This is a genomic window from Pseudoalteromonas sp. 78C3, assembly GCF_002836695.1.
GTDB classification, from domain to species: Bacteria; Pseudomonadota; Gammaproteobacteria; order Enterobacterales; family Alteromonadaceae; genus Pseudoalteromonas; species Pseudoalteromonas arctica.
The window spans coordinates 1-47,364 of the sequence record NZ_PJAV01000128.1 but is presented as its reverse complement, the minus strand read 5'-3'; the positions used below and the strand labels follow the sequence as shown (position 1 = coordinate 47,364).

At 39.8% G+C, this 47,364-nt stretch carries 50 protein-coding genes; 7 read left to right on the top strand and 43 right to left on the bottom strand.

Features of this window, described 5'->3' with window-relative positions; all coding sequences use genetic code 11:
- The first annotated feature begins 327 nt into the window (after window positions 1-327).
- Together dsbB and CXF76_RS06855 are read left to right on the top strand one after the other, a co-directional pair.
- A complete protein-coding gene (gene dsbB / locus CXF76_RS06860) occupies window positions 328-846 on the top strand; it encodes a disulfide bond formation protein DsbB (RefSeq protein WP_007584117.1) in 519 nt (172 codons plus the stop codon).
- Between the two features lies 1 nt (window position 847).
- Entirely contained in the window at window positions 848-1,150 is a 303-nt protein-coding gene (locus CXF76_RS06855; protein WP_010553884.1) for a DUF6170 family protein, read from the top strand.
- Window positions 1,151-1,174: 24 nt separating this feature from the next.
- Here CXF76_RS06855 and CXF76_RS06850 read toward each other — a convergent pair whose 3' ends face one another.
- Window positions 1,175-1,471: a ComEA family DNA-binding protein gene (locus CXF76_RS06850; protein ID WP_024608155.1), complete on the bottom strand. Its 297-nt coding sequence runs from the start codon at window positions 1,469-1,471 to the stop codon at window positions 1,175-1,177.
- A gap of 313 nt (window positions 1,472-1,784) precedes the next feature.
- Here CXF76_RS06850 and CXF76_RS06845 point away from each other — a divergent pair, with 313 nt between their 5' ends.
- Entirely contained in the window at window positions 1,785-2,102 is a 318-nt protein-coding gene (locus CXF76_RS06845; RefSeq protein ID WP_007584105.1) for a YebG family protein, read from the top strand.
- Window positions 2,103-2,377: 275 nt separating this feature from the next.
- On the opposite strand, the gene putP is transcribed toward CXF76_RS06845, so the two are convergent.
- On the bottom strand, window positions 2,378-3,856 hold the full coding sequence (putP, locus tag CXF76_RS06840) for a sodium/proline symporter PutP (RefSeq protein ID WP_101163321.1): 1,479 nt from the start codon (window positions 3,854-3,856) through the stop codon (window positions 2,378-2,380).
- A gap of 332 nt (window positions 3,857-4,188) precedes the next feature.
- On the opposite strand from putP, the gene CXF76_RS06835 reads away from it, so the two are divergent.
- On the top strand, window positions 4,189-5,415 hold the full coding sequence (locus CXF76_RS06835) for an EAL and HDOD domain-containing protein (RefSeq protein WP_101163320.1): 1,227 nt from the start codon (window positions 4,189-4,191) through the stop codon (window positions 5,413-5,415).
- A gap of 62 nt (window positions 5,416-5,477) precedes the next feature.
- On the opposite strand, the gene CXF76_RS06830 is transcribed toward CXF76_RS06835, so the two are convergent.
- From CXF76_RS06830 to ccmA, 10 genes are read right to left on the bottom strand one after another with little or no spacing between them, the layout of a single operon-like run.
- Window positions 5,478-6,209 carry an MlaA family lipoprotein gene (locus CXF76_RS06830; RefSeq protein ID WP_007585858.1) on the bottom strand — a complete coding sequence of 244 codons (732 nt, stop codon included), beginning with the start codon at window positions 6,207-6,209 and terminating at the stop codon, window positions 5,478-5,480.
- Window positions 6,210-6,218: 9 nt separating this feature from the next.
- Entirely contained in the window at window positions 6,219-7,472 is a 1,254-nt protein-coding gene (gene ccmI / locus CXF76_RS06825) for a c-type cytochrome biogenesis protein CcmI (protein ID WP_101163319.1), read from the bottom strand.
- Entirely contained in the window at window positions 7,473-7,934 is a 462-nt protein-coding gene (locus CXF76_RS06820; protein WP_024589930.1) for a cytochrome c-type biogenesis protein, read from the bottom strand. It abuts the gene before it with no gap.
- On the bottom strand, window positions 7,934-8,503 hold the full coding sequence (locus tag CXF76_RS06815; protein ID WP_024589931.1) for a redoxin family protein: 570 nt from the start codon (window positions 8,501-8,503) through the stop codon (window positions 7,934-7,936). Before CXF76_RS06815 ends, CXF76_RS06820 begins: the two co-directional genes overlap by 1 nt.
- On the bottom strand, window positions 8,500-10,470 hold the full coding sequence (locus tag CXF76_RS06810; protein ID WP_024589932.1) for a heme lyase CcmF/NrfE family subunit: 1,971 nt from the start codon (window positions 10,468-10,470) through the stop codon (window positions 8,500-8,502). The genes CXF76_RS06815 and CXF76_RS06810 overlap by 4 nt, the downstream gene beginning before the upstream one ends.
- Window positions 10,471-10,472: 2 nt before the next feature.
- On the bottom strand, window positions 10,473-10,952 hold the full coding sequence (ccmE, locus tag CXF76_RS06805) for a cytochrome c maturation protein CcmE (protein ID WP_007585848.1): 480 nt from the start codon (window positions 10,950-10,952) through the stop codon (window positions 10,473-10,475).
- Complete coding sequence (gene ccmD, locus CXF76_RS06800) at window positions 10,949-11,152, bottom strand: heme exporter protein CcmD (protein ID WP_101163318.1); 204 nt, start codon at window positions 11,150-11,152, stop codon at window positions 10,949-10,951. Before ccmD ends, ccmE begins: the two co-directional genes overlap by 4 nt.
- A gap of 2 nt (window positions 11,153-11,154) precedes the next feature.
- Window positions 11,155-11,892, bottom strand: a complete 738-nt coding sequence (locus CXF76_RS06795) for a heme ABC transporter permease (protein ID WP_007585844.1) — start codon at window positions 11,890-11,892, stop codon at window positions 11,155-11,157.
- The gene (gene ccmB / locus CXF76_RS06790; RefSeq protein ID WP_024608159.1) at window positions 11,892-12,578 is read right to left on the bottom strand and encodes a heme exporter protein CcmB; all 687 of its coding nucleotides are present in this window, start codon (window positions 12,576-12,578) and stop codon (window positions 11,892-11,894) included. Before ccmB ends, CXF76_RS06795 begins: the two co-directional genes overlap by 1 nt.
- Window positions 12,578-13,198, bottom strand: a complete 621-nt coding sequence (ccmA, locus tag CXF76_RS06785; RefSeq protein ID WP_076915509.1) for a cytochrome c biogenesis heme-transporting ATPase CcmA — start codon at window positions 13,196-13,198, stop codon at window positions 12,578-12,580. Before ccmA ends, ccmB begins: the two co-directional genes overlap by 1 nt.
- Before the next feature lie 113 nt (window positions 13,199-13,311).
- Here ccmA and fliK point away from each other — a divergent pair, with 113 nt between their 5' ends.
- On the top strand, window positions 13,312-15,777 hold the full coding sequence (gene fliK / locus CXF76_RS06780; RefSeq protein ID WP_101163317.1) for a flagellar hook-length control protein FliK: 2,466 nt from the start codon (window positions 13,312-13,314) through the stop codon (window positions 15,775-15,777).
- 2 nt (window positions 15,778-15,779) lie between these two features.
- Window positions 15,780-16,088 carry an EscU/YscU/HrcU family type III secretion system export apparatus switch protein gene (locus tag CXF76_RS06775; protein ID WP_024589934.1) on the top strand — a complete coding sequence of 103 codons (309 nt, stop codon included), beginning with the start codon at window positions 15,780-15,782 and terminating at the stop codon, window positions 16,086-16,088.
- Window positions 16,089-16,119: 31 nt separating this feature from the next.
- Here the strand turns inward: CXF76_RS06775 and CXF76_RS06770 are convergent, their stop codons facing one another.
- From CXF76_RS06770 to CXF76_RS06620, 31 genes are all read right to left on the bottom strand, one after another.
- Window positions 16,120-16,521, bottom strand: a complete 402-nt coding sequence (locus tag CXF76_RS06770) for a DUF2802 domain-containing protein (RefSeq protein ID WP_007585829.1) — start codon at window positions 16,519-16,521, stop codon at window positions 16,120-16,122.
- A 17-nt stretch (window positions 16,522-16,538) separates the two neighbouring features.
- Window positions 16,539-17,036, bottom strand: a complete 498-nt coding sequence (locus CXF76_RS06765) for a chemotaxis protein CheW (protein WP_002959294.1) — start codon at window positions 17,034-17,036, stop codon at window positions 16,539-16,541.
- A 24-nt stretch (window positions 17,037-17,060) separates the two neighbouring features.
- On the bottom strand, window positions 17,061-17,855 hold the full coding sequence (locus CXF76_RS06760) for a chemotaxis protein CheW (protein ID WP_010553893.1): 795 nt from the start codon (window positions 17,853-17,855) through the stop codon (window positions 17,061-17,063).
- Between the two features lie 3 nt (window positions 17,856-17,858).
- Window positions 17,859-18,629 (bottom strand): ParA family protein, encoded by a 771-nt coding sequence (locus tag CXF76_RS06755; RefSeq protein WP_007585827.1) that lies wholly within the window; start codon window positions 18,627-18,629, stop codon window positions 17,859-17,861.
- 12 nt (window positions 18,630-18,641) lie between these two features.
- Window positions 18,642-19,601, bottom strand: a complete 960-nt coding sequence (locus CXF76_RS06750) for a flagellar motor protein MotB (RefSeq protein WP_007585826.1) — start codon at window positions 19,599-19,601, stop codon at window positions 18,642-18,644.
- Between the two features lies 1 nt (window position 19,602).
- On the bottom strand, window positions 19,603-20,367 hold the full coding sequence (locus CXF76_RS06745; protein WP_007585825.1) for a flagellar motor protein: 765 nt from the start codon (window positions 20,365-20,367) through the stop codon (window positions 19,603-19,605).
- Window positions 20,360-21,526: a protein-glutamate methylesterase/protein-glutamine glutaminase gene (locus CXF76_RS06740; RefSeq protein WP_024608162.1), complete on the bottom strand. Its 1,167-nt coding sequence runs from the start codon at window positions 21,524-21,526 to the stop codon at window positions 20,360-20,362. The genes CXF76_RS06745 and CXF76_RS06740 overlap by 8 nt, the downstream gene beginning before the upstream one ends.
- A 58-nt stretch (window positions 21,527-21,584) precedes the next feature.
- Window positions 21,585-23,792 carry a chemotaxis protein CheA gene (locus CXF76_RS06735; RefSeq protein ID WP_101163316.1) on the bottom strand — a complete coding sequence of 736 codons (2,208 nt, stop codon included), beginning with the start codon at window positions 23,790-23,792 and terminating at the stop codon, window positions 21,585-21,587.
- 15 nt (window positions 23,793-23,807) lie between these two features.
- Window positions 23,808-24,581, bottom strand: coding sequence for a protein phosphatase CheZ (locus CXF76_RS06730; RefSeq protein WP_007585814.1), 774 nt, complete (start codon window positions 24,579-24,581; stop codon window positions 23,808-23,810).
- 17 nt (window positions 24,582-24,598) lie between these two features.
- Entirely contained in the window at window positions 24,599-24,982 is a 384-nt protein-coding gene (cheY, locus tag CXF76_RS06725) for a chemotaxis response regulator CheY (protein ID WP_008132609.1), read from the bottom strand.
- Window positions 24,983-25,022: 40 nt separating this feature from the next.
- Window positions 25,023-25,733 (bottom strand): RNA polymerase sigma factor FliA, encoded by a 711-nt coding sequence (locus CXF76_RS06720; RefSeq protein WP_007585810.1) that lies wholly within the window; start codon window positions 25,731-25,733, stop codon window positions 25,023-25,025.
- Window positions 25,734-25,759: 26 nt separating this feature from the next.
- Window positions 25,760-26,620 carry a MinD/ParA family ATP-binding protein gene (locus tag CXF76_RS06715; RefSeq protein WP_007585809.1) on the bottom strand — a complete coding sequence of 287 codons (861 nt, stop codon included), beginning with the start codon at window positions 26,618-26,620 and terminating at the stop codon, window positions 25,760-25,762.
- Window positions 26,613-28,094, bottom strand: a complete 1,482-nt coding sequence (flhF, locus tag CXF76_RS06710; RefSeq protein WP_024589942.1) for a flagellar biosynthesis protein FlhF — start codon at window positions 28,092-28,094, stop codon at window positions 26,613-26,615. The genes CXF76_RS06715 and flhF overlap by 8 nt, the downstream gene beginning before the upstream one ends.
- Before the next feature lie 21 nt (window positions 28,095-28,115).
- Complete coding sequence (gene flhA, locus CXF76_RS06705) at window positions 28,116-30,227, bottom strand: flagellar biosynthesis protein FlhA (RefSeq protein ID WP_010553901.1); 2,112 nt, start codon at window positions 30,225-30,227, stop codon at window positions 28,116-28,118.
- A 72-nt stretch (window positions 30,228-30,299) separates the two neighbouring features.
- Complete coding sequence (gene flhB / locus CXF76_RS06700) at window positions 30,300-31,430, bottom strand: flagellar biosynthesis protein FlhB (RefSeq protein ID WP_007585806.1); 1,131 nt, start codon at window positions 31,428-31,430, stop codon at window positions 30,300-30,302.
- Between the two features lie 9 nt (window positions 31,431-31,439).
- Entirely contained in the window at window positions 31,440-32,219 is a 780-nt protein-coding gene (fliR, locus tag CXF76_RS06695) for a flagellar biosynthetic protein FliR (RefSeq protein WP_024589943.1), read from the bottom strand.
- Window positions 32,220-32,221: 2 nt separating this feature from the next.
- The gene (gene fliQ, locus CXF76_RS06690; protein ID WP_002959325.1) at window positions 32,222-32,491 is read right to left on the bottom strand and encodes a flagellar biosynthesis protein FliQ; all 270 of its coding nucleotides are present in this window, start codon (window positions 32,489-32,491) and stop codon (window positions 32,222-32,224) included.
- 40 nt (window positions 32,492-32,531) lie between these two features.
- Window positions 32,532-33,272: a flagellar type III secretion system pore protein FliP gene (gene fliP / locus CXF76_RS06685; protein ID WP_007585804.1), complete on the bottom strand. Its 741-nt coding sequence runs from the start codon at window positions 33,270-33,272 to the stop codon at window positions 32,532-32,534.
- A 4-nt stretch (window positions 33,273-33,276) separates the two neighbouring features.
- Entirely contained in the window at window positions 33,277-33,660 is a 384-nt protein-coding gene (fliO, locus tag CXF76_RS06680) for a flagellar biosynthetic protein FliO (protein ID WP_024589944.1), read from the bottom strand.
- Window positions 33,657-34,055 (bottom strand): flagellar motor switch protein FliN, encoded by a 399-nt coding sequence (gene fliN / locus CXF76_RS06675; RefSeq protein WP_007585803.1) that lies wholly within the window; start codon window positions 34,053-34,055, stop codon window positions 33,657-33,659. The genes fliO and fliN overlap by 4 nt, the downstream gene beginning before the upstream one ends.
- A 20-nt stretch (window positions 34,056-34,075) precedes the next feature.
- Window positions 34,076-35,167: a flagellar motor switch protein FliM gene (gene fliM, locus CXF76_RS06670; protein ID WP_101163315.1), complete on the bottom strand. Its 1,092-nt coding sequence runs from the start codon at window positions 35,165-35,167 to the stop codon at window positions 34,076-34,078.
- A 9-nt stretch (window positions 35,168-35,176) separates the two neighbouring features.
- On the bottom strand, window positions 35,177-35,707 hold the full coding sequence (gene fliL / locus CXF76_RS06665; RefSeq protein WP_007585800.1) for a flagellar basal body-associated protein FliL: 531 nt from the start codon (window positions 35,705-35,707) through the stop codon (window positions 35,177-35,179).
- Window positions 35,708-35,764: 57 nt separating this feature from the next.
- Window positions 35,765-37,819 (bottom strand): flagellar hook-length control protein FliK, encoded by a 2,055-nt coding sequence (locus CXF76_RS06660; protein WP_101163314.1) that lies wholly within the window; start codon window positions 37,817-37,819, stop codon window positions 35,765-35,767.
- Between the two features lie 89 nt (window positions 37,820-37,908).
- Window positions 37,909-38,355 (bottom strand): flagellar export protein FliJ, encoded by a 447-nt coding sequence (gene fliJ, locus CXF76_RS06655; RefSeq protein WP_024589948.1) that lies wholly within the window; start codon window positions 38,353-38,355, stop codon window positions 37,909-37,911.
- Entirely contained in the window at window positions 38,355-39,689 is a 1,335-nt protein-coding gene (gene fliI / locus CXF76_RS06650; protein ID WP_024589949.1) for a flagellar protein export ATPase FliI, read from the bottom strand. The genes fliJ and fliI overlap by 1 nt, the downstream gene beginning before the upstream one ends.
- 18 nt (window positions 39,690-39,707) lie before the next feature.
- On the bottom strand, window positions 39,708-40,514 hold the full coding sequence (gene fliH / locus CXF76_RS06645) for a flagellar assembly protein FliH (RefSeq protein ID WP_024592741.1): 807 nt from the start codon (window positions 40,512-40,514) through the stop codon (window positions 39,708-39,710).
- 3 nt (window positions 40,515-40,517) lie between these two features.
- Window positions 40,518-41,558: a flagellar motor switch protein FliG gene (gene fliG / locus CXF76_RS06640; RefSeq protein WP_007581881.1), complete on the bottom strand. Its 1,041-nt coding sequence runs from the start codon at window positions 41,556-41,558 to the stop codon at window positions 40,518-40,520.
- On the bottom strand, window positions 41,551-43,266 hold the full coding sequence (fliF, locus tag CXF76_RS06635) for a flagellar basal-body MS-ring/collar protein FliF (protein WP_007581880.1): 1,716 nt from the start codon (window positions 43,264-43,266) through the stop codon (window positions 41,551-41,553). The genes fliG and fliF overlap by 8 nt, the downstream gene beginning before the upstream one ends.
- A 20-nt stretch (window positions 43,267-43,286) precedes the next feature.
- Window positions 43,287-43,619, bottom strand: a complete 333-nt coding sequence (gene fliE / locus CXF76_RS06630) for a flagellar hook-basal body complex protein FliE (protein ID WP_007581879.1) — start codon at window positions 43,617-43,619, stop codon at window positions 43,287-43,289.
- Window positions 43,620-43,775: 156 nt separating this feature from the next.
- Entirely contained in the window at window positions 43,776-45,242 is a 1,467-nt protein-coding gene (locus CXF76_RS06625; RefSeq protein ID WP_024589951.1) for a sigma-54-dependent transcriptional regulator, read from the bottom strand.
- A complete protein-coding gene (locus tag CXF76_RS06620; protein ID WP_007581877.1) occupies window positions 45,239-46,351 on the bottom strand; it encodes a sensor histidine kinase in 1,113 nt (370 codons plus the stop codon). Before CXF76_RS06620 ends, CXF76_RS06625 begins: the two co-directional genes overlap by 4 nt.
- A gap of 132 nt (window positions 46,352-46,483) precedes the next feature.
- On the opposite strand from CXF76_RS06620, the gene CXF76_RS06615 reads away from it, so the two are divergent.
- The gene (locus CXF76_RS06615) at window positions 46,484-47,080 is read left to right on the top strand and encodes a DNA-3-methyladenine glycosylase I (protein WP_024589952.1); all 597 of its coding nucleotides are present in this window, start codon (window positions 46,484-46,486) and stop codon (window positions 47,078-47,080) included.
- The last annotated feature ends 284 nt before the right edge of the window (window positions 47,081-47,364 follow it).

Sequence of the window (47,364 nt, the reverse complement as noted above, 5' to 3'; positions counted from 1 at the left end):
GGTGTTTTTTATTTACACCATACCTAGCTGAATCAACTTAATACACATAAGTACATTAAAAAGGAACACCTATGCAACAGAGCGCTCTAACTGCAACTTTAAAGAATTTTTTAGGCAATGCACCAATGTTGTATAAGTAAGCGATATAACTAAGCTTATGTATCGATGGGAACTAATAGAACATCATTTAGCCTCTGCTGAGGCTGCATTGAGTGGTCAATAATTTCATCTTATAAAAAGCGACTTCGGTAGCTTTTTTTTCCTTTTTGTTGCCGCATACATTATCCTAGGTCATAATCTAACGTCTTATTTAAACGCGGAATTTTTATGAACTGGCTTGCGCAATTACCCACCCAACGTACCCCGTGGCTTTTATTTACAGCTATCGTTTTTTTACTTGAAGTGACCGCCCTTTTCTTTCAATACCAAATGGGATTGGCGCCTTGCATAATGTGCATATATCAACGTACAGCCGTACTGGGTCTATTAGGCGCAGGAATTGTAGGTTCGACTAAACCACAGAGCAAAGCAGTTCGTATATTAGCGTATGTAATTTGGGGTGTATCGAGTGTTTGGGGATATTTAATTGCTCGCGAGCATATTGATATGCAAACCACCACAGACCCTTTTGCATTTAGCTGTGAGTTTGAACCAAACTTCCCGTCGTTTATGCCGTTACATGAATGGATACCTAGCTTTTTTCAGGCGACCGGGGATTGTGGAAATATAGATTGGCAATTTGTTGGTTTGAGCATGCCTGCTTGGATGGAAATTATATTTGGGATTTTCTCACTAACACTATTTATTATAGTTATTGGCCGTTTATTAATTAAAAAGTCGATTTGATATGTTTACATTTTTTTCAAGCCAATTAGATGAGCTTAAACACCTAAAGGTACGCAAGCGTCAGGACGTAATAGCACTTTCTTTAAGTATGTTATCGCCAACTGATAAAGTGTTACTGCGTATTATTAAATTAATATTACTAAGTCCACTATTTTTAATATTCACGGTATTTAAAGGTTGGATATTAATCCCGTTTTTGATACTCGGCGGACTTTGCTACCCACTTTTAACAACACCTATTGAAATCAACTTTGCTAAAAAACACTTAAGCGATGCATTAAAACAATTTAATCAGGGCGCATAGCGCCCTGATTGTTATCTACTGCTATTAAAGTGAAATTTTCCCCTCTAATTTGGCTAATAGTTTTTTACCAATTCCTTTAACTTGCGATAAATCACTAACGCTTTTAAATTCGCCGTTTTCTTCACGGTAATCCACAATTGCCTGCGCTTTTTTCTTACCTATACCTGGTAGCTTAGCAAGCATCTCTGCATCAGCATTATTTATACTAATTGTCTCAACTTGAGGCATTTGCTTAGTTACTTCCGATAGTTGTGCATATACGGTAGTTGCAGGTAGTAAGCATAATAAGCTTATTATGAATAAATTTTTTAACGTTTTCATCAAACTTGTCCCTATTCTTCTTTTCTTAATTTTGAATGTTGCTCAGGAAAACCAAAAAGTAAGGAACTGAAAAGCTCATCATTTAAAGTGTACCTAAACGCATTATCACTATGATCCGAAATCCTGAAAATGCAGCTGGTACAACAAGTGATTGCTTAACTAAAGTAAAGTTACCGTTTTTTGTCAAATTTAAGACACCTAAAAATTAATACTTCGCGCTTGCAAATTTACGCCCAAACCATTACTGTACATAAAAACAGTAATCTAATGGTTTTTACAAACCACGGTGCCAAGCAATTTTGCAGGAGAAATCATGGCTGTTGTTGTTAAATATGTTGTAGAACGAAACGGAGTCGAGCGTATGACGTTTACTACCAAAAAAGAAGCTGATGCTTATGACAAGATGCTCGATATAGCAGAATCACTTGAGCTAATGCTAGAAAAGGTAGACGTACCGCTTAGTGAGCAACAAATTGAATCACTTGCTTTAGAAATAGCGAAAAGCAAAGATGACTTTATGACCATATTAAAGGGCGGCAAAGATCCAGTTGTTACCAAAGCGCCAGCAAAAAGTAAAAAGTCAGATAACGTTGCATCAATTGAAGATAACAACGATAAAAAAGCAAGTTAACTCGTAGATTGTCCTCTCCTCGGACGGGACAAACTAAATAAAAAAGGGAGCAACTTAGTTGCTCCCTTTTTTATTATACCAATTCGCTTAATTAAGTGATCTATTTTGAGGGTGGAAAAACGTGTTGATAGCTAGGCAAAAAATTTGATATTTAGTTGTTCTAAATGATAATTTTTTAACGCCGGTAGCAACACGTTTAGCACCGCAAAATGATTAAGTATTATCGCGGATTGGTATTACTTACTACTCATTTTAAAATGAATAGTAATTGCTATTTAAAGCTCTTTTTCTACTTCATCAAATAAAGCAGTGATGTTTTGCTCTGGCTCTTTTGTTACTAAGCTAACAACAACAATTGCGATACTCGCTAAAATAAAGCCAGGTACTATTTCATACATAAAGCTACTTAAACTTTCACCATTAATAGTAAACGGACCATAAATCCAAACAAGCACTGTAAACGCACCTACTAACATACCAGATAAGGCGCCAGCAAAATTCATACGTTTCCAATAAAGGCTAAACAATACAAGTGGTCCAAAAGCAGCACCAAAGCCTGCCCATGCATTACTTACTAGGTCTAAAATAGAGCTATCTCTATCGTACGCTAAATAAATTGCAAACAGGGCAACAAATGCAACGCTAATTCGACCAACAGAAACTAATTCAAAGTCGCTAGCATCTTTACGTAAAAATGTTTTATATAAATCTTCAGTCAATGAACTTGAGCTTACTAGCAATTGCGATGAGATAGTACTCATGATAGCAGCCAAAATTGCAGCTAGTAAAAAGCCAGCAATAAGTGGGTGGAACAATAACTCAGAAAGAATTAGGAAAATCGTTTCAGGATCTTCAACTACAATATTATTTTCATAAGTATAAGCAGCACCAAATATACCAGTACCAACAGCACCAAGGGCAGCAACAATCATCCATGTCATACCAATACGGCGAGCTTTAGGCATATCCTTAACACTACGTACCGACATAAAACGAACGATGATATGTGGTTGACCAAAATAACCTAAACCCCATGCCATTGCAGAAATAATACCTAATGCAGAGCCTGCTCCAATCCAGTTAAGCATATCTGGATTTACACTATGTAAAGTAGATTCTAGAGGTTGTTCAAGTAAAGAGTATGCAACGGTAGGCACTAGAATCAGCGCGATGAACATAATACAACCTTGCACGAAATCAGTTAAGCTAACCGCTAAAAAACCACCAAACAAAGTGTATAAAACAACGACACCCGTTGTAATGTATAAACCCACTTCATAACTTAAACCAAATGAGCTTTCAAACAATTTTCCGCCGGCTACAACACCAGATGACGTGTAAAGAGTAAAGAAGACTATAATCACAACAGCAGATACAACACGTAATAAGTTTGACTTATCATTGAAGCGGTTTGAGAAGTAATCTGGGATTGTTATAGAGTCATTTGCTTTTTCAGTGTACACACGTAATCTAGGTGCAACTAACAGGTAATTTAACCAAGCACCAATCACCAAACCAATTGCTATCCATGTACTACTAAAACCAGTAACAAACATCGCACCAGGTAGGCCCATTAAAATCCAGCCACTCATGTCAGATGCACCTGCAGATAGTGCAGCAACACTTGGTGATAGATTTCGTCCACCTAACATGTAACCTGATACATCGCCAGTAGATTGCTTATATGCATATAGTCCGATACCTAACATTACAACAAAATATAATGCTAGTGAAATAATCATTCCTGTTTCCAAATTAGCCTCCGCATAATTATTAATAACAGGCTCTTGATCCGAATATTGACTCTTAAAATATTATAATAAAGACACTATTAGGATAAAAACCATTCTCGCTGACTATATCATGCCTAACAATAAAATCTCCAACTTGTTGCTTCCAGCTGATACAAAAATACTCATGTTGAATAATTTTAAAGCGAATTGGTAAAATATAATAAATTAAATAGAAGAAACACCTTAATTTATAATGATAATTTATTAATCATGCAAATATACGTAATGCTATTTTGAATCTTTTGCCATATATTATTACAATACCCAATTACATCACTCTTACGGAACTGTTTATGTATTTTTACGCTGCACGTCAACCGATTTTAGATAGAGATAAAAAACTTATCGGTTATGAGCTTTTATTTCGTGATGGCGTTGATAACGTATTTCCCGATATAGATGGTGACGAAGCAACAACACGACTTATAGAGGGTAGCCAGTTTAATTTTGGTTTAGAAGATTTAACCGACAATAAACCTGCTTATATAAACTTCACCCTAGAAACACTATCAAAGGGTTACCCTACACTACTAGGTAAAGACACTATAGTTGTAGAAATACTTGAAACTATCCAGCCTGGTAAGCGTTTATTAGCTATCGTTAAAGATTTAAAAGATAAAGGTTACACTATTGCTCTTGATGACTACATTCATCAACCTGTATGGCGTCATTTTTACCCATTTATTGATATTATTAAAATAGACTTTTTAGCATCCGATATAGATACAATAAAAACGGTTCTAAACGATTTAAAACCGCACTCACATATTAAGTTACTTGCCGAAAAAGTAGAAACCTATGAAATTTACCAACAAGCTTTAGAGCTTGGGTTTGATTATTTCCAAGGATTTTTCTTCTCAAAACCTGAAATGGTACAAAGTAAGGCTCTACCACCATCAGAAATGGCATTAGCTGAATTACTTTACGAAACATCAAGTGTTGATATGGATCTTAAGAAAATCACTGATGTGTTTGAACGTGATGTAAACCTATCTTATAAATTACTTAGGTATTCAAATTCTGCCGCATTTGCAAGACGCGCAGAAATAAGTACCATTAAGCAAGCTCTTATAGTGCTTGGCGCCAACGAAATTAAAAAGCTATTGTCACTACTGTTTGCAGCACAAGTATCAGCAGATAAACCTGTAGAGCTAATAAGGCTATCGCTTACGCGCGCTCGATTTGCTGAATTGCTCGCTATATCCCATGGGCAGTTTAAAGATACCGGCATGGCATTTTTAACCGGTATGATGTCGCTAATGGATGCTATTTTAGATGAGAGTATGGAAAGCGTCATGAAAAAGCTTCCACTTTCTAATGATATAAAAGCAGCGCTATTAAACGATGAAGGCTTGCTAGCAAAATATTTAAACTTAGTTAAATACTACGAGCAAGCAAACTGGTCAGATGCAAACGAACTAACGAAAGAGCTAAACCTAGGAGAAAAAGTTCCCGATGCCTATCATGAAGCGCTAGCTTGGGTTAATGAACAAATGCAGTTAGTAGTGAACGAAAAATAAATATATAAACAGCAAATAAAAACGCCAGCATTTAGCTGGCGTTTTTGTGAGTGGCTTTTCAATTATAAACTTTCTAAAAAGTCTTCATCAAAATCAGCTGGCTCTTCTTTTATAGGTGGGTTGCCATCGTACAGCTCATAAATTTGACGCTGGAAGTAAATATCTTTTACAAATAAGTACGGATCAAGTGAATCATTTAATAACCCTTCTTGTGGGATTAATGATGCACGCGCCTCAACTGCTTTTAAAACAAACACTAGAATAGTTTGTGGAGTCGTTAGCGCAACTTCAGGCAATACAAAGTTGTCGACTACATCACCGGTCAGGTTACGTGCTGTTGTAGGACCCATGCCAGGTAGCATTAAATAAGCGCCATCACCCACGCCCCATACACCTAACGTTTGTCCAAAGTCTTCATCTACAATTTCAAGACCAAGTGAACTGGCAACATCAAAAATACCAAAAATACCAACCGTAGAGTTAACTAAAAAACGCGCTAAGCTCACACTTGCATTACCCGGCTTACCTTGCAAACCCGCATTAATCATATCGACAGGTGCTGTAATATTACCTGTGAAATTAACAATACCATTTCTTACCGGTACAGGCGTTACTTCAACATAACCTACAGCAACTGGGCGCAATAAATAAGCATCCAGTACATCCATATTAAAGTCGTATAACGGACGATTAATACTTTGCAGCGGATCTCTGTCATCTACTTTGCTTTGTGGTACTTGAGCACACCCGGCTAGTATCAATAAACATAAAAAAGTAAAACTGTGTTTTAACATCTAACGTCCTTAAGGTATTAATGTATCAATTTGAAGTTGGTAGTCACTTACACTTTCACGCTTTAACGACTCTGAATGACCTTCTAGCTCACCAGAACTTGGCATAACCGAGTCATCTATAGAAATACGCGCCGAAATAATAATATTTTCTGCACTAGATAAGTTAAGCCCTGCAACCATTGCACTACTATCACTCAACTCAACTGTAATTGGAAATGAATAATTAGCGAGTTTAACAGCAGCTAATGGCATTGGCGAACCACTTGCTGCTTTTGCAAATATAAACAAGATACCGTCTTTTGGCTGTTTATCTATAAGCTCTTTTGCAATGTCGACTGTAACTGCAATAGCACCTGTTGTAGTAGTAACTGGCATAACAGAGCCTTCCGTTTGCATTTGCTTCTCTATATCAGCGATACGCTCAGAGATCATGCTATAACGAGAATCATTTTTTTCCATACTCGCAAGTAAAACTTCAAATGCAGCTTTGGCTTGAGGCCAATCTTTACGCTCATAAGCAATGAGTGCTAATAAGGAAATTGCATCTAAATTGGTAGGCTCAACTTTTAGTACTTTTGAGAGCATACCTGCCGCACGAGTCATATTAGCTTCGCTGCCTTCTAGTAATAAAACTTGGCTATAACTAATAAGTACCTGCATATTATCAGGATTCATACGAAGTGCTTTATCAAATGACTGCTGCGCCATGTCAAATTCATTAAGCGACATAGCAACTCGTCCAAGTAGCATCCAAGCGACTTCGTCATCACCTGAGCGGCTAAGCTTTGTACGAAGTGCCAATGCAAAAGCCTGCAGCTCATTTTGGCTAAGCGGCTCACCTTTTTGCATTACAGCACGCTCGCCGTAATCAGCTAAATTATCCATTGCATCATGCCAAGCCGAAATTTGCTGCTGGCTACCCGTTAAACCATAAAAAACACCTGTTAGAGCAAGAACAAATGCGCCACCAGTTAAAGCAAAAATACGATTATTACCTTTGCTGTTTAGTGATTTTTCTGGTGATAACTCATTCAATAAACGGCGTTTTAATTCAATAATTGATTCTGCATGATTTACGGTATCAATACGCTGATTATCTAAATCGGTTTGTAAATCAACTAAACGCTGCTCATAAATGCTAATTAGCTCAGCATTGGCGTTATGAGTAATTGTTTGAACGCGCTCTTTTTTTAAAAAAGGCAACATCACAAACCCAAGAGCAACCAGTGTGAGTAAAGCAAAACACGCCCACATTAAAATCATTTAACTTTGCTCCTGACGTTTATTTTGTTCAATTAGCTTCGTTAACAGCATTTCGTCGTCACTGCTCCACGTTTGTTTTACTGATGCTTTTCGCTGGCGAATAACAATAAAACCAAAGCCGACTATGACAATTAATACAGGTAATACCCAAAGTACTAAAGTCGCTGGTGTAACTGGTGGGTCGTAATGAACAAAATAGCCAAAGCGGTCAATCATGTAATCAATCACTTCGTCTTTGCTCTTACCTTCTTTAACCAATACGAGCACTTTATCGCGCAAGTCTTTAGCAACAACAGCGTCAGAATCCGCAATGTTTTGATTTTGACACTTAGGACATCGCAGCTCTTTAGTTAGCTCTTCAAACAATATTGCTTGTTTGTTGTTATCAAATTGATAGCGATCTTGCTCTGCAAACGCACTGATGCTTACAAAAAGGCTAAGCGTAAGTAGTAACCATTTCATTATTTAAGCTCCTGCATAATTGGCGCAAATTTGGCTCGCCATACTCGCGGGTTTATATCGCCCGTGTGATGCAACAAAATAGTGCCGTTTTTATCGACTAAAAATGTTTCAGGCGCACCCGAAACACCTAAATCCAACGACAAAGTACGATGTAAATCCAAGATATTAAATTGATATGGGTCACCCGCACGTTGTAGCATATCGCTCACTTCACTGCGAAGTGATTGCATATCAAAAGGGCCATCAAAGTCAGCGTCGTAACCTTGTACGTAATAAAGCCCAATAATTTTAACGCCTTGCTCACGTAACTTAGTTAAATAACCAAGTTCAACTAAACATGTTGGGCACCAAGTACCCCATACATTTAGTAAGTAAACTTCGCCTTTTAAAGACTCGTTAGTCCACGGCTTATTGTCTTGCATTAAATCAGGTAGATTAAATGCTGGCATTTCTTGACCTAACCGACCCGTTTGAATTTCACGAGGATTAGCAAAAAGGCCTTGGTATAAAAATACACACACAAAAGCAAATACTAAAAGCGGCGCAATAGCTAAAATTTTACGGTTCATAAAACATTCTCCGATGCAGCTCTACGCGCTGTTTTAGCTGATGTACGGTAGCGTTTATCAAATAAAATCATAAATCCAGCTAGGGAAATAAGCACACCACCAATCCACATCCAACGAACAAACGGTTTATGATAAATGCGAAGTGACCATGCACCTTGGCTCAACTGCTCACCTAACGCTAAGTATAAATCACGTGTAAAGCCTGCATCTATTGCCGCCTCGGTCATAAACTGCATACCAATATCATACTTACGCTTTTCGGCGTGTAAGCGTGTTACTAGCTCATTGTTTTTAAGCACCGATACAACACCAGCATGACCACTGTAGTTCGGCCCGCGAATAGTTTTAACACCATCAAAGCGGTATTCATACTCGTTAAGCTGAACTGTGTCGCCTTGTTTCATCGATACGTCACGCTCAACTGAATATGCTGATGTAAGCGTTACACCTGCAATAACAAACGAAATACCAATATGCCCAAGCACCATAGCCCAGTAACTTACACCTAAGCGTTTTAAACCTTCTTTTAAGGTGCCGTGTACAGCAGATTTAGTATAAATGTCGATCCCAGTTGATATTGCAATCCAAACCGCAAGCGTAGTGGCTAGTAGCGTAAGTGGTTTTACTAAATCGTAACTTGAAAACAACCAAGCACAGGTAATCACTACACTGGCTAATACGCCCATTAATATTTTGTTTTGTAAGAAAGCCCATTTATTTTGCTTCCAGCGTAAAAATGGCCCTATCCCCATCAAAATAGCAAACGGCACTAAAATTATTGCAAACATCTTATTAAAAAACGGTTCGCCAATAGAAATACTGCCCAAGCCCATTTCTTTATGAACCATAGGTAATAACGTACCCAGCAATACGATTAATGTAGCAACTACTAAAAATATATTATTGAGCCATAACGCCACTTCGCGTGATACAAACTTGTATCGACCTTCACTATGTACTTGCGATACACGCAGTGCATATAACGCTAAGCCACCACCTACAACGATGCCTAAAAAGGCGAGTATAAATAAGCCTCTATCAGGGTCTGTTGCAAAAGCATGTACCGATACAATAATACCCGAGCGCACAATAAATGTGCCTAATAAGCTCAATGAAAATGCTGCTATAGCAAGTAATACGGTCCACGATTTAAACACACCGCGTTTTTCAGTTACGCTTAACGAGTGCAGTAATGCAGTTGCAACAAGCCATGGCATTAATGATGCGTTTTCTACTGGATCCCAAAACCACCAGCCACCCCAGCCAAGTTCTGAGTATGCCCACCAGCTACCAATTGTAATACCTAGTGTTAAAAAGCCCCACGCAGTCATTGTCCAAGGACGTGACCATTTAGCCCACGTGTTATCAAGCTTGCCAGTTAATAGCGCAGCAATAGCAAAAGAGAAAGCAACTGATAGCCCTACATAACCCATGTAGAGTAATGGCGGGTGAATAATCATGCCCGGATCTTGAAGCAACGGATTTAAATCACGCCCTTCTACCGGGAAATAAGGAAGTAGGCGCTCAAACGGGCTTGAAAGTAGTAAGGTGTACATCATAAAACCTACACCTAAAAAACCAAGTACGCCCAATACTCGGGCACGTAGCACCCAAGGGAGTGATTTAGAACGCGCAGCAACAACGGCAGTCCAACCAGCTTGCATTACTAACCACAGTAAAATAGCGCCTTCATGGCCGCCCCATGTGGAGGTGATTTTGTAATACCAAGGCAGTGTGCTACTTGAATGATATGCCACATACGATACGGTAAAATCATCCGTTACACTGGCGTAAATAAGTGCTGCAAAAGAGATTAAAACAAAAGCGAATTGCCCAATTGCTAAAGAGGGAGCTGCACGCATTAATCGAAGATTACCGGTATGCGCGCCCCAAAGAGGAAAAATACACAGTAAAACGCTTAGCACCATGGCAAGCGTTAAAGAAAAATAACCAATTTCTGGGATCATAGCTAATTACCACTATCTAAGTTGTATTTTGGTTTTTCGTGCTTAATACCTTTAACTGCCTCTGCAACTTCTGCTGGCATATATTCTTCGTCATGCTTTGCAAGCACTTCAAATGCTTCAATAACATTAGGTTCGATTAATACGCCCTGCGCTACAATGCCTTGCCCCTCACGAAACAAGTCTGGCAATATGCCTTGATAACGCACGGTCACTAATGGACCTGTATCAATTAGCTTAAAGCTTACTTGTAAGCTCTGTTCATTACGCTCAACCGTGCCTGGCACAACCATGCCACCAATACGTAGCTTTTGGCCAATGAATGGTTTTTCTTTATTAGGCCCTTTGCCATCAATAAGTTCGCTTGGCGTATAAAAAAGATTAATATTTTCTTGAAGTGCATAAAGCACTAAACCAATTGATCCACCAATACCAAACAGTACGGCAATAATTACCAATAGGCGCTTTTTACGTCTTGGATTCATGAGGCTTGTTCCTGTTTAGTTTTTTTAATTCGCGCTTCACGTATTATTTGTTGCTCAACTGAAGCCATAATACGTTTGGTATCTCTTAAAGAGTTCACTAAAATACCGAGTAAAATAAGAGCGCATGTACCAAAAGAAAGCCAGATATAAAACCCATAGCCTCCCATTGCAATAAAATCAGAAAAAGAGTCAAACTGCATAATTACCCCTTATTTAACAACAAACGCACCCACGGTCGGTGCTTTTCGCGTTGTAAAATTTCATTTTTAAGACGAATTAAAGTCACTGTTCCTACAAAAGCAGCAAAGGCTAAAATATTAACCATAAGTGGCCAAAACATACTTGGGTCTATTGCTTTAGTGTCTAGTTTTGTAATGCTTGCGCCTTGGTGTAGCGTATTCCACCACTCAACTGAGTAATGAATAATAGGTAAATTGATTACGCCCACAATCGCTAAAATGGAAGCCGCACGCCCTGCTGACTTCTTATCTTCAAATGCATGGTAAAGCGAAAGCACGCCAAGATATAAAAATAATAAAATAAGTTCAGACGTTAAACGCGCATCCCATACCCACCAAGCACCCCACATAGGTTTACCCCATGCAGCGCCAGTAATAAGCGCTATAGCTGTAATACAAGCACCAACAGGCGCTATAGCAATAACGGCAAGTTCGGCATTTCGTAGTTGCCATACAAGTGCAACAACAGCTGCAATAGCCATTGATGAGTAAGCCCCCATAGACAAAATGGCAGAAGGAACATGAATAAAAATGATACGGTAGCTGTCTTTTTGTTGGTAATCGGCAGGTGCAAAACCAAGCCCCCATACCCATCCAACAATCATACTAACTACAGTAACTACGGCAAAATAAGGCAGTAACGTATTGCATAACTGGTATGCACGCTCTGCTTTAGCATAGGGATGTAACCACTTCCACATTAACTTACACTCACTTTTAAAGCTGACGATATGGCAATTGGTGCGCTAATAATAGCAATAAGTAACATTGCACCAAGGATGGCAAGCTGCCCGCTATAATCCAGCGACATAGAGCTGGTATCGATAGCCGACGTTGCAAAAATCAAAACAGGAATATACAAAGGCAATACGAGTAAACTCATCAAAATACCCCCTTTTTGTAATCCCACAGTAAGCCCTGCGCCTATTGCGCCAATAAAGCTCAATAGTGGAGTGCCTAATAATAATGTTAAAACAGTCGCTGTTAACGCCGTACTTTCTAGGTTTAACAACAATGCAAATAGCGGCGTCATTAATACAAGCGGTAAACCTGTTACCACCCAGTGAGCAGCCACTTTAGCAAGTACGGTTAACGATAACGGGTAAGACGATGCAATTAACTGCTCCAATGAGCCATCATTAAAATCATCTCTAAACAGTTTATCCAAGCCCAGCATGGTAGAAAGTAATGCGGCAACCCAAATAATTCCCGGTGCCATTCTCGCTAGTAAACCAGGCTCAGGCCCGATTGCTAACGGAAATAATGAAATTACAATTAAGAAGAACAAAATAGGATTTACAATTTCAGCGCGCTGGCGAAACGCAAGTTTTACATCTTTGGTAAATACCGCACTAAATAGCAACCAATAAGAATGTTGACGAGTCATTAGTGACGATACTCCAGTGTAACCGTTTGCAAGTTACTAAAATGGGTCGTTAAGTCTTGGTGAGTCGTTAATAAAATAGCACCACCGCTTTGTAAGTGTTCAGTAAATCGCTGCTGCAAAAAAGCAACACCGCTTTTATCAAGCGCGGTAAATGGCTCATCAAGTACCCATAATTTAGAATCACTTAACCAAAGCCTAACCAAAGCTACACGTCTTTGTTGTCCAGCAGATAACATTCTAACCGGTACATCTTCAAGTCCAACAAGGCCAAGTTGCGCTAAAATGGGATACAAGTCAGGCTGATTTATGTAGCCATTAATTTGTAACCAATGACGAACATTTTCAACTGCACTAAGCTGAGTATTTACACCTGTTTTGTGGCCTATAAAGAGTAGCTCTCTGGCATACTCTTCGTAATACTTAGATATAGGCTGTTCTTGAAATAAAACAGCCCCTTCATCAGGCACAGAAAAGCCTGCGATAATACGCAATAGCGATGTTTTACCAGCCCCATTAGGACCCGCTAATTGCATGATTTGACCGCTATTAAGGCTAAAATTAAGATCCGCAAACAAACAACGATCTTGCTTGATGCAGGTGACGGACTTAATGTGTAACAAGATGACGATTCTCTCTGCCAAAAATTAGGCGTTAGTCTACCATAATGATAGGGTAATACGAATATTGCTTTAAAATCGATTCACTTAAAATAGAGAAAACTTGATTTAAAATAATGAATACGCCAACGCAAATAACATTATCTAATTCATTGGTTATCAATCAATCGACAAACCCTCAAACCAATGAGTTATCGCAATTACCTAATGAGGTACTTGCGGCTAAAAACATTCAATTTTCGAAAGACTCGATTACGCTTGATGTATTTATTGATAAACATTGGCAAACATTAAGACTTGGCACTACAAGCGCACCTCAAAATTTACAAAAGATAGCCAGTGCTAACATACAACTTAGTCCCGATGGCAAACAGCTCAACATCACGCCAAACACTACAACCCTTACTTTAAATCAACCAGTACAATTACAGCGTTTATTAAATTATGTAAGCACGGGCACTGAGGTACAAAGCAAACCAATGGATTTACAGGTGGTTATGTCCCCTACCCCAAAATTAGTAATTGATAAACTTAACGCCAGTATTGCCATAAATAAAGACGTAGCGCAGTTACTTTTAACTGAGCAGCCTTTAAAAGTAGTTGTTAGTACGACTAACAAAGGCGCACAGCTTAATGTTATTAATCGCTTTGCAGATACAATTCATACGCAACCACTTAGCCAAACTAAACTTACTAAATTACTCGTGGCCTTATTACCTAGTGCGCAACTTCAAGCAACACCTAAACTAGCTATTTTGACTCATCCTCAAAAGTCAGGTTCGTTTACAACGCCTATTACTAATCAACAAGTTAGTGAGCTACCCAACACCCCCATTAAGGTAAATTTAATAAATCAGGCTGATAAATTACTTATTAAAACCGATACTAATAATATAAAAGTAACTCTTAATAACTCATTTTCTAAACCGTTTAACGAGTTACTTTTAGCTCAAAAAAGCAGTGTCCCTGAAATACATTTTTCTGCGTCCACTATTAAAGCAAGCCCACTGCTTACACCTGATAGCCCAATAAAGTCGTGGCTACAAAATAGCTTTAGTGATTTAAAAACGCGAATTAATGATGCAGTTAAATATTTTGAAAGTAAGCCCTTTGCAGCAGCAAATAAATCTGAGTTAATGCCGCCGTCTGGATCATCTGCGATACAAAGGCCGAGCTTAGTTATGCAATTAACAGTATCACCGTTAAATAGAGTTAACATTACCCAAAATGTAAGTACTGCGTTAAATAGTAATACGAGCAATACTTTACCAGAGCACTTTTCAAGACTTCCGCCACTTGTACAATTAACTCAGCAAATAAAAGGAAGTGTTAGTGTTTGGCAATCATCTACAAATATAACAACAGCTAACACGCCAACGCCAACGCCAACGCTAAATAATATTACTCAAAATGGAGTGGCGAGCGCTAAGCCAAGTAATTTAAACGCGAGTCAATTGAGTGCTCTGAATATTAGTACTAACAGTAAAGTTGATACGTTAATTAAGCCTACAAGTGAAATTGTTACTAAAGGGCAAACAACGTCTTCAGTGCAACCAGTAATAAACGGCAACAATCAAAACAGTGCAAACTCAGCCTCGATTAAAAACATGCTCCCATTAGCAGAGCCGTTATCTAATATTGCCTCTCGTAGTCAAATGCTACAACCAATAGAAGCAAAGCTATTAAGCACATTATTAAAGCTTCCTTATGCCATAATCCCTACGGATAGAGTAGCTGGTAACAAACAGCTTTTAAGTAGTCAAATTACTGACATTACAAATAGAGCAACAAAAGACACGCCCGATTTAACTCGCTTAATTAACCAAGCATTTAATCGCATGGTCTCAAGTAATAATGTTAACCCTGCGACCATACAGCGTGAAGTATTAGCCACCTTACAACCATCTCAATTAACGGGTGACATACTACAAAGTAGCTTCACTAAAGGACTTGAACAAGTTGCAGTGAGTATTTTAGCAGCCCCTATAATTAGCCAATCAGTAACACCGATAAGCTTTAATAACCAAACTGGCTTAGATGCACTTTTACAAGTACTCATACCTACTTTTAAAACAGGAAACGCGGGAGCAAAAATACTTGAGCAACTGCAGCAAGTTCAAGTTCAAGCATTGGCTAGCGAAATTGTACAAGTTAAAAACACATTTACCCAAGTAAGTGTTTCAACACCAAATCAGCAACCTGACACAAACCCGCTTGCACAATTTTTATTACCAATGAAATTGCCGCCTGAGGCCGCCCAAACAGAAATAACATTGGGGCAATATAAAAAGCCAAGCGCAGATAAATTAGAAGATAAAAATGTATGGTTTGTCAGGTTAAACTTTGATTATGCACAGATTGGGCAGTTACAGATTACCGCTGAGTTAATGGATAAAGCACTCGATTGCCAGCTATTAGCCTCGAGCCAAGAAGTAAGCGCAATTGCTCACCCTCACTTAGATAATTTAAGATCCAAACTAGCTAAGCACGGTTTACAAGTTGGAGAGCTCAACTTAAAGCGAGGCGATGCAAATAATCAGGCATTTTATAAATCTCATGCAATTATTAATATTAAGGTTTAGTAATGAGTGATACACCTATTAATAAGTCAGCCATTGGGCTTTTATACGAAGCTGGCAACACACCCACTGTAAGTGTAAAAGGGTTTGGTGAGTTAGCTGACGAAATAATTGCAGCGGCAAAATTAAAAGGAATTATGATCCACGAAGATGCTGCGCTTGCTAAAACGTTGTCGCATTTAAGCTTAGGGGAAGAAATCCCTAAAGAGCTTTATTATGTAATTGCAGAGCTTATTGCGTTTTCGTATGTATTAAGAGGTCAATTTCCGCCAGGCTGGCAAGACTTTCAAGGTAAGTTAAATATTAAAGCGTGAGATTATTTACACGCTTATAACTAAAAAGGCGCTAAGCGCCTTTTTGTTTATGTAGTGAAAACAGTAATTCGGCTTCTGCTCGCGGTAATTCGCATTCGCGTATCACCTCATCGAGGTCCGCACCTAACTCAACCATTTTTACTGCACGAGAGTAAATTTTAGCATCAGGGTCATCGTATTTCTGCGCAGCTTGTTGCTGTATCAAATCTTGATTTTGTTGCTCAACCTCAAGCACTCGCTTACCAATACTTAAAAGCCCTGTTCTAAGCTCTGAAATTTCACTTCGCAAAATATGAGTTTGCTCTGAGCTATCTTTAAGCTGCTGTAATACAGCATTAATTTCATTCACTTGTTTGTTTTTTAATGCAATTATTAGCGCAAGCGATATAAGACCTACCGCTAACGCTGATATAGCTATACTAAGTAACAGCATAATTTATTTGGTAAAGCTTATATATCGCTTAACTCATCCCATTCATCATCGCTGAGTAACTTGTTTAAATCGACTAAAATCAGTAGCTCATTATCACGATTACAAACGCCTTGAATAAACTTAGCACTTTCTTCAGTACCAACATTTGGTGCACTATCGATTTCAGAGCTGCGTAAATAAACGACTTCAGATACGCTGTCGGCTAAAATGCCGATAACTTGTTCTTCAGCTTCAATAATTAATATACGAGAATTATCGGTTGCATCAGCAGCTAACAAACCAAAACGTGCACGAGTATCAATAACAGTTACAACGTTACCGCGTAAGTTAATAATACCAATAACGTAAGAAGGTGCACCTGGTACAGGGGCTATCTCTGTATAACGAAGTATTTCTTGTACTTGCATTACATTTACGCCGTAGGTTTCTTCCTCTAGCTTAAACGTAACCCACTGTAAAATTTCATCATTATTATCTGCGTTTTTATTTGCTGACAGTAATTTATCTTGATTCATGCTATTACCCCGTAATGGTCATTACTACTGACGGCTATCTAAGCCTTTCTCTAATAATATATTTAAATTATCTACATCTATTAAAGCACACATTTTTTCTTTTATAACACCAGCAAGCCATGGGCGCTTACTTTTATTTGTACGCCATTTTACATCTTCTTTACTCAATGTAATGTTATTTATCAACTTTTCAGCTAATAAGCCCCACTGGCTATCACCTAAGGTAATTAAATACTGATAATCTAAAGACGCCTCTAATTTATCATCATACTTTTCTGGCATTACCCAACGAGCAGTATCAACAACATTAAGCTTTTCTTCTCTGTTGAGCATAACGCCTTTAAACCACTTTGGCTTACCAAATAAATGATTTACTTCACCTAGTTGATGTATACCGCCTAATGCTTTTAATGGCACAGCCAATGTTAAACCAGCAACTTCAAAAAATAATGCCTGAAATTCACCATCAAAATAGTCAGATTGGCTAGTGGTTATAATCTGAGGTTCTGGTTCTTCTGTAATCGTACTTATCGGCTCTATTACTTCATCGTCAATGGCTTTATTAACTTTTGCGGCTTCAAATATCGGTTCAACTATTGGCTTAATTTCAGAATTAAGTAAATCTTGATCAAATATTTTTTCTGCCGCTTTTATCTGTTCTTTTGGTTTTAAATGAATATGTTCTTGCTGCGAGTCGTGTGGCATTTGCTCAAGTAATTTTGCGACTGGCTCAAGGTTATCTACAGGCTCGTCTTCACATAACAAAGCCCCTAGGTATTGTTTCATTACTTTTTCATTAGCAAATAATTGCTTACTCATTCATTAACCTTGTTCAATTAAATATTCTAGCAGTGCTTTATATGCGTATACACCACGCGAACGAGGACAATACTCTACAGGCACTTTTTGCGCAAAGCTTGCATCTCTAAATTTAGTATCTACCGGTATCACACCTGGCCAGACTTTATCACCATATGTACTTTGCAGTGTTTTATATGCTTCTAACGATGCTTTAGTACGTTTATCATACATAGTAGGGATTATAGTATATTGATAATCTTTCGCTTGAGAGGTTTGCATTAATTCCATAGTGCGCATCATTCTATCAAGCCCTTTCAGTGCTAAAAATTCCGTTTGCACTGGCACTAAAATTCGCTCACTTGCTGCAAGCGCATTAACCATTAACACCCCTAAAACTGGGGGGCAATCTAAAATGGCATAATCGTAATGTTCACTGATTTTTGCAAGCGCTTTTTTTAGTATTAATCCCATACCTGTTTTATTACCCATGCTTCTATCAAGCGTGGCTATCGCCATTGTTGCGGGTAAAATATCTAGGTTTTCAAGTGTTGATGGGCATAAAGCTTGAAGTATCTCTTCACTTTGCATGCTCGTGCCACGCGCAAAAATATCATATACGCTGACTTCCAAATCTTCTGAGTCAATGCCAAAGTAATAAGTGAGTGATGCATGAGGGTCTGTATCAATAAGCAACACACGCTTACCCTGCAAAGCTAAAATACCAGCAAGGCTCACTGCTGTTGTTGTTTTACCAACACCACCTTTTTGATTTGCGACAGTCCAAATCTTCACATTACATCCTAATTACTGTTCATTGCGCGTTGTTATGCGAATACCACCATGAGGCAAACGAATTATTTTTATTGTATCGTCATCTGAAGGAAGCTCAATTTCAGGCTCTTCCGCTACTGGCTTAACGGCTTGTTCATCACCTTTAATGTCTTGTATTGGTGGTAAACCATACTTAGAAAGTGCAATAACAACTTTACGATTTTCTGCTCGCCCTTGTTCTGTATCGTTACTTACAAAAGGTGAATATTGACCATAACCTTCTATCGCCATTCTGGCAGAATTAATACCTAATGCTTCCAGCTCTACTAAAATAGATGTTGCTCTAGCAACCGAGAGTTCCCAATTTGAGCGAAATATTTCATTGCGAATACTTTCATCATCAGTATAGCCACGCACCCTAATATAGTTATCTACTGGAGCAATAATATCTTTAACAATTTTGACGACTTGCTTTGCCCTAGAGTGTGCAACTGAGCTACCACTTGAAAATAACATACCTGAGCTTAGCTCTATAATCAGCCAATCTTGATTAAGCTCTAAGCTGGCTTCTCCATCACGAATTTCATCAATAAGCGCTGACTGCAGCTTAGCAAGTAAGCTATCGAGTGGTTTTCCTAAATATTTTTGTTGTATGTTACTTGTATCACTTTGACCGTCGAGTAACTCTGGTCCTTGTTCTTCTTTTAAAATACTTTCACCATAAAGAACTTCTTGTTCAGGCGTCACTCTATCAGTCAATATTCCATTACCATTGACGCCCTCACCTTGCTGGGAGTGCTGGCGGGCAGATTTATCAAAAACGTGTTCAAGGGAGTCTGACAATATTTGAAATTGTTCTTCTTTGTTGATCGCTATCGCATATAGCACCACAAAAAAAGCAAACATAATGGTCATGTAATCGGCATACGATACAAGCCAACGCTCTGTATGTTGACTTTTAGGAGCAGAGTGACGCAGTCGTCGGCGTAGCATGTTATTCGTCCACTAAATTAGGACGCTCTACACGGTAGGCTTCAAGCTTTAATTCTATATTTACTGGGCTTTCGCCAACGCTTATTGCAATCACGCCTTCGGCAAGCATTTCATGGTAAAGCATTTTTTGCTCTACACGCTGTTTTAACTTATTTGCCATAGGTAAAAACAATAAATTAGCTAAACCAACACCATAAATAGTCGCGATAAATGCCGTTGCAACGCCTGCACCAAGCATTTGTGGATCGGTAATAAACGACATTGCCTGTATTAAACCAAGCACAGCACCTAAAATACCAATGGTAGGACTGTAGCCCCCCATCGCTTCATAAACACGTGCGGCTTCAAGCAAGCGATCGCGTTCTAGCAGTAAATCAATTTCAAGCGTGTCACGTAGTTTTTGCTCTGAGCAGCCATCTACAAGCAAGCTTAAACCTTTTGCTGCATATGCATCTGGGTGAGCTAGCGCTTCATTTTCAAGCGCTAAGTAACCTTCTTGACGTGCCTTATGAGACCATCGCTTAACTTGTTCTATTGCATCTTCAATATCATATTGTGGCGCAACAAAAACCCAAGAGCTCATATTTAGCATTTTTTTAAAGGTACTTGCTGATGTTTGCAACATAACAGCACCAAGCGTGCCGCCTAATACAATAATAAGGGCAGGACCATTAAATAAAGCAGAAACAACGCCGCCTTCTAAAGAGTAACCTAAACCTATTGCGCCCAGTGCTACAAATAGTCCAAATATTGAGAGTTTATCCACAACCTACCTCTCTCTTGATACGTGCTGCAACATCGCTTAATGCTAAGCTTTCACTCGAAAGCCCCGCATTAGCAATGGCTTGAGGCATTCCATAAACAACACAGCTTTTCTCATCCTGTGCCCAAATAGTTGCACCCGTTTGCTTTAACATTCTTGCACCGTCACGTCCATCAGCGCCCATGCCTGTTAAAACGATAGCAAGCACATCGCCTTGATACGTTTTTGCTGCACTGGCAAAAGTTACATCTACACTCGGTTTATAACTTATTCTCTCGCTATGATCTTCAAATACGCGCAGTGTTCTATTTGCACCACGCCCTTCTACCATCATCTGCTGTCCGCCAGGCGCTAGATAAGCCGTTCCTGGTTGTAAGCGGTCACCTTGTTGTGCTTCTTTCACTTTTATTTGGCACAGACCATTTAAGCGCGCTGCGAATGCAGGTGTAAAAGCAGCTGGCATATGCTGAATAAGTAAAATAGGGTGAGGGAAATTAGCTGGCAATTGAGTCAGTATAGTTTGTAGTGCAACAGGGCCACCTGTAGAAGTGCCAATAGCCACAAGCTGATATTGCTTTCCACTTGCTCGCATTGAGGCAACATTTGAACCTGACGATGTTGTAGGTGCTGCTCTTTTAAAGCTTCTATCGGGTTGTTTTATCGAAGGCGTTAGTGTGTTTGTTCTTTGCGAAAGTGAGCTTGTTATCGGTTTAGTTGATATTACTGGCTTAGGTGGTGTTGCAGATTTAAACGTTCGCGGTAAACGTCTTCGCCCTATATCTTTCACTTTATTTTGCAAAAGCTTTATAGCGTCTTCATTATTGCGAGCGATGTCTTCAAATTTTTTCGGTAAAAAATCCATTGCTCCAGCATCTAGCGCATCAAACGTTGCTGTTGCGCCATCACGTGTTAGTGATGAAAACATTAAGATAGGCGTTGGATTACTCGCCATTATCTCTTTAACTGCGCTAATACCATCAAGCACAGGCATTTCTACATCCATAGTGATCATATCTGGACGTAGCTGAGCTGCTTTTTCAACAGCTTCTCTGCCATTCACAGCAAAGCCTATAACTTGTATGTCGCTATCTTGTTCAAGAATTTCGCTTACTCTGCGGCGAAAAAAGCTTGAATCATCAACAACTAAAACTTTAACGGCCATTTAGCTCTCTTATTAAATTTATGCGTAGGTATATATTAAATATATACCTACTTTATTATTAGCCTGCGTAATGTTTTAACATGTTTGGAACGTCTAAAATCAGTGCAATGCCACCATCTGAAGTAATTGTAGCGCCTGCCATACCTGGGGTACCTTGTAGTAACGCATCAAGTGGTTTAATTACAACTTCTTCTTGGCCAATTAATGAGTCAACAACAAAACCAATTTGCTGCGTACCAATTTGCACAATAACTACATGGCCTTTTGCTTTTCGCTGTGAACGATCTGAGCCTTTAACTAACCAGTGCTCGAGGTAGAATAACGGTATTGCCTTTTTACGCACAATAATTGTTAATTGCCCATCAACCACATTTGTTTTCGTTAAATCTAAGTTGAATATTTCACTAACACCAGCAAGTGGTAACGCAAATGTTTGTGCGCCAACAATTACCATTAAGGTCGGTAATATGGCTAAGGTAAGTGGTACTTTTATCTCTAAAATGGTACCTACGCCTAACTCAGATTGAATACTTACAGAGCCGTTCAATTGGGTGATTTTAGTTTTCACCACATCCATTCCAACACCACGACCTGAAATATCAGATATCTCTTCTTTTGTTGAAAAGCCAGGTGCAAAAATGAGGTTGTATGCTTCAGTGTCAGAAAGTCGACTCGCTTGATCGTGGTCGAGTACGCCTTTACTAATTGCTATTTTTTTCAGTTTCTCAGCATCCATACCAGCGCCATCATCTTTAATGGTCAACAAAATATGGTCGCCTTCCTGAGACGCTGATAAAGTAACATTACCTGTTCTAGGCTTACCGGCAGCCTCACGAACAGCTGGCATTTCAATACCGTGGTCAACTGAGTTTCGAACTAAATGCACAAGCGGATCGGCTAGTGCTTCCACTAAGTTTTTATCTAAATCGGTTTCTTCACCTACAAGTTGTAAGTCAATGTCTTTGTTTAAGCTGCGTGCTAAATCGCGTACTACGCGAGGGAAACGACCAAATACCTTTTTAATTGGTTGCATTCGCGTTTGCATAACCGCGCCTTGAATATCAGCAGTCACTACATCTAAGTTAGAGATTGCTTTACCCATTGCTTCACTGTCTGAGTTAGTCGCTAAACTAACCAAACGATTTCGCACAAGTACTAACTCACCAACCATATTCATAATTTGGTCAAGTCGTTTTGTATCTACGCGAACTGTCGTCTCTGCTGCTGGTGGCGCTGATTTTTTAGGCGTTGCTGGCGCTGCTTTAGCAACCGGTTTTTCTACCGGTTTAGAAGCGGGTGCTTTTACAGGTTCTGGTTTTTTTACAGGCACACTCGCTTTTGCAGCTGGTTTAGCTGGGATATTGGGCTGTTTCACAGCTGGAGTGCTTTCTATTGATTTAGGTGCAGTGCCTTTACCATGAAGTTCATCAAGAAGCGCTTCAAATTCATCATCACTAATTTCATCATCTGATGAATTAGCAGTATTTGACGCTGGTTTAGCTGGTTCTACAGGTGCTTTAACTGCACTACTTTGCTCAGGTGCTTTACTCGCAACCTCACCAAAACTGCCAACTCCATGTAACTCGTCTAATAAGCTGTCAAATTCATCATCAGTAATATCACCATTAAAATCACTACTACTTGCTACTGGCTTTTCAACTGCAGGACCTTGTCCTTTACCGTGTAGTTCATCAAGTAAGTTTTCAAATTCATCTTCAGTGATTTCGTTTATTTCAGCATCACTAACCGAAGGAGTTCCGCTAAACATTTCATCAAATGCAAATGGATCTTCCTCATCAGCTATTGGCGTATCAACTACTTCATCAAGAGGTTGTTCAACGTCAGTTTCTGAAGCGACTCCGTTAAGCTCGGCTTCTGTTGGAGGTAGGCCCAAAATGTGGAGGGTTTGAAGTAACTCAGGATCTGCTGGTTCTGGCTTATCCCTATTTTGGATAGTCGCGAACATTTCATTAATGGTGTCGAGCGCTTGTAAAATAACATCCATTAACTCTGAATTGACCGTTCGCACGCCTTGACGTAGTAAATCAAATACGTTTTCAGCGCCGTGGCAAGCATCAACAAGTTCTGTCATAGCTAAAAAGCCTGCACCACCTTTTACAGTGTGAAAGCCTCTAAATATGGCATTTAGTAACTCGGTATCTTCTGGATTATTTTCCAGTTCAACTAACTGTTCAGATAAAAGCTCTAGGATTTCTCCTGCCTCTACAAGAAAGTCTTGTAAAATATCTTCATCGACTTCAAACATGCAGTTACTCTCCTCTTAGAAGCCCAAACTTGATAAAAGATCATCGACTTCATCTTGATCAGACACAACATCATTACGCGATTCTTTATCAATAATAGGGCCTTCAGGACCTGCTAAAGTTTGTGTGGCAACTGGTTCTTTTATTTTTTGTTGTTCTACTTTATTCGCTGTGTTGTCACTGTCATCTTGTTCAGCAAACGCTGTTAAAAGATGAAGTAAGCTTTCTTCTACTTCTCTAACAAGTTCTATAACACGGCGAATAACTTGACCTGTTAAGTCTTGATAGTCTTGAGCCATTAGTACATTTGTCATTAAGCTTTGAAGCTCATCCGTTTTATGATGAGAGTTATTCATAAACTTATCGATACTATGGCAAAGTTGTTTAAACTCACCAAGCTCAATCTCCCGGCTCATTAAACGATCCCATGTCGGTTTGATATGAGATATTTCATCTGCAAGTTGCTGAGCTATAGGTAAACTAGCCTCAACAGCATCCATTGTTTTATTAGCCGCATTTTCTGTCATTTCTATAACATAATTAAGCCGCTTTTTAGCATCTGGAATCGCATCTGTCGTTATGTTAGTTAAGCGAGTATCAAGCTCAAAGCTTTTAAGTGCTTCGTGCAGTTGACGAGTCAACTTCCCAACTTCAGCAAATAATTTAGACTGCTCTTGCGAAGCTGTCTCTAAAATCAACTGATTAGCTTTATCTTGCTCATCGTTTTCTAAATAAATGACGAGTTGACGAGCTTGTTCTAACGTTATTTGAGGCGCAGCTGGTGCTGACATAAGCCTCTCCCCCATCATTAGCCTAAGCGTTCAAATACTTTTTCTAATTTAGTTTTTAATGTTCCAGCCGTAAATGGCTTAACAATATAACCATTAACGCCAGCTTGTGCTGCAGCTATTATTTGTTCTTTTTTAGCCTCTGCCGTTACCATCAGTACAGGGATATGTTTTAACTTATCATCTGCACGAATTGCTCTTAAAAGGTCAATACCTTGCATTCCCGGCATATTCCAATCTGTAACCACAAAATCAAACACTTGATTTTGTAACATAGGCAAAGCTGTAGACCCGTCATCAGCTTCTTGAACGTTAGTGAAACCTAAGTCACGTAATAGGTTTTTTATAATTCGTCTCATCGTTGAAAAATCATCAACTACAAGAATTTTCATGTTTTTATCCAAAACATCCCCCAGTGAGGTATTAACCTTAGTTTACTTACTACTAGTTTATCCAGTCATTGATTTTAGCTTTAAGCTTAATCATCGCCTGACCATGTATCTGACTTACACGCGATTCGCTTACATCGAGTATATGTCCTATTTCTTTTAAATTCATTTCATCGTTATAGTATAAAGAAAGTACCATCGCATCACGCTCTGGTAATGACTTTATTGCATTTAGCAAAGACTCATTAAACCGATCATTTTTAACATTATTAAAAGGTTTGTCTAGCGCTAAATCTTGGCCTACGGGAGTAATAACATCCTCATCTACACCAAGGTCTTCTATGCCTAATACTTTACTGGTATTAACATCATTTAAAATATGATGGTACTCATTGAGTGAAATTTCAAGTTTTTCAGCAACTTCTGTATCTGTTGGTTCGCGATTCAGACTGCTTTCGAGCCCAGTAATTGCCTCTGCAACTTGTCGGCTTTTACGGTGTACTGAACGAGGAGCCCAATCACCACGGCGCATTTCATCAAGCATAGCCCCGCGAATACGAATACCGGCAAAGGTTTCAAAGCTTGCGCCTTTTGTTGCATCAAAGTTTTTTGAAGCTTCTATTAAACCTATCATTCCTGATTGAATTAAATCATCAAGCTGAACGCTAGGTGGTAATCGAGCAATTAGATGACATGCCACTTTTTTGACAAGTGATGCATGTTTCTCAACAATCACATTTAAGTTTTGTGTTGATTGATATCCCATAGCTCTATTCACCAATGTTGTCATAATTAGCCGTTTACTAGTTTCTCAATGAAAAACTCTAAATGCCCAGATGGTTGATTTGGTATTGGCCATTTAACTGCTTTTGTCGCCAGCGCTTTAAACGCGAGAGCGGCTGGCGAACTTGGAAAGAGCTCAACAATCACCTTTTGGCGACGTGTTGCTTTGCGCATATTTTCGTCATAAGGAACCGTTGCTACTAGCTCCATTGAAACATCTAAAAAGCGATCGGTAACTTTAGATAGTTTTGCAAATAATTCAGTGCCTTCACGCATACTGCGGACCATATTGGCAACAATTTTGAACTTATAAACACCGTGCTCGCGGCTTAATACTTTAATAAGTGCGTAAGCATCGGTTATTGATGTTGGTTCATCGCACACTACAACCATTACATCTTGTGCTGCTCGTGAGAAGCTTAGCACCATGTCTGAAATACCAGCGGCTGTATCTACAATTAAAATATCAAATTCGGTATTCAATTCGCTAAATGCACGAATTAGCCCGGCATGCTCAGATGGCGATAGTTCAACCATACTTTGCGAGCCCGATGTAGCGGGTACAATTTTAATACCAGCAGGGCCTTCAACTAAAATCTCGTCAAGCTCACATTCACCTGACAAAACGTGTGATAAATTGCGCTCTACACGTAAACCAAGCATCACATCACAGTTTGCTAAACCTAAGTCAGCATCCAGCACTAATACTCTATTACCTTGTTGCCCTAGTGCAATAGCGGTATTTAGAGAAACATTTGTTTTCCCTACCCCACCTTTACCACCGGTTACAGCGATAACTTTTACGCCGTTGTTATTGTTTTGACTCATTTTGCGCAGGCCGCTTGCTTGATCTAATACTGTGTTAATCATACATCCCTACTGTACTTGGCGCCACTGCTTGGTGCCTTGAATGTTGTGCTTTTGTTCTTTTTAAATATAATTGCTCAGCCTTTTTCACTAGTTTCTCAGCATTTGCAACACGAATATCTTCTGGCACTCGTTGACCGTTAGTAAGATACCCTATTGGGAGGCGATTTTGAATCGCAATACTAATAATCTCACCCAAACTTAATGATTCATCTAACTTAGTGAAAATACAACCACTTAACTGTACTTTTTTAAAGTGACGTACTGTTTCTTGTAATACATTAATTTGTGCCGTCGCGCTTAGTACTAAGTAGCTGCGAATATCCACACGTTGGTTACGCATTAACGTGTTTAACTGCTCAGTCAAACGTAAATCTCGCTGACTCATACCTGCTGTATCAATTAATACTAGACGTTTATTTCGTAAATGATATAAAACTTCAGCTAATTCATTAGCATCTTTAACTTGCTTTACACCACAACCAATAATACGGCCGTAAGTAGCAAGCTGTTCATAAGCACCAATTCTGTATGTATCAGTGGTTATTAAGGCCACTTTATCAGCGCCATATTTTTGTGCACCTAACGCTGCAAGCTTAGCAACTGTTGTTGTTTTACCAACACCTGTTGGACCCACTAACGCATATACACCACCTTGGCGAAGTATTTCATTATTGGTTGTTTGCATTTGATCTTCGACCATCGTTAACAACGCTTTCCAGCCTTGCTTACGAGATACATCATCAGGTACAAAACATGCCATTTGTTGCGCTACTTCTTTATCAATACCCATACCGACTAAGCGGTCAACCATGCAAGCGCGTGTTGGATCGCGACGCGCCATATCTTGCTGCATTAAGCCTGATACTTGATGCTCAAGTAATTGACGAATTGCGTTCATTTCTTCACGCATTGTTGTCATTTCTTCGCTTTCATTATTGGGTGTTTGTTGGCGAGCAGTTACTGGACTATCTAAATCATCAAAGTCGCTGTCTAAATCATCAAAACCTAAGCTATCCGCTTGAGTTTGTGGACGAACTGGCGCTGCATTTTCAGGAGCAAACATATTTTTAGTACGCTGTTCCATAGCTGGTTCTTGATAGTTATCGGTAGTATCAATACCTGATTGTGAAAACATTGATGCAAGTTCAGGGGAGCGAGGACGCGGTGATTGGCGCTCTAATAAAGCCTGTAGGCTGTCAGCCACTTTTGCTTGCGGCTCTGGTTTGGCACGCTGAGGCTCTGGTTTTACAAAATTATGCATGCTTTGCTGTGGTGCTTGAGCGCGCGGTTCTGCAGTACGTTGTGGTTGCGCTGCTACTTTAGGGGCTGCTTTGTCATAATCAACTGCCGCTACAATTTCTACACCGTTAGCCAGCTTCTTATTTGACATAATAACCGCATCAACACCTAACTCATCTTTAACTTCTTTAAGTGCTGTGCGCATATCTTTAGCAAAAAAACGTTTAATTTTCATGATTCAACCCCTGTTAAAATCTTATTGTTGGCCTACAGAGCTAACAATCTTGATCTGTCTTTCGTCTGGTACCTCTTGATAAGACATCACTCTCAATCCTGGAATGGTGTACTTAACAAAACGAGATAACACAGTGCGTAACATTCCTGACGTTAGCAATATAGAAGGTTCACCGGCCATTTCTTGATTTTGATGCGCTTGTGTCAATGACACTTGAAGTCGCTCTGCAAGTCCAGGCTCAATACCGGCACCTTCATCGCCTGCATTTTGTAATGACTGATGCAACATCTGTTCCAACTCAGGTGCCAAGGTTATGACAGGGATTTCTGATGACATACCAACCGCATCTTGAACAATTAACCTACGCAGAGAAATACGCACTGCAGCCGTTAATACATCAGGGTCTTGGCTACGCGGGCCATACTCAACAAGGGTTTGAACAATTGAGCGCATATCGCGAATAGCTACACCTTCATTCAATAAATTTTGCAGTACTTTTACAATTGCAGTTAATGGCAACACATCTGGTACTAGCCCTTCTACTAAGCGAGGGTGGCTTTTAGCGAGCATATCAAGCAGGTTTTGGACTTCTTCATGCCCTAGTAGCAACGCCGCGCTGTTAGTTAATAACTGGCTAATATGAGTGGCAACTACCGTGGCTGAATCTACAACGGTATAACCTAGTGATTGCGCTTCATCTTTTTGATCTGGCTTGATCCATACTGCATCAAGGCCAAACGCAGGATCTTTAGTTTCAACCCCTTTAATTGGGCCAAATACTTGCCCTGGGTTAATCGCTAGCTCGTCACCATGTTTAAGTTCGCTTTCACCGGTTGAAACACCCATTAGCGTTATTCTGTAAGCATTAGGGTCAAGCTCTAAATTATCGCGAATATGAACAGGTGGTACTAAAAAACCAAGTTCTTGAGAAAGCTTTTTACGTACACCTTTAATACGATTAAGTAGCTCACCACCTTGAGATTGATCTACCAAAGGAATTAATCTATAGCCTACTTCTAAGCCAATTACGTCAACCTGTTGAACATCATCCCAACCAAGTTCTTTTTGCTCTTGTTTATTGGCAATACCTGTTGCAGCACTTCCGCCACTGGCGGCTTCTTCGGCCTCTGCTGCAGCGGCTTTTAACTTAGTTTGCTGTGTGTAGTAAGCTAAATAACCCAGTAACGCACCTAAACTTAAAAAAGCAAAATGCGGCATACCAGGCACTAACCCCATGATGATCAAAATACCTGAAGCAATAAAGAGTGATTTTTCGTTACCTAGTTGTTTCTTAAATTGGTCACCCATATTGAGCGACTCATTTTGACGTGTTACAACAATCGCGGTACCAATTGAAAGCAGTAAAGAAGGGAGTTGAGCAACTAAGCCATCGCCAATGGTAAGTAATGTATATACTTCCATTGCGTTGCCAAAACTCAAATTATGCTGAATCATACCGACAAATAAACCACCAACAATATTTATGATTAATATAACAATACCTGCAATGGCATCGCCTTTTACAAATTTACTCGCACCATCCATTGAGCCGTAAAAATCGGCTTCGCGAGTTACTTCCTCGCGGCGGTCACGCGCTTGCTCTGCGCTGATAAAGCCTGCGTTTAAATCGGCGTCAATTGCCATTTGTTTACCCGGCATTGCATCAAGGGTGAAACGTGCAGATACCTCAGATATACGCCCAGCACCTTTAGTAATTACCACAAAGTTAATAATGATCAGGATTAAAAATACGACCAAACCAACAGCGTAGTTACCACCAATAACAACTGAGCCAAACGCTTCAATTACCTTGCCGGCAGAATCACCACCATTATGACCTTCAAGTAATACAACTCGAGTGCTGGCAACATTAAGCGCTAAGCGCATAATCGTAGCGATTAGTAATACAGAGGGGAATATACCAAACTCAACCGGCTTCATCGTGTAAACAGTCACGAGTAAAACCACTAATGCGAGGGCAATATTAAACGAGAAAAGGATATCGAGTAAAAATGGCGGTAACGGTAAAATCACCATTCCCAAGGCAGCAAGCACAAGCAAAGGAGTACCTACCCCTTTGGCATAGTCTTTTTTGTCTCTGTTAAGTTGTTGTAATACCGCTTTAAAACTCATAATTCTACAATTTCAAAAAATTGACACTACGTAGAATTTGCAATAACTATTCCAAGTTACTAAGTTAACTGTTTAATACTTGTAGGCATCGGGGATTGGGAGCTTGTTATTGAGCTTAGTTGGACGTTTACCACGCCCTTTATTAAAGCGCTTAAGCTGAAATACATACGCTAAAACTTGCGCTACAGCAGTAAATAGCTGATCGGGTATTTGCTCTCCTACTTCAGCCGTATGGTAAAGCGCTCGGGTCAACATGGGGGATTCTAAAATAGGTACTTCGTTCCCTATTGCTACTTTTCTAATTTGCATCGCCATTTCATCAATACCCTTAGCAAGCACTATTGGCGCACCTGCGCGCTCTGTATCGTATTTTAATGCTACAGAGTAGTGAGTTGGGTTGGTAACAATAACATCAGCGTCAGGGACATCTTGCATCATACGGTTTTGCGACATTTGCCTTTGTGTTTGCCTAATACGCGCTTTTATTTGTGGGTCACCTTCAGAGTTTTTATACTCATCTTTAATCTCTTGCATGGTCATTTTAAGTTGTTTGTTATGGTTATAACTTTGAAATGGCGCATCAATAGCGGCAATAATAATTAAAGTGCACGAAAGGCCTAAAAACATCCACCCTAAAATCTCTAAGGCATGGATAATATTACCTGGTGCACTTTCTAAACTTAAATGTAGTATTTCATCAAAATAAGTATTAATTAAAAATATAGCAAAACTTGCAACCAAACCAAATTTTAAAAGTGACTTTACAAGCTCAATAGCCGCTTGCGGGCCAAACATACGTTTAAAGCCTTTCATTGGCGACATTTTACTTGCTTTAGGTGCAGCGGCTTCCCAGCTAAAATTAAAACCACCTAGTAACGTATTACCAATAAATGCAGCCAAAACTATAATTAATACAAACATAGCCATAGGAAACATTAAAGCGTCTGCAACCTCTCCCCATACGGCAAACATTTTAGTGGTATCAAAGGCTTCGTTGCGGTTTAAGCTAAGGGTTCGGCCCATTACATTGTATAAACCTTTGCCAATTTCTGGCCCATACATCAAAAGCGATATAGCCGAAAAAATAAGTACAAACATAGTACCTAGCTCTTTTGAGCGCGCTATTTGGCCTTTCTTTTTAGATTCTTCAAGCTTTTTGGATGTGGGTTCTTCTGTTTTTTCTTGTCCTGAGTCTTCAGACATGACTTTCTCCTAAGGTGAGCAACCAACTAAAGTACACATTAGCTCAACCATTTTTAACCATTGAAACTCAAACTGAGAAACAAAGTTACCTAGTGTCGCCCAAATAATAATAAGTCCCGCTACCAAGGTAAACGGAAAACCAATAGAGAAAATATTTAATTGCGGTGCTGCACGCGTCATAATACCAAACGACATATTAATAACGAGCATAGCGGTAAGCGGTGCAAGTGAGAGTACAAGTGCTGTAGTAAACATCCAGCCGCCCCAGGTCACTATGTCCCAGTAATGATCTACAGACCACCATGTGCCATCAATGGGTAGCACTTGAAAACTATGCACTACCATTTGAATCATCATTAAATGCCCGTTAAAAGCAAAAAATAACAAGGTGGCCAAAATAAGGAAAAACTGGCCAACCGCTGGGACGCTTGCGCCATTAGAAGGATCAATAACCGAAGCAAAACCTAAACCGGTTTGCATCGCGAGTATTTGCCCTGCTAACACAAAAGTATTTAATAAAAGTATAGATGCAAAACCAATAGCAACACCAATCAGCATTTGTTGAATAACGACTAAAATCATCTCAAACGAAAATAAATTAGTGAATGTAGCTGGGGGCAAAACAGGAACTACAACAAAAGTTACAACAACCGATAAACCCATTTTTATACGTGTAGGAACATTTTTAGCCCCCAAACCAGCCATAATCATAATCATTGAGCTAATGCGTACCAGCGGCAACAAAAAATCGCTCAACCATTGAATAACGACAGCAAAGGGGTATTCCACGCTTAACCTGCAATTTCAGGAATAAGTAATACTAGGCGAGTAAAAAAGTCCATTAGCTCTTGAGTAAGCCAATGCCCACCCACAATAAGCGCACTAATGGTAATTAATAAACGAGGTAAAAAGCTCAATGTTTGTTCATTGATAGACGTTGCAGCCTGAAACACGGCAACAACTAAACCAATAATTAAGCCTGGGACTACAATTGCAGACACCAGCTTAATAACTAAAAAAAGAGCGTCACTTAGGATATCAACAAAAATTTCCGGTTCCATGTTGTACTCCTATTGTTGGGTCATGTTAATGCTTTGCATACTAAGTCCCTAAACCAAAGCTTTTGGCTAAGGTACCCATCACTAAGCTCCAGCCGTCTACAAGTACAAATAACATAATTTTAAACGGTAAGGACACAATCATGGGTGAAAGCATCATCATACCCATCGCCATTAATACCGAGGCGACCACTAAATCAACAATTAAAAATGGGATAAAAAACATAAACCCTATAATAAATGCGGTTTGCAATTCGCTGGTTACAAAGGCGGGTATAAGCACTATTAACGGTGTATCTTGTGGCGAATCTAGCTGATCGTAACCGGCAATTTTAGCAAACGTTTCTAAATCTTTTAAACGCACTTGTGAAAGCATAAATGCTTTCATTGGCTCTTTAGCCAGCTCTAAAGCTTGTACTGAAGTAACCTGCTCATTTAAGTAAGGTTCTATAGCTCGCTCGTTTACCTGCTGATAAATAGGCGACATTATAAAAATACTTAGAAAAAGCGACATCCCTAATAACACTTGGTTTGACGGTGTTTGCTGCAAACCAATTGCTTGGCGCAAAATGGCGAGTACAACAATTATTCGTGTAAAGGAGGTCATCATAATTATGGCAGCCGGTATAAAACTCAGCGCCGTCATAATTGCTAAAACTTGTAACGTTACTGAGTAATCCTGTGTGCCATCAGCGTTTGTTGTAATAGTAAGCGCATCAATTCCTTCTGCGCTTACACTTGGTACAAACACCATGGCAAAAATAATAAGCAGCCACTTTGTCATAGGTTTAATTCTTTTTATTTTGGTTTGATTGCGGGTTTAAAAGTTTACCAAATCGTTTAGCGAGTTCAGGTAGTTCTTTTTCACTTAATGGGGTTTCTAACTTGTGTAAGTAATTAATACTGTGGGGAGTTACACCAAGTAAATGCTGAGCATTATCTATCTCAACAACCATTAAACGCTCGCGAGAACCCAAAGGTAGACTTCTGACTACTTTAAATTCATCGCTGTTTGCTAAATTTGGATTAAGCTTTTTAACAAAAAATGCCAGCACAATAATTAGTACTAGCACCATAGCAAGCGACAGCACCATAGAGAGTATATCTCCAGTGGGTGTTGCCACATCTGCTTTTGAAAAAACGGAACTCGTTAAAGCAACTAATAAGCTCATCGTAGTTTTTTGATCCGCTCTACTTGGCTTATCACGTCAGTTAAGCGAATACCAAACTTGTCGTTTACTACAACTACTTCACCATGGGCTATCAAAGTACCATTAACTAGCACGTCTAGCGGCTCGCCCGCAACACGGTCAAGCTCAACAACAGAGCCTTGGTTAAGTTGCAATAAGTTACGAATATTAATTTTAGAGCGTCCTACTTCCATTGAAATAGTAACGGGGATATCTAAAATAGTGTCGAGTTTTCGTTTTTCATCGCCACTCATTTCGTGTTTTGAATCACTTAACTCATCAAGCTCTGCAACATGTGCTTCGCTACTATCATCTGGAGCTTCGGCTTCTGCTAATGCTGCTGCCCATTCATCCATTGTGTCTTGATCATCGCTCATACTTTTAACCTTTTAATCAATTACCAGTCTAAGTCTACACCGTCAGAGAGGTGTAAATCATCTTCTAGTTCTGCTAATTCTGCATCTGAGTCAATTTTCTTGCCGCCTTTGGTAAATACATGCAGCTCAGATTTAACTGAATCAGGTCGTTTAATTTTTTCACTAATTTGAAGTGCAACATTATCGCGAGAGCGACCCATTTTAGCTCTAAATGTAGGGAGTTCTTCAACAAACACGGTTATATGCTCAGGCATTTCAACCGGAATAATATCACCGGCTTTGAGTTCCATAATCTGCCTTAAGGTTAAATCAACTTCAAGTAACTGAGTCGACATATCAACCTCTACATCCATTATTTCGTCTCGAAGTGCTTTGCTCCAACGTAAATCGGTATCTTCAGTATCAGACTGAACACCCGCATCTAACAGCTCTCGAATTGGCTCAAGCATAGAGTAAGGTAAAGCAATATGAAAATCGCCACCGCCACCATCAAGCTCAATATGGAAAGAACTAATAACCACAACTTCAGTTGGGCTTACAATATTAGCCATAGCTGGGTTTACTTCAGAATCGAGGTATTCAAACGATACATCCATAACCGGTGCCCATGCTTCTTTATAATCTTCAAAGATGATCTTAAGGAGCATTTGTACAATTCGGCGCTCTGTTGGCGTAAATTCTCGGCCTTCTATTTTTGCATGATAACGCCCGTCACCACCAAAAAAGTTATCTACCAAAATAAACACAAGTCGTGCTTCCATGGTAATCAGGCCAGTGCCTTTTAAAGGTCTAAAACGGACCATATTTAAGCTGGTTGGAACAAATAAAGTATGAATATACTCGCCAAACTTAATCATTTGCACGCCGTTTATAGACACCTCTGCGGTGCGGCGCATCATGTTAAATAGGCTAATTCGCATATGACGAGCAAAGCGTTCATTAACAATTTCCAGCGTCGGCATACGACCACGCACGATCCGATCTTGCGAAGAAAAATCGTACTGAAGCGTACCTCCTCCGCCATCTTCACCTTCGTGTATATCTTCCTCTTCAACGTCATCAACGCCATGTAATAGCGCATCAATTTCGTCTTGGGATAATAAATCGCTCACGCTAACCCCTTATTGCATCACAAAGCCGGTAAACAATACCCGCTCAATTACTTTGCTGCCTTCAACATCCATTAAGGCTTTTTGTACCTTTTCAAGTGCAGAAAAACGAAGTGTTTCTTTACCAGAGCTCGTACTTAACTCATCAGCAGTTGTAGTAGAAAACACGCTTAGTAGCGTACCTTCTATTAATGGAATGTGTTTTTTAGCTGTTTCTTCATTTACTTCGCCACGTACCAGTAACTGTACTTTAATTTGCACAATTCTGTCGCGACTTGAACCGGGCACGTTAAATACAAATGGGCGTGGCATTGACACATATAAAGCACTGCCTATTTCAGCTGAATCACCAACTGCAGCAGAAGGTGCATCTGCTGACATCGCAGTCTCTTCATCTAAGGTTTCAACTGGCGCATCCGAACCCGACATAAAAAAGTAACCTGCAGCACCGCCTACAATAAGTAGTACAGCTACTATGATTATTATTAGTTTCTTTTTACTTTTACCGGTTTCTTCAATTTCTAAACTTGTTTCTTCAGCCATCATGATTCCTTTAATCGCAAAGGTACTTGCTTGTTTTAGTTATTATAATAGCAGCACTTAGGCATAGTAATCTATTGATGATGAAGTTTGTTGTCGAGAACTTTGTGCAGTGTTATTTGCTTGCTCGTCGTTTTCATCATTAACTGACTTATTATTAGCCAAATTACCTTGAGGTCCACTCTCACTCTGCTCGGCAGTTTCACCACCTGATTGCCCATAAGAAATAGTACTTTCACCAAGCTCTAATCCTTGTTGCGCTAACATTTCACGTAAGCGCGGCATTGATTGTTCAAGTGCTTCTTTGGCTTGCTGGTTTTGTACTACAAAGTTTATATGTGCTTGTTCTGCATCGCTGCGAATACGTATTTGCATACTGCCCATTTCGGGAGGATCTAGGCGAATTTCTGCTTCTTTATTATTAATGCTCAGCATTGAGCTAACGCGCTCTTGCAGTAATTTAGCTGCATCACTTTTAACAATATTAATTGCCTGCATTACACCAGGATCAATACTTACTTGCTTAACTTGCGATGTACTTTGTAATTGTTGAGTTTGTATTATTTGGGTATCAAGTAAGCTCTGCTCGTAACTTAATGAGTCGTATTGGCTTAATGTGCTCACTTGCTGAGTATTTAGAGCTGCTGTAATTTGCGTAAATACTTGTGCTACGCGTGCAGGAGTTTGTTCAGCAGTTATTTTTTTAAGGCCATCTTTTTGTAATTCTTCAAGTGATTTTAATAAATCATCACCCTTAGTTGAGGTTGTTACGGCTTTATTTAAATCAGCCCCTTCGTTTGTCGATGTCTTTAAGCTTAACTTTTGTGGATTATATACTGTATTAGGAGTCTCTGACGCTACAAACGTTTTTGAGTCTGTCTTAGCGGTATCGGCAAGTCCTATTTCAATTGAAGCTTTTAATTCATTAACTGTTTGCTTAAGCACTGCTAATTGCTCGCCTTTAGGCTGCTCTGTTTTAATATAAGCGTTTAATTGCGTTAATAAGCTTTGTTTTTCAGTTGTATTAAGTGAATTGATTTCTGCGCTAAAAGAGTGTTTTGTTACCGTGCTCTGCGTTTTTTCGTTATCAGTAATAAATTGCGCAAGCATTTGCTTAAGATTTGAAGTGCTACTAGTTGCGTTACTTGTTGAATCAGTATTTTCTAATACCTTAACTTGCGCGTTAAGTTGTGAGCGCTGCTCAGGCGTTAAACTAGCAATAACATCATTAGCTTTAATTAAGCTCTCATCTTTAGTCATTAACGTATCTATTGCTGCATTATTATCAGCTTCAGTTGCGGCTAAAGAAGACTGAGTAACGCCCGCTTTGTCGGTGGGTGTTGGCAAAACTATATTATTTTCATCAGCAGACTTATTTTGTCCCAGTTGCTCTTTAGAAATCATTGTTGATGCAAATTCAGGTTTTTCTAATATAGGGCCAATGCTGTCATCGGGCTTCTTATTTATAGAATTTAATGGCCCTTCAATAGCTTCAGCAACACCACTTTTACGATGTTTACCTTCATTTAATGGTAACGAATTCAAAGGTGGTGAGCTAAAGTTATCGCTTTTTGAATCAGTTAATTTAGCCGTTTTAGAGTCTACATTAGTGGCAATTGGATTTTGCACTACACTCGCTGTATTCGCTTCTTTAGCCGATACTTCATCACTTGTATTGGTGGATGCAATTATTGGTGTGCTTTGTAATTCTGTATTCTCTACTAGTGTAGCTTCTAGCTCTGCATTTTCTGATTCTAAACTGTTAGTTGCATCGAACGGCTTATTGACCGAAGTGCTCATTGCTTGTGCTGAATTAATTTGATCAAGCATCTCAACAGACACAAAAGTAACTTCGTCAGTTATTACTTCATCTAGCTTTACGCTCAGATTTTCATTTTCTTCTGGCTGTTTATGCTTAGGTATGGCAATCGAGTTTTCGGCATCGGGATTTTTATTGCCTTTAAGCAAAGGCTCCATAGAGTTATGCGCTTCGTTTAGCTGACTTAAAAATTCATCGCCTAAATTTTCTCCGCCATTAGCTAAGCTATTGTCTTTAAAAGCTAACAGTGAATCTTTTTCAGAAGAAACTAAAAACGAAATGTTATTCATCGCCATAAATCACCTAATACCATTACGGCAATATGCCACCGCATACCGCCAAAAGTTGAATCCCACTAAGTAACAAAGCAATTAACGTGCCTGAATTACAAAGCTTTACGACGTTGAAAAAACTGATTAGCTGAAAATTCATCTAACATTTTTTGCTCATTTTTAGCCATTAACGCATTTGCTTTAAGTTTTTGATTTTCGATTAGTTTGGCAACTGCTTTAGCTTTAATTTGCTGCTTAAGCCATAGAGTTTTACGTTGAGTAACAACTTGCTTAGCGGTATTTACGGTACTTGCTTGTTGGCGAATTGCCTCTTCAATTTTAGCTATAAAAGCATGGTACTGACCAAACCCTGCACTAGATAAACCCGACTTACCTTTTAGGTGTAACTGCTGAGAGTATTCAAGTCTAAAATTGTTTAAACCTTGTAGCTTTTGTTGATTCGATTGCAAGTTTTGATTAGCTTGTAAGTAACTCATGCGCAAATTTTCTTCTTTATCATTTTCAATTTTGAGCAATAAATCGAGCTTGTTTTTAGCCATTATGCTTGTCCTAGTAACTGAGCAAGACCTTGCAGACCATCATCGTAACTAATGACATCTCGCATACCTTGTTGTAAAAATGCATTCACTCTTGGCATCATATTTATAGCTTGGTCGAGCATTTGATCGGTCCCTTTTTGATAAGCGCCTAAAGTAATCATGTCTTTGTTTTGTTGATACATTGAATACACTTGTTTAAGCACTCGGGCTTGTTGCATATGCGGCTCAGAAACAACTTGAGGCATAACACGCGAAATCGACTTTTCAATATCTATAGCAGGATAGTGCCCACTGTCAGCTAAATCACGCGATAGTACAATGTGGCCATCTAATATAGCTCGCGCTGCATCAGCAATAGGGTCTTGCATATCATCGCCTTCACTCAACACCGTAAAAAAGCCAGTAATTGAACCTTGCCCTTCACCGCCATTACCAGCACGCTCCACCAGCGCAGGTAATTTAGCAAACACCGAAGGCGGATAACCCTTTGTAGCGGGCGGCTCGCCAACAGCAAGTGCAATTTCACGTTGTGCCATTGCATAACGCGTTACCGAATCGAGTAACAATAATACGTTTAAACCCTGATCTCTAAAATACTCTGCAATAGTTACGGCGCTCTCACAGCCTTTTAAACGCATAAGTGGTGATGAATCAGCAGGCGCTGCGACAACAACTGAACGTTTGCGCCCTTCTACACCGAGTATTTCTTCAATAAATTCTTTTACTTCGCGCCCACGCTCCCCCACCAAACCAACAACAATTACATCGGCTTCGCTACCTCGGGTCATCATACCGAGAAGTACTGATTTACCCACACCAGAGCCTGCAAACAAGCCCATACGCTGGCCTTGCCCTACTGTGATAACCGAGTTAATAGCACGCACACCTACATCCATAGGCTTAGTGATTGGTCTTCTTGAAAGCGGGTTTATAGTATTTTGCGCAAACTTTAAATGATGCTCAGCATTAATTTTACCTAAGCCATCTAGCGGTCGCCCTAAACCATCCACCACGCGGCCTAATAAACTCATCCCTACAGGTAAACCTAAATTATTTACTTGAGGAATAACACGCGCACCAGGTAATACACCAGAGATGTGGTCGTTAGGCATTAAGTACAAAGTTTGATCGTTAAAACCGACTATTTCGGCGTCTACAAAGCCGTTCATAGTTTCTATTTTACATTGGCTACCAACGGGTGCACGTAAACCTCTAGCCTCAAGGGTAAGGCCAACAACACGCGTTAAAATACCTGCCACAGCAGGCGCCGGGGTTTTAATATGTTGTTGATATTGAGATAAGCGTTCGCTTAAAGGTGCACGTTGAGTTGACATAACACGCCAATAAAATAGTTAGATACCACTATTATGCAAAAAACTATCCAACGTTTCTTTGACACGTGTTTTAAGGGTCATGTCGAGTGACGATTGCGCTGTTTTAACTTCACAGCCACCGCGCTCAAGAGTGGGCTCTGCCATTAATTGCCAGTTATTATCAATAATGGTTTGTTCGCCGTAGCTCTCTTTTATGAGTTCTAAGTCTTCGGGGTTTAAATGGATTCGTACTTTTTCTTGCTCCGCATTAAGTGAATCAATACTTTGCTTTAAAGTATGTAAAATCACTTCAGGCGATGTTTTTACTTCTTGATAAATAACAGCTTCCGCCAACATGCTAGCAAGTTGCACTAATTGCTTTTCAGCTTGTTCGTCCACTTTATCTAGCGGTGCAGTTAGCCCCTCTAAAATGGCTTTTAAACTTGTTAACTGCTCTTCAATTAATGGTTTTACATCTTCAAGGCCTTGTGTTTTACCCTGCTCTAAGCCTTCTTTGTAACCTGCTTCTTTACCTTCGCCAACGCCTTTTTCAAAACCGTCTATGTAGCCTTGCTCATGACCTTGTTTAAGGCCTTCTTCGTACGCGTCTTGTCTAATGCGTTCAAGCTCAACCATGGTAAGCGCAGGGAGTTCTGGTTCTTGTGGCTCATCAATAGGCATTTCTTCGGCTAATTCTTTTTTGTACAGCTCACTAAGCGGTGTGCCGTAAGCCGTAGAGCGATTGCCAAAGCTGCTCTCATCTGGTGCTACATCTGGAATAGCCCAGTTTTTTAATAATTCATCGGCTTCATCAGCCCGAAGTGTGCGTCCTTTGAGTTTGCTCATGGTTTACAGGAACTCCTCGCCACCGCCGCCGCCCAGCTGAATTTCACCTGAGTCAGATAAACGACGCGCTGTTGATAAAATTTCTTTTTGCGCCGCCTCTACTTCGCTTATACGTACCGGTGCCATAGCTTCTAAATCATCAGCAAGCATTTCAGCTGCACGCTTAGACATATTGCCCAGTATTTTGTCTTTAAGCGCATCGTCGGTGCCCTTAATTGCTTTCATTAATACGTCTTGTTGTACTTCTCGTAGGATTGCTTGAATACCACGGTCTTCAACATCCATTAAGTTTTCAAATACAAACATAAGATCTTGAATTTGCTGCGACATCTCTTCGTCATGTTCACGAATCGAGTCCATTAATTGCCCTTCTACATTGGTATCTAGGTAATTCATAATATCTGCAGCAGCTTTTAAGCCACCCATTTTAGCGGCTTGTGCACCTGCTTGGCCGGCAAATTGTTTTTCCATGATTTCGTTTAGCTCTTGCAGTGCTGCTGGCTGAACTTCTTCAAGGTTTGCAATACGCATGGTTAAATCTAAGCGCACTTTTTCAGGGAACTGAGCAATAATCTCAGCTGACTGCTCTGGCTCTAAATACGATAATACAATGGTTTGAATTTGTGGATGCTCATTACGAATAATGTTTGCTACCTGCTTAGAGTCCATCCATTTTAATGAATCCAATCCTTTAGCGCCTGAGCCCATAACAATTTGGTCAATAAGGCTAGCGGCTTTGTCTTCACCAAGGGCTGCTGTAAGCGCTTTTTTAATAAAGTCTTCTGACTGAAAACCAATGGTACTAAAGCTTTGAATTTGTTCTATAAACAAGTTGTGTACAGCGCTAATCTTAGCTTGAGATAAATCCTGTAGCCCAGCCATTGCCATACCCACTTTTTGCACCTGTTTAGGTTCTAAGTGTTTAAGGATTTGCGCGGCATCTTCTTCTGATAAACTCAAAAGTAATATAGCGGCTTTATCTACCCCATCTAGCTTATCAACATCAAAGGCTGGCGGGAGTTGTTTTTGTTCTTGATCAGTCATCTTCTGTTAACCACGCTTTGACTACTTGTGATGATAGTTCTGGTTCGTTAGCTACAAGGGCACGAATTGCTTTAAGTAAATCTTCGTCGCCATGTAAATCCGGTAACTGCAGTGTACCATCACTTGAGAAACCAACCGAAGCAGAATCAAAGTCTTTATTTAGCATATCAAGCGTGTTGTCGCCAATATCTACGCCTGAACTTAATGCATCTTCGTCGTATTCTTCTAGTGTATCGTCTGGGTAAATTAAGCGTTTAAGCATTGGTTTTACTACTGCCATTATCAATACAATGATAACTAAGGCGCCTAATACAAGGCGGGCTATTTTCATAAACCAGTCTTGTTCCCACAGTGGCACTTCTATTGCTAAATTTGTTTCTTCACGTACAAACGGCACTGTTACGACTTCAAGTGCATCACCACGTTGCATATCAAAACCTACACCACCTTGTAGTAAGCGACGAATATTTGACAATGCCTCTACCGAGCGTGGAGTCATGGTTGTTTCACCGTTTTCTCCCACTTTAGCAATGTAGTCAACAGCAACTGATACGCTTATCCTACGTATTACACCACTTTGCTGGCGCTTATGAGAAATTGTAGTGTCGAGTTCATAATTACGTGTGGCTTCTTTGTGGCTGCGTGTTGGTGACGTAGCTGTGCCTGCACCACCTTGCCCCGCAACCTCAGGAATGTTCGAATTTAACGGTGGCTGATTTGTAAGCGCACCTGGAATACCAACAGCTAGGCCGCCAATGTTATTTTCTTCAAATGTGGTTTCGCTTCTAACCGCTGGTAGGTCTGGGTTATAACGCTTTTGAGTTTCCTCAATCGAGCTAAAGTCCATACTCAAATCAACTTGAGCTGTATAGTTTGCAAGCCCAACAACCGGTATTAAAATACTGTCTATTTTTTCAAGATACTCTTGTTCGCGCTTACGTTCTAAATCGTATTCTTTACGAGAGCGTGCTGCTAATGAGCTTTGCGAACCTGAATTTAGTAATCGACCATTTTGATCGGTAACAGTAACTCGCATAGGCTCTAAACCCTGTACTGCTGAAGCAATCATATCAACAACAGAATCTACTTCTTCACGGTCAAGTGAGCGGCCACGCTTAAGCGTTAATACAACAGTTGCTGATGGTTTTTTCTCTCTGCGGGCAAATACGTTTTCTTTAGGAATGGCTAACAATACTTTAGCGCGAGTAATGTTGTTAAGTTCTTCAATGGTGCGTGCTAACTGCTGTTCTCGACCATGTTTTAGGCGTTCGCGCTCTAAGCGTTGGCTTACACCAAAGCCCATATCTTGCATAATTATGTCAGAGCCCGACGCTGGCCCTTGCTCTAACCCTTCGCGGGTCATTAGTAGCTTAATGTTTTGGTATTCGCTTTCATCAACCGATACAACGTTGCCATCTAGTTGATATTCAATTTGTTGCGCATCTAAAAAGTCGAGCGTTTGAATAAGCTCTTCAGTTTGCATTTTGCCTAACGGGCGCATATCTGGCTGACGAGCCCAAATAATAATAAAAATCGCGATAGCTAAACAAATAGCCAATGCTATAACCAATGTTACTTGGCGCAATACATCAACACCATTTAAAGCACTTAAGTAGCCTGACTTTTGTTCTTGTTGATCATCACCACCACTTTGGTCAATACCGCCACCAGCAAGTGCTAGGTCTGTAGATTGGTTAGATTGCGCCACAATAATTCTCCACTACCTAATTAAACAGGCATGTTCATGATTTCTTTATAAGCTTCAACAAGTTTATTACGAACCTGTACTGTAGCCTCAAAAGCAACTGACGATTTTTGAGAAGCAATCATCGCTTCAGCAAGCGATACACTTCGATCACCCATCTCAACTGCTGTTACTTTTTGCGCGGCATCTTGTTGTAATCCGTGCACTGAATTTAGTGCATCACTTAGCATGTCGCCAAACTGGGAAGTAGAAGTAGGTTGAACTTGAGTCGGCAATTTATTTATTTGATTATTACGGCCGGCTTCTAAAGCCATTGATTGCATTTCTTGAAATACAGCACTGTTTTGAATTTTCATAATTTATCTCTGACACGCAGTGAACTCTTACAAGTAATAAAGCACAAAGCATGCCAAATAATTAATCATTAAAATACAATAGGTTAACTTTAGTTTGTGTTAGTCAGAGTTTTGACGACCCTAAGCTTGCACTGCAAACTTAGGGTTTATAGGAGGTTATGCAGGAAGTGAAATACCTAAATCGCGCATTTGCGCTAGTTTATAACGTAGAGTGCGCGGGCTTATGCCCAATGTTTCGGCAACGTCTTTACGCTTACCTTGGCAACGTGCAAGGGTTTCTAAAATAATGCGATGCTCTTTGTCTTTAAGCTCATCTTTATAGCTACCGGTATCTGCCGCAAGTAAACCTTGTTTAGGCTCATCCTCGGCATGCAATTTTTCATCATAATATGCGGAGCTTAGCGTGCTTTTATCAACGCCTTTATCTGCGTGAGCTAATTCTGTTGGCGATACTGTTTGCGCTGGTGCCAATGAAGGCTCCATAACAAAATTATTAGATACTAAGTTTTCGATAAAAATAGCATGCTCGTTTATTGTATCGCCACTTCGCAGTATAAGTGCACGCTGTATAACGTTATCAAGCTCGCGCACATTACCAGGCCACGCGTGAGCCAGTAACTTTTGCTCGGCAGCTTTATCTAAATACGCCATAGGCTCTTTGCTTTTACTTATATGGCGCTCAATTAAATGCTTAGCCAATACAATAATATCGCCAGGGCGTTGGCACAATGGTCGCCACATAAGTGGAAAAACATTAAGCCTGTAATATAAATCTTCTCTAAACTGATTTTCAGACACGGCTTCTTTTAAATCACGATTACTGGTTGCCAAAATACGTACATCGAGCTGAATTGTTTTACGACCCCCTAAACGCTCAACTTCACGCTCTTGCAGTACGCGTAACAGCTTAGCTTGTAGCCCTAAGTCCATCTCAGTAATTTCATCAAGTAAAATAGTGCCGCCCTGTGCTTGCTCAAACTTACCCGGACATGCTTGAATCGCGCCTGTAAAAGCCCCTTTTTCGTAACCAAATAAAGTGGCTTCGAGCATGTTTTCAGGAATAGCCGCGCAGTTAATCGCTACAAAAGGCTCATTACAACGACTCGACTTATCATGAATATAACGAGCGAGTACTTCCTTACCTGAACCACTTGGGCCAAGTACCATTACACTTGCATCAGAGCGTGCTACTTTACTCGCAAGCTCCAATAATTGAATACTAGTTGGGTCGGCAACAATAGGTCCGTCGGTTTCTTTTGCTTTTTCAGGCAAATAACGGCTCACCATATTTAACAGCACTTCAGGTGCAAATGGTTTAGCCATGTAGTCAATTGCACCTAGGCGCATGGCTTCTACCGCATCGTCAATTGTGGCGTACGCCGTCATCATCAATACAGGTAAATCAGGGTGGTTTAATTTAATACTGCGTAGTAAATCAAGTCCACTCATTGCGCCCATTTGCACGTCGCTTACAACAAGCGAAAATTGATCTTTTTTAAGCAGTAACATTGCTTGCTCAGCACTGTTGGCTGCAACACATTCAATACCCGACATTTCAAGGGTATCTATTAAGGCTTCACGAAGCCCTGCGTCATCTTCGACAACTAAAATAGTGTTACTCATAATGAACCCTCTAGTTTAGATGTTGCCTTAATAGGCAGTAACAAGCTAAAGCAGGCACCACCCTGCGTATTATTGGTCACATCAACACGGCCTTGGTGCGCACTAGCCACCGAACTCACTACAGCAAGCCCTAAACCTGTGCCCTGACTTTTTGTAGTAAAAAATGGTTCAAAAATTTTATCGCTTTGGCTTAAATCAACACCTGGGCCATTGTCGCTCACACTAATACGAACCATATCTAAATCTTTTAAATCTCTTTGTGCGCTAATTTTTACTTTTGCACCGCCGCCAATAACTTGAATACTATTGTGCACAAGATTTTGAATAGCACTGGCCAATGCCGTTTTATTACCGACTATTTGTATATCTGGCTCTGGTAAGCTTACATCCAGTTCACTTTCATTAAGTGCAACCATCGCATCAGCACCTGCTTTAACTTCTGTTAACAGCTGCTGCATTGAAACTTGCTCAACAACTTGCTGATCGCCACTTTTAGCAAATAACAGCATGTCGTTTACTTGAGTTTCTAAATCTTTTAAACGCGACATTAACTTTGTTTGAAAGTTATCGCGAGATGCTTCGGGTAAGCGCTTAGACCCTAAATTAGCAGCGTACAGCATAGCGGCTGAGAGCGGCGTACGTACTTGATGCGCCAGTGACGCAACCATTTTACCCAGCGCGCTTAATCGCTGCATATGTGCAACACGTTTTTGTAAACGGCGAGTTTCGGTTAAATCCGTCATTAAAATAAGTTGCCCAGGCTCTGGTGCTAAAGCGGTAATATCAAGCTTTATTAGGCGCCCGTCTTTTAAAGACACTTCGTGACCATCATCTTGATGTGGCCTAAAAGAGCGCTGAATAACATTAAACCAGCGTTCGCCTTCAAGTGGCTCGCCAAGCATATCAATCGCTATTTGATTCGCTTTTGCAATCAACCCTTTGCCATCAAGTACAACCACACCTGCTGGCATGGTATCAACCAAATGTGAAAGCCAACTTGCTTGCTTGCGCAGATCGCTTAATTCACCAATGTACTCCTCTTGAAGTAAACATGGGTTATACTGATTTGCAGAAAAAAACTGTGGTTTTAGCACGCTAGCAAGGGCCATAATCAAATCTCGAATTGATGTAGATACATGTCTAAATGCACGATTTATACCAAAATTTATTTACATACTTATCATTAAGTTACATCAATAATTTGAGCGACATAAAAATGACGCACACAAAAAGGAATAATAATGAGTGAGCAAATAAAGTGCCGTTGCCCGTGGCTCGACACCACTAAACCCGACTACGTTATTTACCATGATGAAGAATGGGGCGTCCCTCTTTATGATGATACAAAGCTGTTTGAATTTATCACTCTTGAATCAGCGCAAGCCGGCTTAAGCTGGTACACAATTTTAAAAAAGCGTAGCGGTTACAAAAAAGCATTTGCTAATTTTGATGTAGATAAAGTGGCACAATTCACACTCAATGACGTTGAGAGATTAATGCTTAATGAGGGTATTGTGCGCAATCGCTTAAAAATTGCGGCAACTGTTAACAACGCAAAGTGCTTTATAGAAATACAAAAAGAATTTGGTAGCTTTAGTAACTACCAATGGCAGTTTGTGGATAATAAGCCGATTATAAGTAATTTGAATAACGTTGAGGATTATCCTGCAATTACAGAGGCATCAACCGCATTTGCTAAAGATTTAAAAAAACGCGGCTTTAAGTTTTTAGGGCCTACAACAGTTTATGCTCACATGCAGGCCTGCGGCATGGTTAACGATCACAGTAATGAGTGTTTTAGAAAAGAAGAAATTATTAAGGCTTTAAGCGGTAAGTGATTAAAAACCATAAAAGTGATTTGTTCACAAAGAGGTTAAGAGACGCTGCGCTTTAGAGAAGTAAAGCGTAAGTTGACTATGGTTTCTCATTTACCTTCGTTTTTCACGCGAGCAGTCTAGCGTCTACAACAAAAGTAAAAACCGTGTAGGTGCGAATTTACTTCGCGCTCTTGCTAATATTTTTAAGTAAAGTGCGGTATAAAACCGCACCTACAAAACGAGGGGTTATTTATCTACTGTGTTTGGCCAATTTATAACTAAACACTGACAGCTGCTTTTAAACC

Excerpts from the sequence above, each read along its gene's own strand:
- dsbB (WP_007584117.1), top strand. The coding sequence starts at position 328 with ATGAACTGGCTTGCGCAATTACCCACCCAACGTACCCCGTGGCTTTTA.
- CXF76_RS06855 (WP_010553884.1), top strand. The coding sequence starts at position 848 with ATGTTTACATTTTTTTCAAGCCAATTAGATGAGCTTAAACACCTAAAG.
- CXF76_RS06850 (WP_024608155.1), bottom strand. The coding sequence starts at position 1,471 with ATGAAAACGTTAAAAAATTTATTCATAATAAGCTTATTATGCTTACTA.
- CXF76_RS06845 (WP_007584105.1), top strand. The coding sequence starts at position 1,785 with ATGGCTGTTGTTGTTAAATATGTTGTAGAACGAAACGGAGTCGAGCGT.
- CXF76_RS06835 (WP_101163320.1), top strand. The coding sequence starts at position 4,189 with ATGTATTTTTACGCTGCACGTCAACCGATTTTAGATAGAGATAAAAAA.
- CXF76_RS06830 (WP_007585858.1), bottom strand. The coding sequence starts at position 6,209 with ATGTTAAAACACAGTTTTACTTTTTTATGTTTATTGATACTAGCCGGG.
- ccmI (WP_101163319.1), bottom strand. The coding sequence starts at position 7,472 with ATGATTTTAATGTGGGCGTGTTTTGCTTTACTCACACTGGTTGCTCTT.
- CXF76_RS06820 (WP_024589930.1), bottom strand. The coding sequence starts at position 7,934 with ATGAAATGGTTACTACTTACGCTTAGCCTTTTTGTAAGCATCAGTGCG.
- CXF76_RS06815 (WP_024589931.1), bottom strand. The coding sequence starts at position 8,503 with ATGAACCGTAAAATTTTAGCTATTGCGCCGCTTTTAGTATTTGCTTTT.
- CXF76_RS06810 (WP_024589932.1), bottom strand. The coding sequence starts at position 10,470 with ATGATCCCAGAAATTGGTTATTTTTCTTTAACGCTTGCCATGGTGCTA.
- ccmE (WP_007585848.1), bottom strand. The coding sequence starts at position 10,952 with ATGAATCCAAGACGTAAAAAGCGCCTATTGGTAATTATTGCCGTACTG.
- ccmD (WP_101163318.1), bottom strand. The coding sequence starts at position 11,152 with ATGCAGTTTGACTCTTTTTCTGATTTTATTGCAATGGGAGGCTATGGG.
- CXF76_RS06795 (WP_007585844.1), bottom strand. The coding sequence starts at position 11,892 with ATGTGGAAGTGGTTACATCCCTATGCTAAAGCAGAGCGTGCATACCAG.
- ccmB (WP_024608159.1), bottom strand. The coding sequence starts at position 12,578 with ATGACTCGTCAACATTCTTATTGGTTGCTATTTAGTGCGGTATTTACC.
- fliK (WP_101163317.1), top strand. The coding sequence starts at position 13,312 with ATGAATACGCCAACGCAAATAACATTATCTAATTCATTGGTTATCAAT.
- CXF76_RS06775 (WP_024589934.1), top strand. The coding sequence starts at position 15,780 with ATGAGTGATACACCTATTAATAAGTCAGCCATTGGGCTTTTATACGAA.
- CXF76_RS06770 (WP_007585829.1), bottom strand. The coding sequence starts at position 16,521 with ATGCTGTTACTTAGTATAGCTATATCAGCGTTAGCGGTAGGTCTTATA.
- CXF76_RS06765 (WP_002959294.1), bottom strand. The coding sequence starts at position 17,036 with ATGAATCAAGATAAATTACTGTCAGCAAATAAAAACGCAGATAATAAT.
- CXF76_RS06760 (WP_010553893.1), bottom strand. The coding sequence starts at position 17,855 with ATGAGTAAGCAATTATTTGCTAATGAAAAAGTAATGAAACAATACCTA.
- CXF76_RS06750 (WP_007585826.1), bottom strand. The coding sequence starts at position 19,601 with ATGCTACGCCGACGACTGCGTCACTCTGCTCCTAAAAGTCAACATACA.
- CXF76_RS06740 (WP_024608162.1), bottom strand. The coding sequence starts at position 21,526 with ATGGCCGTTAAAGTTTTAGTTGTTGATGATTCAAGCTTTTTTCGCCGC.
- CXF76_RS06735 (WP_101163316.1), bottom strand. The coding sequence starts at position 23,792 with ATGTTTGAAGTCGATGAAGATATTTTACAAGACTTTCTTGTAGAGGCA.
- CXF76_RS06730 (WP_007585814.1), bottom strand. The coding sequence starts at position 24,581 with ATGTCAGCACCAGCTGCGCCTCAAATAACGTTAGAACAAGCTCGTCAA.
- CXF76_RS06720 (WP_007585810.1), bottom strand. The coding sequence starts at position 25,733 with ATGGGATATCAATCAACACAAAACTTAAATGTGATTGTTGAGAAACAT.
- CXF76_RS06715 (WP_007585809.1), bottom strand. The coding sequence starts at position 26,620 with ATGATTAACACAGTATTAGATCAAGCAAGCGGCCTGCGCAAAATGAGT.
- flhF (WP_024589942.1), bottom strand. The coding sequence starts at position 28,094 with ATGAAAATTAAACGTTTTTTTGCTAAAGATATGCGCACAGCACTTAAA.
- flhA (WP_010553901.1), bottom strand. The coding sequence starts at position 30,227 with ATGAGTTTTAAAGCGGTATTACAACAACTTAACAGAGACAAAAAAGAC.
- flhB (WP_007585806.1), bottom strand. The coding sequence starts at position 31,430 with ATGTCTGAAGACTCAGGACAAGAAAAAACAGAAGAACCCACATCCAAA.
- fliQ (WP_002959325.1), bottom strand. The coding sequence starts at position 32,491 with ATGGAACCGGAAATTTTTGTTGATATCCTAAGTGACGCTCTTTTTTTA.
- fliP (WP_007585804.1), bottom strand. The coding sequence starts at position 33,272 with ATGACAAAGTGGCTGCTTATTATTTTTGCCATGGTGTTTGTACCAAGT.
- fliO (WP_024589944.1), bottom strand. The coding sequence starts at position 33,660 with ATGAGCTTATTAGTTGCTTTAACGAGTTCCGTTTTTTCAAAAGCAGAT.
- fliN (WP_007585803.1), bottom strand. The coding sequence starts at position 34,055 with ATGAGCGATGATCAAGACACAATGGATGAATGGGCAGCAGCATTAGCA.
- fliL (WP_007585800.1), bottom strand. The coding sequence starts at position 35,707 with ATGGCTGAAGAAACAAGTTTAGAAATTGAAGAAACCGGTAAAAGTAAA.
- CXF76_RS06660 (WP_101163314.1), bottom strand. The coding sequence starts at position 37,819 with ATGGCGATGAATAACATTTCGTTTTTAGTTTCTTCTGAAAAAGATTCA.
- fliJ (WP_024589948.1), bottom strand. The coding sequence starts at position 38,355 with ATGGCTAAAAACAAGCTCGATTTATTGCTCAAAATTGAAAATGATAAA.
- fliI (WP_024589949.1), bottom strand. The coding sequence starts at position 39,689 with ATGTCAACTCAACGTGCACCTTTAAGCGAACGCTTATCTCAATATCAA.
- fliH (WP_024592741.1), bottom strand. The coding sequence starts at position 40,514 with ATGAGCAAACTCAAAGGACGCACACTTCGGGCTGATGAAGCCGATGAA.
- fliG (WP_007581881.1), bottom strand. The coding sequence starts at position 41,558 with ATGACTGATCAAGAACAAAAACAACTCCCGCCAGCCTTTGATGTTGAT.
- fliE (WP_007581879.1), bottom strand. The coding sequence starts at position 43,619 with ATGAAAATTCAAAACAGTGCTGTATTTCAAGAAATGCAATCAATGGCT.
- CXF76_RS06625 (WP_024589951.1), bottom strand. The coding sequence starts at position 45,242 with ATGAGTAACACTATTTTAGTTGTCGAAGATGACGCAGGGCTTCGTGAA.
- CXF76_RS06620 (WP_007581877.1), bottom strand. The coding sequence starts at position 46,351 with ATGGCCCTTGCTAGCGTGCTAAAACCACAGTTTTTTTCTGCAAATCAG.
- CXF76_RS06615 (WP_024589952.1), top strand. The coding sequence starts at position 46,484 with ATGAGTGAGCAAATAAAGTGCCGTTGCCCGTGGCTCGACACCACTAAA.